This window comes from Lysobacter sp. Soil_N_23 (assembly GCF_057656135.1).
The window spans coordinates 56,890-112,654 of record NZ_JBDGKY010000013.1 but is presented as its reverse complement, the minus strand read 5'-3'; the positions used below and the strand labels follow the sequence as shown (position 1 = coordinate 112,654).

52 protein-coding genes (1 of these 52 cut by a window edge) are annotated in these 55,765 nt (G+C 67.4%); 29 read left to right on the top strand and 23 right to left on the bottom strand.

Annotated elements, in window-relative coordinates:
* Positions 1–367, bottom strand: partial view of an ATP-dependent helicase HrpB gene (gene hrpB / locus AC3A3X_RS11520; RefSeq protein ID WP_487583163.1) — the 5' portion only. Its footprint begins 2,153 nt before the window's first position; the window shows 367 of its 2,520 coding nt (coding positions 1–367); the start codon lies at positions 365–367; the stop codon falls past the left edge of the window.
* 276 nt (positions 368–643) lie between these two features.
* On the opposite strand from hrpB, the gene AC3A3X_RS11515 reads away from it, so the two are divergent.
* Positions 644–1,450 carry a TatD family hydrolase gene (locus AC3A3X_RS11515; RefSeq protein WP_487583162.1) on the top strand — a complete coding sequence of 269 codons (807 nt, stop codon included), beginning with the start codon at positions 644–646 and terminating at the stop codon, positions 1,448–1,450.
* Between the two features lie 17 nt (positions 1,451–1,467).
* On the opposite strand, the gene AC3A3X_RS11510 is transcribed toward AC3A3X_RS11515, so the two are convergent.
* Positions 1,468–1,758: a hypothetical protein gene (locus AC3A3X_RS11510; protein WP_487583161.1), complete on the bottom strand. Its 291-nt coding sequence runs from the start codon at positions 1,756–1,758 to the stop codon at positions 1,468–1,470.
* 190 nt (positions 1,759–1,948) lie between these two features.
* Here AC3A3X_RS11510 and AC3A3X_RS11505 point away from each other — a divergent pair, with 190 nt between their 5' ends.
* Positions 1,949–3,919 (top strand): winged helix-turn-helix domain-containing tetratricopeptide repeat protein, encoded by a 1,971-nt coding sequence (locus tag AC3A3X_RS11505; protein ID WP_487583160.1) that lies wholly within the window; start codon positions 1,949–1,951, stop codon positions 3,917–3,919.
* Here AC3A3X_RS11505 and panE read toward each other — a convergent pair.
* The 3 genes from panE to AC3A3X_RS11490 form a co-directional block, all read right to left on the bottom strand.
* Positions 3,916–4,848, bottom strand: a complete 933-nt coding sequence (gene panE, locus AC3A3X_RS11500) for a 2-dehydropantoate 2-reductase (RefSeq protein WP_487583159.1) — start codon at positions 4,846–4,848, stop codon at positions 3,916–3,918. The genes AC3A3X_RS11505 and panE overlap by 4 nt on opposite strands.
* Before the next feature lie 12 nt (positions 4,849–4,860).
* Positions 4,861–5,664, bottom strand: coding sequence for an ABC transporter permease (locus tag AC3A3X_RS11495; protein WP_487583158.1), 804 nt, complete (start codon positions 5,662–5,664; stop codon positions 4,861–4,863).
* Positions 5,665–5,728: 64 nt separating this feature from the next.
* Positions 5,729–6,754: an ABC transporter ATP-binding protein gene (locus AC3A3X_RS11490; RefSeq protein WP_487583157.1), complete on the bottom strand. Its 1,026-nt coding sequence runs from the start codon at positions 6,752–6,754 to the stop codon at positions 5,729–5,731.
* 119 nt (positions 6,755–6,873) lie between these two features.
* On the opposite strand from AC3A3X_RS11490, the gene AC3A3X_RS11485 reads away from it, so the two are divergent.
* From AC3A3X_RS11485 to AC3A3X_RS11470, 4 genes are all read left to right on the top strand, one after another.
* Positions 6,874–7,641 carry a ferredoxin--NADP reductase gene (locus AC3A3X_RS11485; protein WP_487583156.1) on the top strand — a complete coding sequence of 256 codons (768 nt, stop codon included), beginning with the start codon at positions 6,874–6,876 and terminating at the stop codon, positions 7,639–7,641.
* A gap of 145 nt (positions 7,642–7,786) precedes the next feature.
* A complete protein-coding gene (locus AC3A3X_RS11480; RefSeq protein WP_487583155.1) occupies positions 7,787–9,340 on the top strand; it encodes an alpha/beta hydrolase in 1,554 nt (517 codons plus the stop codon).
* Positions 9,337–10,083 (top strand): ABC transporter ATP-binding protein, encoded by a 747-nt coding sequence (locus tag AC3A3X_RS11475; RefSeq protein ID WP_487583154.1) that lies wholly within the window; start codon positions 9,337–9,339, stop codon positions 10,081–10,083. Before AC3A3X_RS11480 ends, AC3A3X_RS11475 begins: the two co-directional genes overlap by 4 nt.
* Positions 10,080–11,294 (top strand): ABC transporter permease, encoded by a 1,215-nt coding sequence (locus tag AC3A3X_RS11470; protein ID WP_487583153.1) that lies wholly within the window; start codon positions 10,080–10,082, stop codon positions 11,292–11,294. The genes AC3A3X_RS11475 and AC3A3X_RS11470 overlap by 4 nt, the downstream gene beginning before the upstream one ends.
* A 441-nt stretch (positions 11,295–11,735) precedes the next feature.
* On the opposite strand, the gene AC3A3X_RS11465 is transcribed toward AC3A3X_RS11470, so the two are convergent.
* The 6 genes from AC3A3X_RS11465 to rpmH all read right to left on the bottom strand — a co-directional run bounded on the left by AC3A3X_RS11465 (position 11,736) and on the right by rpmH (position 18,097).
* Positions 11,736–12,773 (bottom strand): energy transducer TonB, encoded by a 1,038-nt coding sequence (locus AC3A3X_RS11465; protein ID WP_487583152.1) that lies wholly within the window; start codon positions 12,771–12,773, stop codon positions 11,736–11,738.
* A 142-nt stretch (positions 12,774–12,915) separates the two neighbouring features.
* A complete protein-coding gene (ubiM, locus tag AC3A3X_RS11460; protein WP_487583151.1) occupies positions 12,916–14,160 on the bottom strand; it encodes a 5-demethoxyubiquinol-8 5-hydroxylase UbiM in 1,245 nt (414 codons plus the stop codon).
* Between the two features lie 118 nt (positions 14,161–14,278).
* The gene (mnmE, locus tag AC3A3X_RS11455; RefSeq protein ID WP_487583150.1) at positions 14,279–15,625 is read right to left on the bottom strand and encodes a tRNA uridine-5-carboxymethylaminomethyl(34) synthesis GTPase MnmE; all 1,347 of its coding nucleotides are present in this window, start codon (positions 15,623–15,625) and stop codon (positions 14,279–14,281) included.
* 82 nt (positions 15,626–15,707) lie between these two features.
* Complete coding sequence (yidC, locus tag AC3A3X_RS11450; protein WP_487583149.1) at positions 15,708–17,426, bottom strand: membrane protein insertase YidC; 1,719 nt, start codon at positions 17,424–17,426, stop codon at positions 15,708–15,710.
* Positions 17,427–17,441: 15 nt separating this feature from the next.
* Positions 17,442–17,885: a ribonuclease P protein component gene (gene rnpA / locus AC3A3X_RS11445; protein WP_487583148.1), complete on the bottom strand. Its 444-nt coding sequence runs from the start codon at positions 17,883–17,885 to the stop codon at positions 17,442–17,444.
* A 71-nt stretch (positions 17,886–17,956) separates the two neighbouring features.
* Complete coding sequence (gene rpmH / locus AC3A3X_RS11440) at positions 17,957–18,097, bottom strand: 50S ribosomal protein L34 (protein ID WP_031374044.1); 141 nt, start codon at positions 18,095–18,097, stop codon at positions 17,957–17,959.
* A 695-nt stretch (positions 18,098–18,792) separates the two neighbouring features.
* Between rpmH and dnaA the strand changes: the two genes are divergently transcribed.
* The 11 genes from dnaA to AC3A3X_RS11385 all read left to right on the top strand — a co-directional run bounded on the left by dnaA (position 18,793) and on the right by AC3A3X_RS11385 (position 31,421).
* Positions 18,793–20,118 (top strand): chromosomal replication initiator protein DnaA, encoded by a 1,326-nt coding sequence (dnaA, locus tag AC3A3X_RS11435; protein ID WP_487583147.1) that lies wholly within the window; start codon positions 18,793–18,795, stop codon positions 20,116–20,118.
* A gap of 302 nt (positions 20,119–20,420) precedes the next feature.
* Positions 20,421–21,521, top strand: a complete 1,101-nt coding sequence (gene dnaN / locus AC3A3X_RS11430) for a DNA polymerase III subunit beta (protein ID WP_487583146.1) — start codon at positions 20,421–20,423, stop codon at positions 21,519–21,521.
* Positions 21,522–21,785: 264 nt separating this feature from the next.
* Complete coding sequence (gene recF / locus AC3A3X_RS11425; RefSeq protein WP_487583145.1) at positions 21,786–22,901, top strand: DNA replication/repair protein RecF; 1,116 nt, start codon at positions 21,786–21,788, stop codon at positions 22,899–22,901.
* 535 nt (positions 22,902–23,436) lie between these two features.
* A complete protein-coding gene (gene gyrB, locus AC3A3X_RS11420; protein WP_487583144.1) occupies positions 23,437–25,902 on the top strand; it encodes a DNA topoisomerase (ATP-hydrolyzing) subunit B in 2,466 nt (821 codons plus the stop codon).
* A gap of 174 nt (positions 25,903–26,076) precedes the next feature.
* Positions 26,077–26,880: a M48 family metallopeptidase gene (locus tag AC3A3X_RS11415; protein ID WP_487583143.1), complete on the top strand. Its 804-nt coding sequence runs from the start codon at positions 26,077–26,079 to the stop codon at positions 26,878–26,880.
* 132 nt (positions 26,881–27,012) lie between these two features.
* The gene (locus AC3A3X_RS11410) at positions 27,013–28,230 is read left to right on the top strand and encodes a tetratricopeptide repeat protein (RefSeq protein ID WP_487583142.1); all 1,218 of its coding nucleotides are present in this window, start codon (positions 27,013–27,015) and stop codon (positions 28,228–28,230) included.
* Between the two features lie 172 nt (positions 28,231–28,402).
* Positions 28,403–29,077 carry an energy transducer TonB gene (locus AC3A3X_RS11405; RefSeq protein WP_487583141.1) on the top strand — a complete coding sequence of 225 codons (675 nt, stop codon included), beginning with the start codon at positions 28,403–28,405 and terminating at the stop codon, positions 29,075–29,077.
* 73 nt (positions 29,078–29,150) lie between these two features.
* Positions 29,151–29,903 (top strand): MotA/TolQ/ExbB proton channel family protein, encoded by a 753-nt coding sequence (locus AC3A3X_RS11400; protein ID WP_487583140.1) that lies wholly within the window; start codon positions 29,151–29,153, stop codon positions 29,901–29,903.
* Between the two features lie 42 nt (positions 29,904–29,945).
* Positions 29,946–30,368: an ExbD/TolR family protein gene (locus tag AC3A3X_RS11395; RefSeq protein ID WP_487583139.1), complete on the top strand. Its 423-nt coding sequence runs from the start codon at positions 29,946–29,948 to the stop codon at positions 30,366–30,368.
* A gap of 15 nt (positions 30,369–30,383) precedes the next feature.
* Positions 30,384–30,800 carry an ExbD/TolR family protein gene (locus tag AC3A3X_RS11390; protein WP_200608044.1) on the top strand — a complete coding sequence of 139 codons (417 nt, stop codon included), beginning with the start codon at positions 30,384–30,386 and terminating at the stop codon, positions 30,798–30,800.
* Positions 30,801–30,995: 195 nt separating this feature from the next.
* A complete protein-coding gene (locus AC3A3X_RS11385; RefSeq protein WP_487583138.1) occupies positions 30,996–31,421 on the top strand; it encodes an ExbD/TolR family protein in 426 nt (141 codons plus the stop codon).
* 75 nt (positions 31,422–31,496) lie between these two features.
* On the opposite strand, the gene AC3A3X_RS11380 is transcribed toward AC3A3X_RS11385, so the two are convergent.
* From AC3A3X_RS11380 to cls, 4 genes are all read right to left on the bottom strand, one after another.
* Entirely contained in the window at positions 31,497–32,258 is a 762-nt protein-coding gene (locus AC3A3X_RS11380) for a pyridoxine 5'-phosphate synthase (RefSeq protein WP_487583137.1), read from the bottom strand.
* A gap of 40 nt (positions 32,259–32,298) precedes the next feature.
* Complete coding sequence (locus AC3A3X_RS11375) at positions 32,299–32,784, bottom strand: hypothetical protein (RefSeq protein ID WP_487583136.1); 486 nt, start codon at positions 32,782–32,784, stop codon at positions 32,299–32,301.
* A gap of 127 nt (positions 32,785–32,911) precedes the next feature.
* Entirely contained in the window at positions 32,912–33,178 is a 267-nt protein-coding gene (locus AC3A3X_RS11370; protein WP_487583135.1) for a hypothetical protein, read from the bottom strand.
* 118 nt (positions 33,179–33,296) lie between these two features.
* On the bottom strand, positions 33,297–34,733 hold the full coding sequence (gene cls, locus AC3A3X_RS11365) for a cardiolipin synthase (RefSeq protein WP_487583134.1): 1,437 nt from the start codon (positions 34,731–34,733) through the stop codon (positions 33,297–33,299).
* A gap of 143 nt (positions 34,734–34,876) precedes the next feature.
* Here cls and AC3A3X_RS11360 point away from each other — a divergent pair, with 143 nt between their 5' ends.
* The 3 genes from AC3A3X_RS11360 (at position 34,877) to AC3A3X_RS11350 (ending at position 37,819) form a co-directional block, all read left to right on the top strand.
* Positions 34,877–35,965 carry a PA0069 family radical SAM protein gene (locus AC3A3X_RS11360; protein ID WP_487583133.1) on the top strand — a complete coding sequence of 363 codons (1,089 nt, stop codon included), beginning with the start codon at positions 34,877–34,879 and terminating at the stop codon, positions 35,963–35,965.
* Between the two features lie 286 nt (positions 35,966–36,251).
* Positions 36,252–37,385 carry a sensor histidine kinase gene (locus AC3A3X_RS11355; RefSeq protein ID WP_487583132.1) on the top strand — a complete coding sequence of 378 codons (1,134 nt, stop codon included), beginning with the start codon at positions 36,252–36,254 and terminating at the stop codon, positions 37,383–37,385.
* The gene (locus AC3A3X_RS11350; RefSeq protein ID WP_158731994.1) at positions 37,385–37,819 is read left to right on the top strand and encodes a response regulator; all 435 of its coding nucleotides are present in this window, start codon (positions 37,385–37,387) and stop codon (positions 37,817–37,819) included. The genes AC3A3X_RS11355 and AC3A3X_RS11350 overlap by 1 nt, the downstream gene beginning before the upstream one ends.
* An 86-nt stretch (positions 37,820–37,905) precedes the next feature.
* Here AC3A3X_RS11350 and AC3A3X_RS11345 read toward each other — a convergent pair whose 3' ends face one another.
* From AC3A3X_RS11345 to AC3A3X_RS11335, 3 genes are all read right to left on the bottom strand, one after another.
* Positions 37,906–38,646, bottom strand: a complete 741-nt coding sequence (locus tag AC3A3X_RS11345; RefSeq protein WP_487583131.1) for a 2OG-Fe(II) oxygenase — start codon at positions 38,644–38,646, stop codon at positions 37,906–37,908.
* Positions 38,647–38,714: 68 nt separating this feature from the next.
* Positions 38,715–40,130 (bottom strand): sigma-54 dependent transcriptional regulator, encoded by a 1,416-nt coding sequence (locus tag AC3A3X_RS11340; protein WP_487583130.1) that lies wholly within the window; start codon positions 40,128–40,130, stop codon positions 38,715–38,717.
* A gap of 286 nt (positions 40,131–40,416) precedes the next feature.
* Positions 40,417–41,475, bottom strand: coding sequence for a class 1 fructose-bisphosphatase (locus AC3A3X_RS11335; RefSeq protein WP_487583129.1), 1,059 nt, complete (start codon positions 41,473–41,475; stop codon positions 40,417–40,419).
* A gap of 165 nt (positions 41,476–41,640) precedes the next feature.
* On the opposite strand from AC3A3X_RS11335, the gene AC3A3X_RS11330 reads away from it, so the two are divergent.
* Positions 41,641–43,146, top strand: a complete 1,506-nt coding sequence (locus tag AC3A3X_RS11330) for an NIPSNAP family protein (protein WP_487583128.1) — start codon at positions 41,641–41,643, stop codon at positions 43,144–43,146.
* A gap of 88 nt (positions 43,147–43,234) precedes the next feature.
* On the top strand, positions 43,235–43,924 hold the full coding sequence (locus AC3A3X_RS11325; RefSeq protein WP_487583127.1) for a helix-turn-helix transcriptional regulator: 690 nt from the start codon (positions 43,235–43,237) through the stop codon (positions 43,922–43,924).
* 225 nt (positions 43,925–44,149) lie between these two features.
* Here the strand turns inward: AC3A3X_RS11325 and scpC are convergent, their stop codons facing one another.
* The gene (gene scpC / locus AC3A3X_RS11320; RefSeq protein ID WP_487583126.1) at positions 44,150–45,664 is read right to left on the bottom strand and encodes a succinyl-CoA:acetate CoA-transferase ScpC; all 1,515 of its coding nucleotides are present in this window, start codon (positions 45,662–45,664) and stop codon (positions 44,150–44,152) included.
* Between the two features lie 306 nt (positions 45,665–45,970).
* Here scpC and AC3A3X_RS11315 point away from each other — a divergent pair, with 306 nt between their 5' ends.
* From AC3A3X_RS11315 to AC3A3X_RS11305, 3 genes are all read left to right on the top strand, one after another.
* A complete protein-coding gene (locus AC3A3X_RS11315; RefSeq protein WP_487583125.1) occupies positions 45,971–47,230 on the top strand; it encodes a histidine kinase in 1,260 nt (419 codons plus the stop codon).
* Positions 47,231–47,240: 10 nt separating this feature from the next.
* Complete coding sequence (locus AC3A3X_RS11310) at positions 47,241–48,002, top strand: LytR/AlgR family response regulator transcription factor (RefSeq protein WP_487583124.1); 762 nt, start codon at positions 47,241–47,243, stop codon at positions 48,000–48,002.
* A 79-nt stretch (positions 48,003–48,081) separates the two neighbouring features.
* On the top strand, positions 48,082–48,450 hold the full coding sequence (locus AC3A3X_RS11305) for a hypothetical protein (protein WP_487583123.1): 369 nt from the start codon (positions 48,082–48,084) through the stop codon (positions 48,448–48,450).
* A 90-nt stretch (positions 48,451–48,540) separates the two neighbouring features.
* On the opposite strand, the gene AC3A3X_RS11300 is transcribed toward AC3A3X_RS11305, so the two are convergent.
* The gene (locus AC3A3X_RS11300) at positions 48,541–49,179 is read right to left on the bottom strand and encodes a response regulator (RefSeq protein ID WP_487583122.1); all 639 of its coding nucleotides are present in this window, start codon (positions 49,177–49,179) and stop codon (positions 48,541–48,543) included.
* Between the two features lie 10 nt (positions 49,180–49,189).
* On the bottom strand, positions 49,190–50,293 hold the full coding sequence (locus AC3A3X_RS11295; RefSeq protein ID WP_487583121.1) for a sensor histidine kinase: 1,104 nt from the start codon (positions 50,291–50,293) through the stop codon (positions 49,190–49,192).
* A gap of 152 nt (positions 50,294–50,445) precedes the next feature.
* Between AC3A3X_RS11295 and AC3A3X_RS11290 the strand changes: the two genes are divergently transcribed.
* Positions 50,446–51,135 carry a hypothetical protein gene (locus AC3A3X_RS11290; protein ID WP_487583120.1) on the top strand — a complete coding sequence of 230 codons (690 nt, stop codon included), beginning with the start codon at positions 50,446–50,448 and terminating at the stop codon, positions 51,133–51,135.
* Between the two features lie 131 nt (positions 51,136–51,266).
* Positions 51,267–52,691 carry an FAD/NAD(P)-binding protein gene (locus tag AC3A3X_RS11285; RefSeq protein ID WP_487583119.1) on the top strand — a complete coding sequence of 475 codons (1,425 nt, stop codon included), beginning with the start codon at positions 51,267–51,269 and terminating at the stop codon, positions 52,689–52,691.
* Between the two features lie 223 nt (positions 52,692–52,914).
* Here AC3A3X_RS11285 and phhA read toward each other — a convergent pair whose 3' ends face one another.
* Entirely contained in the window at positions 52,915–53,808 is an 894-nt protein-coding gene (phhA, locus tag AC3A3X_RS11280; protein WP_487583118.1) for a phenylalanine 4-monooxygenase, read from the bottom strand.
* A gap of 120 nt (positions 53,809–53,928) precedes the next feature.
* On the opposite strand from phhA, the gene AC3A3X_RS11275 reads away from it, so the two are divergent.
* Positions 53,929–54,405 (top strand): Lrp/AsnC family transcriptional regulator, encoded by a 477-nt coding sequence (locus AC3A3X_RS11275; RefSeq protein ID WP_487583117.1) that lies wholly within the window; start codon positions 53,929–53,931, stop codon positions 54,403–54,405.
* 102 nt (positions 54,406–54,507) lie between these two features.
* On the opposite strand, the gene AC3A3X_RS11270 is transcribed toward AC3A3X_RS11275, so the two are convergent.
* Positions 54,508–55,137 (bottom strand): glutathione S-transferase family protein, encoded by a 630-nt coding sequence (locus tag AC3A3X_RS11270; protein ID WP_487583116.1) that lies wholly within the window; start codon positions 55,135–55,137, stop codon positions 54,508–54,510.
* A 25-nt stretch (positions 55,138–55,162) separates the two neighbouring features.
* Here AC3A3X_RS11270 and AC3A3X_RS11265 point away from each other — a divergent pair, with 25 nt between their 5' ends.
* Positions 55,163–55,726, top strand: coding sequence for an Lrp/AsnC family transcriptional regulator (locus AC3A3X_RS11265; protein ID WP_487583115.1), 564 nt, complete (start codon positions 55,163–55,165; stop codon positions 55,724–55,726).
* Positions 55,727–55,765 lie beyond the last annotated feature (39 nt).

Sequence of the window (55,765 nt, the reverse complement as noted above, 5' to 3'; positions counted from 1 at the left end):
CGAGCATCGGATCGTCCTGCAGCATCCGCGTCAGGATGCCTTCGGTGACGACTTCCATGCGCGTGCGCGCCGACACCTTGTTCTCGAAACGGATGCGGTAGCCCACCGTCTCGCCCACCGGTTCGCCACGCTGCCGTGCCATGAAACCGGCGGCGGCGCGCGCGGCCACGCGGCGCGGCTCCAGCATCACGATCTTCTGCCCGCCCAGCCAGGGCGCATCGAGCAGCGCGGGCGGCACCTGCGTGGTCTTGCCGGCACCTGGCGGCGCCTCCAGGACCAGGCGCGGATGCGCGGCCAGGCTGTCGCGGATGCGCGGCAGCAGCTCGTCGATCGGGAAGGTGGGCGCTTGCGGGGCTTGCTCGTTCACCGCGCAAGGATAAGGCGGGAATATGAAGCGGGAAGAGGGAAGAGGGAACGTGGGGTTGACGGAGCTTTGCGTCGGCAGCTTCGGTGGCGGCGCGGCCTCTGGTGCGACGTGGCGCCAGTGCCGGTCGCCTTTCGTTCCCCCTTCCCCCTTCCCCCTTCCCCCTTCCCTCTTCCCTCTTCCCGCTTCACATTCCCGCTTCGCGCTCCTGCCCCACCCCCGCGCCGCCCCTCCACCGCGCATTGCTAAACTGCCCCGCCCCGCAATGCCCCTTCAGACATGCAACTGGTCGACATCGGCGCCAACCTCACCCACGACTCGTTCGACCACGACCGCGATGCCGTGCTCGCCCGTGCGCGCGAAGGCGGGGTGGTGCAGATGGTGATCACCGGCGCCAGCCGCGAGCACTCGCCGCTGGCGCTGAAGCTGGCCAAACAGCATCCGGGCGAGCTGTTCGCCACCGCCGGCGTGCATCCCCACCACGCCAGCGAGTACACCAGCGAGTGCGATGCCGAGTTGCGCGAACTGCACTCGCACGCCGAAGTGGTCGCCGTGGGCGAGTGCGGGCTCGACTACTTCCGCGATTTCTCGCCGCGGCCTTCGCAGCGGCGGGCGTTCGAACAGCAGCTGCAGATCGCGGTGGACCACGCTGTCGACGGCGTGGGCAAGCCGCTGTTCCTGCACCAGCGCGATGCCCACGCCGATTTCATGGCGATGATGAACAACTTCGACGGCCGCATCGGCCCGGCGGTGGTGCATTGCTTCACCGGCACGCGCGAGGAGCTGTTCGACTATCTCGACCGCGACTGGCACATCGGCATCACCGGCTGGCTCTGCGACGAGCGCCGCGGCCAGCACCTGCGCGAGCTGGTGAAATCGATCCCGGCCAACCGCCTGATGATCGAGACCGATGCGCCCTACCTGTTGCCGCGCACGATCCGGCCGGTGCCGCCGCACCGTCGCAACGAGCCGATGTACCTGGCCCATATCGTCGAAGAGCTGGCCCGCGGCCGCGGCGAGGACGTCGCCACCGCGGCCGCCAACAGCACTGCCACCGCCCGCGAATTCTTCCGCCTGCCGCGCTGACTGCCGCGCCCGGCGCCTCAGCGGTCGACCAGCCACTTGGACGGCTGCGGCCTGGTCATGACGACCTGGTCGGCGCCGGGATTGCGCTGGCAGGCGCGACGGGCGTCGGTCATCAGCCGGGCCCGCATGGCGTAAGCCTGGCCGAAGTTGTCGACACCCGTAAGCCGCGCTACCGCCTGCTGGCTGGGCAGCTGCGGGCGTTGGCAGTCGATCGTGATCGTCGACGCCAGGGTGCCGTCCTGGGGGTCGGCGGCCATGGCGTTGGCGGCGACGAGTGCGATTGCGAGCAGGGCAACAGGTGCGTTCATGGGAGGCTCCCGGGGACGCCGGTGGTTTCGGCGTGGCCAGCCTGACGCCGCGGCGCCGGCAGGTCTTGAGGCCGACGTGAGGGCCCGCGCGGGCTTGTGCATGGGTTCGCGACCCAACCTTGGGGAATGCTTAGGCCGTGTGCTGCGCCGGCCCGCGTATCCGTAGATGGGTGTTTTTCCACGTGCCGCGATGACCCGCCCTGTTCCGCCCGTGCTCCGCTTCGACGACATCGTCCTGGACCTGCCGGGCCGACGCCTGCTGCGCGCAGGGCAGCCGCAGTCGCTGGAGCCCAAGGCCTTCGCCGTGCTCGAACTGCTGGTCGGCTCGCCGGGCCAGGTGTTCTGCCGCGACGAGATCCTCGACGAGGTCTGGGGTCACCGCCACGTCACCCCCGGCGTGCTCAACCGCGTGATCACCCTGGTCCGGCACGCCCTGGGCGAGGACGCCCATCGCTCGCGCTACCTGCACACCGTGCACGGCTATGGCTACCGCTTCGACCTGCCGGCGCAGGCGGCCAGTGTCGAGGCGGAAGTGCCGGTCCAGGCCGCCGCGACCGGGGTGGAAGTCGCGGCGGACGCCGTCGACGATGACGCGGTCGCGACACCGGATGCGCCGACGCCCATGCAGGCACCGCCCCGCGCGCGGCCCTGGCTGCGGCCGTGGCTGCGATATGCCGTCGCGGCGACGGCGCTCGTCGCAGTGGCGGTGGCCGTGTGGTTGTGGCCACGGCCCACGGGCACCGCAATGACCTCGCCGGTGCTGGCCGTGCTGCCGATGCGCGCGGTCGGCGAGGATCCTCGCGGCCAGGCCTTCGCCGATGGCCTGAGCGAGGAGATGATCGGGCTGCTGGCCCACATCGACGGCTTGCGCGTGATCTCGCACACCGCGTCGTTCAAGTTCCGCGATGGCGAATTGCCGATGACCGAGGTCGCCAGACAGCTGCAGGCGACACACCTGCTCGAGGGCAGCGTGCGCCAGGACGGCGAGCGCCTGCGCATCAGCCTGCATCTGGTCGAAGCCAACGGCAATCGCACCGTCTGGTCGCAGAGCTTCGACCGCGAGTTCCGCGACATCTTCGTCGTCCAGCGCAGCATCGCCTACGCGATCGCCAACACCCTGGAACTCCAGCTGGGACTGTCAGGCGCGACGTCGACCGAGGGTGAGGATCCTGCGCTGTACCGACGCTACCTGCTGGCACGCAACGCGCCGCCGCGCGGCAACGAGGATCGCGCGGAAGCCGCCGAAGCGGCCCTGCGTGAGCTGACGCTGGAGCATCCGGACTACGCGCGTGCGCAGGGCGGACTGGCCGTGATCCTGTGGGTACGCTCGCTGTGGGCGCAGCCCGGGCGCGATGAACTGCGCGCGCAGGCCGAACAGGCCGCGGCCAGGGCACTGCGGCTCGATCCGCGGCAATCGGAGGCACACGCCGTCCTTGCTGCCCGCGCCTGTCGCGTGCAGCGCTGGGACGACTGCATGCGGTTGTCCAAGCGTGCGATCGAGCTGGCACCGTCCGACACGCTGTGTCGCGGCTGGCACGCTTACCGGCTGGCGACGGTCGGCTATGTGCAGCAGGCGCTGCGCGAGATCGACGACGCGCTGCTGTTGGCTCCGTACGACCAGGACCTGCACTTCTGGCGCGGAAGGCTCCTCGACACGCTGGGTCGCCACGATGAAGCCCGCGAGCACCTGGCCATCGCCTCGCCCGATCGCGCCGCGACCGCGCTGTTCTTCAACGCGATATGGCGACGCGACTACACGACCGCACAACGGCTGGTCGAGGCGCTGCCCGCGGACGTTCCATGGCGGACGCCGGAACTGGCCGCAGTCGCTGCCCTGCGTGATCCGGCTTTGTGGCCGGCCGTGCTGCCGGCGATCGGGGTCTCCGAGCGCCACCCTCGCCACGGCCAGTACCCCTACGATTTCACCCGACTGCTGCTGCCCGTGCGCGAATACGCCCGCGATATCGACGGGCTCGATGCCGTGCAGCGTTTGGGCTACGCGTCGTACCAATGGGTGTTCTGGCAACCCGAATCGCGCGCATTGCGCCAGGACCCGGCGTTCCAGCGCTACCTGCAGCGCAGTGGGCTGGCCGCGTACTGGCGCGAGCACGGCTGGCCGGACGTGTGCCACGCCGACGGCGCCGGCGTGGCCTGCGATTAGCGCCCTGCCTCGTACGCCTGCAGATGGCACCACGCCGCAGCCAGCAGCGGTGCCGGCTGCGATGCCGCGTACGCGCGGTGCAGCATGTCGCCGACGATCTGCAGCGCTTCCACCGGTTGCCCGGCTTCCAGGTCGCGCAGCATCGAAGCCGTCAGCGGCGAATCGATCCTGGTCAGTGTTTCCAGCGCGGTCTGCTGCGCCGCGTCCGGGATCGGTTCGCCCGCCGCCTTCGCCACCGCGAGGCATTCGCGGTAGAGCGCCCGCATGAACGTGTCCCCGCCTTCGGCAGCAACGATGCGGCCGACGCTCGCGCGCATCAGGCAGGTGCCTGCGGCAAGGGCCGACAGGAAGGTGTACTTGGCCCACTGCTCGGCGGCGATGCGCTGCGAGCGCAGGTGGTCGATGCCAGCATGCACGCACAGGCGGGCGAAGGCGGCCGTGCGCTCGCTGTCGGGGTCGCCGTCGCGCTCGCCGAAGGTGATCGAGGCCGGGCGCCCAAGGTGCAGCACTTCACCATTGGGCCCCTTCATCGCGCTGATGAAGCACAGGCCGCCGAGCACGCGGTGGGCGCCAAACCTGGCGTCGAGCAGCGGGAAGTGGGCGAGGCCGTTGAGGATCGGCAGGACCGCGGTGCCGGCGCTGACGGCCGGCGCCGCCGAGGTCATCGCGCTGTCGAGGTCGTAGGCCTTGCAGCTGAGCAGCACCAGGTCGAACGGGCGCTCGCGCGCCAGCGCCGGCAGTGCCTCGGCGGTGACATGCGCGACGTCGATGTCGGCATCGCCGAGCGGGCTGCGCAGTGCCAGGCCGTTTGACTGCAACTGCACGGCTCGTGCCGGACGCACCAGGAAGGTGATGTCGGCACCCGATTGCGCCAGGCGCCCGCCGAAGTAGCCGCCGGTTCCGCCGGCGCCGAGAACCAGGACACGCATATAGACGAATCCTCAGCTGCGCAGGCCGACACCGCGCTTGAGCAGCCACAGGCCGAGCGATGCCAGCGCCACGACGAAGGCCATCATCAGCGTGTAGGCCACCCACACCGGCACGTCGCTGACGCCCAGCAGGCCGTAGCGGAACGCGTTGACCATGTAGAAGATCGGGTTGGCATGGGTCATCGCCTCTGCCCACGGCGGCAGCAGCTTGACCGAGTAGAACACGCCGCCCAGGTAGGTCAGCGGCGTCAGGATGAAGGTCGGCACGATCGCGATGTCGTCGAACTTCTTGGCGTACACCGCGTTGACGAAACCGGCCAGCGAGAAGATCGTCGCGCCCAGCAGCACGGTGGTGAAGGTGACCAGCGGATGCGGAATGCGCACCTTGGTGAAGAACATCGCGATCACCAGCACGATCGCGCCGACCATCAGGCCGCGCAGCACCGCACCGGCGACGTAGCCGCCCAGGATCACCCAGTTCGGCATCGGGCTGACCAGCAGCTCCTCGACGTGGCGGCCGAACTTGGCGCCGAAGAACGAGGACGAGATGTTGCCGTAGCTGTTCTGGATCACGCTCATCATCACCAGCCCGGGGACGATGAAGTCCATGTACTTGATCCCGTCCATCTCGCCCACGCGCGAACCGATCAGGCCGCCGAAGATCAGGAAGTACAGGGTCATGGTGATCGCCGGCGGCACCAGGGTCTGGCCCCAGATGCGCAGGATGCGGTTGATCTCGCGGCGGACGATCGTGCCCAGCGCCACCAGGTTGCGCTGGTGGTCGGTGAGTTCCCTGGCGACGACGACGGTATTCATGCTTGGTCCTGCAATGCGTTGTGGTGTGCTCCGGGCGGAGGAGCAAGCAAGCTTCAAACGAGCGTTACGCCATCGGTTCCGGCGGTGCCTGCGCGGTGCTGTCCTGGGCGTTCTCGCCGGTCAGGCGGACGAACAGCTCCTCCAGGCGGTTGGACTTGGTGCGCATCGAGCGCACGCGGATCCCGGCATCGCCGAGCACGGCGAACACGCGGTTGAGGTCCATCGCGCGCGGCATTTCGATATCGAGCGTGTGGTCGTCGGCGGCCAGCAGCGTCGTGCCTTCGATCAGCGGCAGCGTCGTCGGCAGCTGGCCGTCGATGTCGAGCAGGAAACCCTCGACGTCGAGCTTGGCCAGCAGCGCCTTCATCGGACCCTGCTCGACGATGCGGCCACGGTCGATGATGGCCAGGTTGCGGCACAGGCTCTCGGCTTCCTCCAGATAGTGCGTGGTCAGGATGATCGTGGTGCCGGCGGCATTGATCTCCTTGAGCGTCTTCCACATGCCGCGGCGGATCTCGATGTCGACGCCTGCGGTGGGCTCGTCGAGGATCAGCAGCCGCGGCTGGGTCATCATCGCCCGCGCGATCATCAGCCGGCGCTTCATGCCGCCCGACAGCGTGCGGCTCATCATGTTGGCCTTTTCCCACAGGTGCGCGCGCTTGAGCTCGACCTCGGCGCGCTGCAGGGCCTCCTCGCGCGGCACGCCGTAGAAGCCGGCGTAGTTGACCAGGATGTCGAGGGGCTTCTCGAACATGTTGAAGTTCAGCTCCTGCGGCACCAGGCCGATCAGGCGCATGGCGGCGTCGCGCTGGCGCGCCAGGTCGACGCCGAAGATCGACACCGAGCCGGCGCTGAGGTTGACCAGCGAGCTGACGATGCCGATCAGGGTGCTTTTGCCGGCGCCGTTGGGGCCGAGCAGGGCGAAGAAATCGCCCGGGACCACGTCCAGGGACACGCCCTTGAGCGCCTCGACGCGGTTGTCGTAGGTCTTGCGCAGGTCGCGCACGGACAGTGCGGGGGCGGCGGCGGCGGAATTGGGTGCCGCGGACGCGGCGGCTGCCGCGGTGGAGAGGTTCGAAGCCGGGGTCATCTGGGAGGCCTGTTGTGGAGCGCGCCTTCGCGGCGAGCCGCGCGGCGATAACCGGTAGTATAGGCGGCCTCGTGCCGGCACTCCGGCTACAGTCTGTTGCAACTTCCACCGGTATTGTCGTGGCCATCCAGCACTTCCCTCTCAAGCTCGTTTCGCGCCGGATGCTGGCCCCCACGGTCGGCCACTACACCTTCGTCCGCGACGATGGCCAGCCGCTGGACTTCATCCCGGGCCAGTTCATCCAGGTCCACTTCACCTACGCCGACGGCACCGCGACCAAGCGCAGCTATTCGCTGGCGACCATCCACGACCACGCCCTGGGACCGGGCGAGGCGGTCGAGATCGCCGTCAGCTACGTCGCCGGCGGCGCCGCCACCGCGCTGTTCGAGGGCCTGGAGGGCAGCGGCCGGGTCGACGCCAGCGGTCCGTTCGGCCGCTTCTGCCTGATGCCGGCCGACGCCAACAAGCGCTACCTGCTGATCGGCACCGGCACCGGCGTCACGCCGTACCGGGCGATGCTGCCCCAGCTCGATGCGCTGATCCGTGAGCGCGACATCCAGGTGGTGCTGCTGTTCGGTGCGCGCACGCCGGTGGAGCTGCTCTACGGCGATGAGTTCCGCGCCTTCGCCGCCCGGCATCCGCAGAACTTCCGCTTCGTCCCGTGCTTCTCGCGCGAGTTGCCCGAGCCGGGCTCGGCGCAGGCGCACGCCGACGTCCGCCACGGCTACGTGCAGCAGTACCTGGACGAGTTCGCACCCAGTGCCGGCGACGACATCGCCTACCTGTGCGGCAATCCGAACATGGTCGATGCCTGCTTCGAGGCGCTCAAGGTCCATGGCCTGCCGGTGCCGCAGATCCGCCGCGAGAAGTACGTCAGCAGCAAGTAGGGCCGGCTCTGGAGGGAGCGGCTTCAGCCGCGACCCGACACCTTGCCGTCTTCGCGGCTGAGGCCGCTCCCACCCGGTCACATTCTTCCCGCGCCCCTCGTCTGGCATCCTTGAAGGCGCTTTGCCTTATGGACGAGAGGTCATCATGCGCAGTATCGGGGGAAGGACGGCCGCGCTCGCGGCGGTTCCGTTGTCGTTGGGTCTGCTGTTGTCCGGCTGCAGTTCGCAGGTCGCGGACTCTGCGTCGGCGAAGGACGCTGGCAAGAGGATGTACGGCACGATCGCGTTCGAGCCATGCACGCTGTCGGCGCCACTGTCGCCGTCGAGCATCGACGCGCAATGCGCGAAGTTCGAAGTCGCCGAGGATCCGGCCGCGCCCCATGATGGCAGGAGCGTGGGCCGCCGGATCCCGCTCAACATCGCCTGGCTGCCCGCCGGCGACCAGTCCGGCGGCACCGCCGACCCGGTGTTCTTCCTCGCCGGCGGCCCCGGACAGGCCGCGACCGAGTACGCCGCGCAGATCGACCAGGCGCTGCGCGATGTGCGCAAGCAGCGTGACATCGTCCTGATCGACCAGCGCGGCACCGGCAAGCTCAGCCCGCTCGATTGCCGCGACGGCAATGGCCGCGAGCTTGCCTTGCCCGACGCCGACGCGACCGATGCCAACGCCATTGCCGACTACGCCGGACGCTGCGCGCAGGCCTTGACCGACAAGGCGGATCCGCGCTTCTACACCACCACCCAGGCCATCGCCGATCTCGATGCGGTGCGTGCGGCGCTCGGCGTCAGCCGCATCAACCTGGTCGGCGTGTCGTACGGCACGCGCGTGGCACAGCAGTATGCCGCGCACTACCCGCAGCACACGCGGGCGATCGTGCTCGACGGCATCGCTCCCAACTCGCTGGTGGTCGGCGGCGAGTTCGCCCGTACCTTCGAGCGCGCGCTCGGCCTGCAGGTTGCGCAATGCCAGAAGCTGGAGAGCTGCCGCAAGCGCTTCCCGCAGGACCTGCGCACACAGCTGCATGCATTGAAGGCGCGTCTTGCGACCGCACCGGTGGAGGTCGAGTACCGCGATCCCGCCAGTGCCGAGGTCAAGCACGACACGCTCACCGCCGACACCGTGGTCGGTCTGACCCACCTGTTCTCGTACATGCCGCAGATGGCATCGCTGCTGCCGGTGGTGATCGACGAGGCCGACCGCGGTCGCTACGCGCCGCTGATGGCGCTGTCGCAGATGATGACGCGCGAAGTCGGCGGGCAGATGTCACGCAGCATGCAGTGGTCGGTGATCTGCGCCGAGGATGCCGATCGCTATCGTGCTGACCCGGACGATGCGGGGACGGTGCTGGGGGCCGACGTAGCAACGGCGTTCTTCGCCGCGTGCAGGAGCTGGCCACACGGGTCGCGGCCCGCCGGCTTCAATGAGCCGCTGAAGTCGAACGTCCCGGCGCTGCTGCTGTCGGGCGAGATCGACCCGGTAACGCCGCCTGCCTACGGCGAACAGGTGCTCAAGGGTCTGCCCAACGGTCGTCATCTGGTTCTGCGCGGGCAGGGCCACAACGTCGGCGGCGTCGGCTGCCTGCCCAAGCTGGTCGGCCAGTTCATCGAGTCGACCGACGCACGAAAGCTCGATGCCAAGTGCCTGGACACGATCGGCTACGTGCCACCGTTCACCGGCTTCAACGGGTGGGAACCATGATCATCGCCAACGACCTGCACAAGAGCTTCAAGACCAAGACCGGCACCGTGCGTGCCGTCGATGGCGTCAACTTCGAAGCGCACGATGGCCAGATCACCGGCCTGCTCGGACCCAACGGCGCCGGCAAGACCACCACGCTGCGCATGCTCTACACACTGATGAAGCCCGATGCCGGCCAGGTGATGGTCGATGGCGTCGATGCCGGGCGCGACCCGGAAGCGGTGCGCCGTGCACTGGGCGTGTTGCCCGATGCACGCGGCGTGTACAAGCGCCTGACCGCGCGCGAAAACATCGCCTACTTCGGCGAGCTGCACGGCATGTCCGCGCAGGCCATCGCGCAGCGCACGCAGACACTGGCCGACGCGTTGCAGATGCACGACATCCTCGACCGCCAGACCGAAGGCTTCTCGCAGGGCCAGCGCACCAAGACCGCGATCGCACGCGCACTCGTGCACGACCCGCGCAACGTGATCCTGGACGAGCCGACCAACGGCCTGGACGTGATGACCACGCGCGCCATGCGCACCTTCCTCCAGCAGCTTCGCGCCGAGGGCCGCTGCGTGATCTTCTCCAGCCACATCATGCAGGAGGTCGCCGCGCTGTGTGACCGCATCGTCATCATCGCCAAGGGCCAGGTGGTCGCCGCCGGCAGTGCCGACGAGCTGCGTGCGCAGACCGGCGAGACCAATCTCGAGGATGCCTTCGTCAAGGCGATCGGTTCGGAAGAGGGCCTGCACGCATGAGTTCGATCCAATCCGACAAGGCTCCCCGCAGCAGCAGCATCGCCACGTTGTGGTCGGTGATGCGCAAGGAACTGCGCGACATCTCGCGTGACCGTCGCACGCTGGCACTGGCCCTGCTGATGGGACCGCTGCTGTATCCGCTGCTGATGATCGGCATCGGCACGCTCGCCGAGAGCCGCGCCAAGACGCAACTGGACAAGGTACTGGAGGTTCCGACCGTAGGCATCGAGCGAGCGCCCAACCTGGTGGCGTTCCTGGCCACGCAGGGCATCCAGGCCAAGCCGGCGCCGGCCGATCTGGACGCGGCAATCGCACGCCAGGACATCGACGTCGCCATGCGCATCAGTGTCGGCTTCCCCCGCAACTGGCACGACGGCCAGCCGGCGCTGGTGGAGATCGTTCGCGACAGCACGCGTCGCGACAGCGACATTCCGGGTGCGCGGTTGCGCGCGGCGCTGACGGCATACGGCGACCAGGTCGGTGCGTTGCGCCTGCTCGCCCGTGGCATCGATCCGTCGATCACGCGTGCGCTCAACGTCGGCAGTCGCGACCTGGCCACCGAGGATGCGAAACGCGGCCTGGTGCTGTCGTCGATCATGCCGTACCTGCTGATCCTGATGTCGTTCCTCGGCGGTGCCTACCTGATCATGGATGCCACTGCCGGTGAACGTGAGCGTCAGTCGCTCGAGCCGTTGCTGGCAACTCCTGCCCGCCGCGGTGCGATCGTCAGCGGCAAGATCGCCGCCGCGTGTGCGCTTGGATTGCTGTCGCTGTTGTTGACGCTACTCGCCTTCAAGTTCAGCGCGCAGGTCGGCACCAGTGTCGGCAAGATGCTCGATGTCAGCTTCGCCGCGATCGGAAAAATGCTGCTGGTGCTGTTGCCGATGTTGTTCATTGGCACGACGCTGCTGACGCTGCTGTCGGCGACGGCCAAGAGCATGAAGGAGGCACAGAGCCACATGACGTGGTTGATGCTGCTGCCGATGATCCCGACCATCGCGTTGGCGGTGAATCCGATCAAGACGCAGATGTGGCAGTTCACGGTGCCGTTCCTTGCGCAGAACCAGATGCTGCTCAAGGTGATCCGCGGTGAGTCGATCGACCCGCAGGTATGGGCGATCTACCTGGCGGCGGGCTTCGGAGTTGCGGCCCTGCTCTGGTTCGCGGCGGTGCGGCGCTATCACCAGGAGCGCCTGGCGATCTCCGGCTGAGGAAGATCCGAGCCCCTCTCCCGCATGCGGGAGAGGGGTTGGGGTGAGGTTCCCGCCTTCGCGGGAATGACGAGCATAAGAGCAACGACGCTGGGTCCCCGCCTTCGCGGGAATGACGGGCTTCCAATGACGTGGAAAGCCCCTCTCCCGTTTACGGGAGAGGGGTTGGGGTGAGGGCCACCGAAGACCATGCAACGAATTGCCGAAGCGTCGTCCGCCGGGCCGGGGATTGCGCAGCAGTGGGCCATGGATGGCCCACGCCCCGCATTCGGACAGGATGTCCGACTAAGGGGCGGAGCAATCCCCGGCCCGGCGGACGACGCCACACCGAAACGGAAAACCCGAAGGCCCAAAGAAAAGCCCGGCTTGCGCCGGGCTTTCCTGTTGCTGCCTTGCGTCTGCGGGTCCGGTTCCCCAACCGTCCCCGCGACGCTGGCCTGATCAGCTCTGCGGATTGAAGCCGATCGTGCGGCGCGTGGTCACCGGCGAGTCGACCGGCTGGAAGCGCCACTTGCGTACTGCGTTGACCGCCTCGCGATCGAAGATGCGCGCCGGGTTGGAACGCACCACGCGGGCGGCGGTGACCGAGCCATCGGTGCCGACGGTGAACTCCACCTGCACCTCACCCGAGGTACCGGCACGCAGAGCTTCCGGCGGATAACGCGGCGGCGGCATCGACAGCGGGCGCAGATCGCTGGCATCGGCACTGGCCGGTGCAGCAGCGGTCTGGCGCGCCACCGCGGCACGCTGCTCGGCGGCACGCTGGTCGGCAGCGGCCTTGTCAGCAGCCGCCTTGTCGGCGGCAAGCTTGTCCGCGGCAGCCTTGTCGGCAGCGGCCTTGGTCTGCTGGGCCAGGAGCTTGGCAGCTTCTTCCTGCTGCTTCTTCTGATCCTCGACACGCTTGAGTTCGAGCTCCGCCCTGCGCTTGGTCTCTTCCTCGGCAGTCAGCTGCTGCTGGGCGGCACGCTTGCCTACAGCTTCCTGCTGGGCGGCGATGCTGGTCTTGAGGCGGGCCAGCGCCGGGTGCTGCGCGTCGGCCTTCTCGAGCAGGGCCGACAGGCGCTGCGCTTCGGCGAAGTCTTCGCGGTTGACGCTCTGTTCGATGGCGATGACCGTCATCGGCAGCAGGTCGGTCAGCGCGCTCGACACGGCGGCGTCGCCGGGCGACTTGTCACGCAGGGCCAGGTAGTACTCGACCGCGTTGTCCTCGGCCGGGGCATACAGGCGGTTCTCGGCATAGGCCTTGCGAGCCGCCTCGCGCAACTGGTCGGCCGTCATGGCCGTTACCTTGGCCGACACCGCGGTGTCGGCCGTCACCGCGGGTGCGGCGGCGGTGGTTGCAGGTGCAGCCGCGCTCTCCGGCGCTGGCTCTTCTTTCTGGCAGGCGGCCAGCGCGCAGGCAAAGGCCAGCACGGCGGACAGCTGCTTTACGGCGGACAGCCGGCTGGAACGCCGGGCTTGCGGATTTACGACGGTCATATTGGCAAAGCTCCCCTGAAGTGCGCCGTCACGAGCACACGGCTCTTAATCGCGTGAGCGGGCCGTGTTTGTCAAGCGGTGGCGGCAGCAGCCTACCATCTGCCCGGCCCGGGTCGGAACCGGGGTTTTGGCTTTGACCCGTTCAGGCACTGCCCTGGGACGCCGAACGCACACCCCCGCGGGCCGGAGCGGCGCCGTCATTGGTCAGCGACGCCACCAGCAGTCGCTTCAACGGCACCAGCCCGTCGCCCACGCGCAGCAGCGCCGTGCGAAGCATCCGCGCCGGGCGGCGATCGTCGGTGTACAGCCCCACGATGCCCCGCGTCGCCAGGTACAGAGGCAAGGTGGCGCGGCGGTGTTCGCGGTCGTATCGCGCCAATCGCTCCGGCGCGGCGATGTCCGTGCCGGCCGCGGCAGCCTGCAGGATTTCGCTGGCCAGGGCCTGCACGCTCATCAGTCCGAAGTTGAATCCATGCGCCGTGACCGGGTGCATGCCGACCGCGGCATCGCCGATCAGGGCGAAGCGATGGCTGCTGAAGCGCTTGGGATAGGTGGTGACCAGCGGATAGACATGACGCTCGCTGATCGAATGGATGGTGCCAAGGCGACCGCTGCTTCTGCGCTCCATCTCGCGTGCGAACGCGTCGTCATCGAGCGCCTGGACATCGCGCATCTCCCGTGCTGGCAGGGTCAGGACCAGCGAGGATCGATGCCCGGGTGGTTGCGCGCTGCCCAGCGGCAGGCGGGCCAGGGTCTGGCCGACACCGAACCACTCCCAGGCGATGTCGTCGTGAGGGATGTCGTGCGTTACCCGGCACACCAGCATCGATCGGCCCACATCGAACATGCGTGTGCCGATGCCGAACGTGCGGCGCGTCTCGGAGAACCGGCTGTCGGCAGCGACCAGCAGCTTCGACACCAGCTCGCGCCCTCCTTCCAGGCGCACGCGCGCGCAGTCGGCGTCGCTGTCGACGGCGATGACGCGGGAGCTGTCGAGGAGCCGGATGTCGCCGGCTTCGCTCGTCGCGGCGAACGCGGCCGCGCGGATGCCCTGGTTGGAAACCAGGTAGCCCAGCTCGTCGCGGCCACTGCCCCGGTGGCTCACGTGCATCGATCGCAACGAGTCGCCGTTGAACACCTGCATGTCCCGCAACGGCGACACGTCCTCGGGCGCCAGTCGCTGCCACAAACCCAGGCGCTGCATGTGCGCGCGGGAGCGGTGGGTCAGGCCGATCTCGCGGCCGTCGAATGACGGGGTCGACAGCGCCGCTTCGGCTTGTCGCTCGACCACGGTGATGTCCAGACCCGCGCCCGACAGGGCACGGGCGAGGCACAGGCCAACCGGGCCTGCGCCGATGATGGTCACGTCGGTGTCGAGGGTTTCCATCGTGCGCTCCTGGGCCATGGCGACGCGAAAGTGCGTCGTCCCTTCGGGGCACTTTGCGAGCGCGCGCGCGGCGAGTGCTTGATCCGGGTCAAGCGCGGCGCAATTGGCACTGCCCGGACTACTTGCCGATGCAGAAGCTCGAGAAGATGTGCCCGAGCAGGTCATCGGCGCGGACGCGTCCGGTGATCTTGCCCAACTGCTCGTGCGCCAGGCGCAGGGCTTCGGCAGCAAGGTCCAGTGCCTCGTGGTCGAGGTGGACGCGGGCATCGGCCAGTTCGACCTTGGCCTGGGCCAGGGCATCGACGTGTCGGGCGCGGGCGGTGAAGGCGCCTTCCCCGGGGCCGTCGTCGTTGCCCTGGGCGAGTTGGCGAAGGCGCGCGTGCAACGCGTCCACGCCCAGCCCTGTTCGTGCAGAAACCTGGAGCGTGTCGGCGGCGATGGCAGTGGCCGGCGTGTCGAGCAGGTCGGCCTTGTTGTGCAACCACAGACGCTCGGGAACATCGGCGATCGCGTCGATCACGGCAACGCGGCCGGCCTCGGGTTCGCGCGCATCGAGCACGACGATGGCCAGATCGGCGCGACCGAGTTCACCGCGGGCGCGGCGCATGCCCTCGCGCTCGATGACGTCGCCGCCCTCGCGCAGGCCGGCGGTGTCGACCAGGGTCAGTTCGACGCCATCGATGCGGATGGTTTCGTGCAGCAGGTCGCGGGTGGTGCCGGCGATGTCGGTGACGATGGCGCGGTCACTGCCGGCGAGCACGTTGAGCAACGAACTCTTGCCGGCGTTGGGCGGGCCGACGATCACCGCGTGCAGGCCATCGCGCAGGCGGCGGCCGCGTTCGGCGGCGGCGAGCAGTTCGTCCAGGGCCAGAGCCGTGGTCGCCAGTCGCGCGCGAAGCTGCGCACCGCCGAGCGTGTCGATCGGCTCGTCGGCGAAATCGATCGCCGCCTCGACGTGCACGCGGATGGCCAGCAACTCTTCTGCCAGCGCATCGACGCGACGGGAAAGCTCACCTTCCAGTGCCCGTCGCGCCGCGCGTGCGGCACGGACATCGGCAGCGGCGATCAGGTCGGCGACCGCTTCGGCCTGGGCCAGGTCGAGGCGACCTTCGAGGAAGGCGCGTTCGCTGAACTCACCCGGTCGCGCCCGTCGCGCACCGAGCGCGACGCAACGGGTCACCAGTTCCTGCAACACGGCCGGGCTGCCGTGCGCCTGCAACTCGACCACGTCCTCGCCGGTGTAGCTGGCCGGCGCGGCGAAGTAGAGGGCGATGCCGTCGTCGATGGCAGCGCCGTCGTCGGCAGCGAAGCGCACGTGGTGGGCATGGCGCGGCCTGAGCGTGCGCGCGCAAAGACTCTCTGCGATGGCGCGCGAGCGCGGACCGGACAGACGCACGATGCCGACGCCGCCCGCGCCGGGAGCGGTGGCGATCGCGGCGATGGTGTCGCGGTCGGACAAGGTCATGGCGATATGGTCGCAGATACCCCTCTCCAGAAACACAAAGCCCGCCTTGCGGCGGGCTCCGTGACATTCATTGCCGCAAGGCTCAGGCCTTGGCCGGCTCCTCGCTGTAGCGCTTGACCATCCACCACTGCTGCAGCAGGCCGAGCGCGCCGTTGGTCACCCAGTACAGCACCAGGCCGGCCGGGAAGAAGGCGAACATCACGCCGAACACCAGCGGCATGAACTGCATCATCTTCGCCTGCATCGGGTCCATGCCGGCGGTCGGGTTGAGCTTCTGCGTGAACCACATCACCGCGACGTTGATCAGCGGCAACACGAAGTAGGGATCGCGCGAGGTCAGGTCGGTGATCCAGCCGATCCACGGCGCATGGCGCAGCTCGACCGACTCCGACAGCATCCAGTACAGCGCCAGGAACACCGGCATCTGCAACAGGATCGGCAGGCAGCCGCCGACCGGATTGATCTTCTCCTTCTTGTACAGCTCCATCATCGCCATCTGCAGCTTCTGCTTGTCGTCGCCGTAGCGCTCCTTGAGCTGCGCCATGCGCGGCTGGAACTTGCGCATCTTGGCCATCGACTTGTACTGCGCCGCGGACAGCGGGTACATCGCCAGTTTGATCAGCAGCACCAGGCCGACGATCGACCAGCCCCAGTTGCCGACCAGGCGGTAGATCTGCTCCAGCACCCAGAACAGCCAGCTGGCGATCGTCGCCATGATGCTGAAGCTGCTGAAGTCGACCGCGCGATCGAGGCCGGGGACGTTCTGCGCTTCGATCGCCTTGACCAGCTTCGGGCCGACCCACAGGCGCGCCTCGGTGCTGGCCTTGGTGCCCGGGGCGACGTTCACGCCCGGACCGACCTCGCGCACCACGTACTGGGTGCCGCCGGTACCTTGCGTGGTCGCCAGCGAGAAGGTGCTCTTGTCGTTGGCGCCCGGAATCCAGGCCGAGAAGAAGTGGTGCTGCAGCATGCCGACCCAGCCGCCGGTGACTTCCTTCTGCAGCGGGCCGTCGTCGACGAAGTCGTCGTACTTGCGCTTCTCGTACTTGTCGGCGCTCGAGTACCACGCCGCGCCCTGGAAGCTGTACTGCTCGGCGCTCATCGGGCCCTTCTTCACCAGTGCGCGCGGAACGCGGCTGAGCTGGCGATAGACGAAACCCTGCCACGGCGCGCTGCCGGCGTTGACAACTTCGTCGCGCACCTTCACCACATAGTCGCCGCGGCTGAAGGTATAGGTGCGTCGGATGGTCACGCCGTCGGCGCCGGTCCAGACGAAGGGCACGTCGACGCTGGAAGCGCCGTCAGCCAGTGTGTAGTCGGTCTTGCCGCCTTCGGGCACGAAGCCGGCTTCGTGGGTGGGTGCGTTCTGGCTGCCGGCGGCGCCGCCCTGGACCCAGCCGCTCTGGGCGACGAAGTAGGTGGACGGGTCCTGCGCGAACACGCGCACCGGCGCGCTGTCGCGGTCGGCCGTGCTCGGATACTTCAGCAGGTCGGCCTGGCGCAGCTCGCCGCCATCGAGGACGACCTTGAGCACGTCGGTGGTGACGGTCGCAGTCGGCGCTGCAGGGGCGCCCGCGGTGGCCGGCGATGCGGCTGCGGCCATGCTCGGTGCGCTGGGCACGGCGCCAGGAGCGGCAGGGGCCGTCGGCGCGCCCGGCACGGAGCCGTTGGCAGCGGCGGCAGTCGCGGTCGAAGTTTGCGCAGGTTCGGCCGGCGCGGCCTTCTCCTTGCCCCACTCCATCCACAGCAGGGTCGCCACCATCAGCCAGGCGAAGATCAGAAAAACACGGGTCTGGTTCATGGGCGACAGGCAGGCTCAGCCTTGACCGGAGTCAGGCATTGGGGCGGAAGGGGAAGCGGCCGGCATTGTGCCGGTCGCCGAAGTCGGGGGCAACGAAGTCGGTGGCGAGGCGGCAGGCAAGGCGCCGCAGCGCTGCAACAGACCGCGCAGGGCCGCGGCGAGTTCCGGGCCAGTGCTGCGCGCGGCGGCGGGACGCGCGACCACGACATAGTCGCCCGCGGCGAGTTCGCCGCGGATCTGACGGAAGGTATCGCGCAGGACGCGCTTGATGCGGTTGCGGCCGACCGCGTTGGGATCGACCTTGCGCGAGACGGCCAGGCCCAGGCGGGCAGGTGTCTCGCTGGCCTGCCAATGCAAAGCCAGCACGGGTAGCGCTACGCGCCGGCCATGCTGGAAGATGCGATCGAAGTCGGAACGCGCGCGTACCCGCGCCGTGCGCGGGAAGCGGGCCGAGGTCATCTTATGACTTCCGGTGTAGGGACCACCGGCGCAGGCCGGTCGGCTGCCGCACGAGGCGGCAGCGGCGACGCTTAGGCGCAGAGACGCTTGCGGCCCTTGGCGCGGCGACGGGCAAGGATCTTGCGGCCGTCGGCAGTCGCCATGCGGGCACGGAAGCCGTGGTCGCGCTTGCGCTTGAGGTTGCTGGGCTGATAGGTGCGCTTGGTGGCCATGATCCGGCTCTGCGAAAACGTCAAATAGGACCGGCGATTCTAGCGGGTCCAAGAACCGCAGGTCAACCCGCCAAACCCCGGCCCGTAGGAGCGAGCTTGCTCGCGACCAAACGCGTCCGACGCCCAAAGGCCTGTTCGCGAGCAAGCTCGCTCCTACAACAGCCGCCGCAAGCGCTCAGGAGCACGGGGCAGCCCCCTAAGTTAGGGGGCGATTCGCGCGCAGCGCGAATGGGGTATGGAAAACACGAAGTGGGGCCCGAAGTTTGCAGCGCAAACTTTGGGGGTGGGCCCGGCGTGCCGGGTTCACCCTACCCCTAAGTTAGGGGGCGATTCGCGCGTAGCGCGAATGGGGTATGGAAACACGAAGTGGGGCCCGAAGTTTGCAACGCAAACTTTGGGGGTGGCCCGGCGTGCCGGGTTCACCCTACCCCCAAGTTAGGGGGCGATTCGCGCGCAGCGCGAACGGGGTATGGAAGACACGAAGTGGGGCCCGAAGTTTGCACAGCAAACTTTGGGGGATGCCCCTGCTACACCGGGGACATCCTGTGGACAAGTCCTGTTCCGCGCCGATTCGCGGTGATAGTCTGGACTCCACCCCCCGCCCCGTTCGCCGCGATGCGCTCATCGCGCGGCGGGCCGCTTTTCGTCCGTGGCCACAGGCCCGCAGACCGCAACAGAAGAAGACGCCCGACCTGATGGAAGCCTGGCCCCGCTGCCTCGAACGCCTTGAAGCCGAACTGCCGGCCGAAGATGTCCACACCTGGCTCAAGCCGTTGCAGGCTGCCCAGCGCGACGATGTCACCGTGCTGTACGCGCCCAATGCGTTCGTGGTCGAACACGTGCGCGAACGCTACCTGGCCCGTATCCGCGAGCTGCTGACCTACTTCGTCGGCAGTGGCGAGGTGAGCCTGGAAATCGGCTCGCTGCCGCGCGCGGCTCCGCACGTCCCCCAGAACGAACCGATCCCGGTGGCGCGCGCCGTGCCGTCGGAGCCGTTCAACGGCCACCTCGACAACCACTACACCTTCGACAACTTCGTCGAAGGCCGCAGCAACCAGCTCGGCCGCGCCGCTGCATGGCAGGCCTCGCTCAAGCCCGGCGACCGTGCCCACAACCCGCTGCTGCTGTACGGCGGCACCGGTCTGGGCAAGACCCACCTGATGTTCGCCGCCGGCAACGCCATGCGCAGCGCCAACCCGAACATGCGCGTGCTGTACCTGCGCAGCGAGCAGTTCTTCAGCGCGATGATGAAGTCGCTGCAGGACAAGACCATGGATGCGTTCAAGCGCCAGTTCCAGCAGGTCGACGCGCTGCTGATCGACGACATCCAGTTTTTCGCCGGCAAGGATCGCACCCAGGAAGAGTTCTTCCACACCTTCAACCAGCTCTTCGACGGCAAGCAGCAGATCATCCTGACCTGCGACCGCTACCCGCGCGAAGTCGAGGGCCTGGAGCCGCGCCTGAAGTCACGCCTGGCCTGGGGCCTGAGCGTGGCGATCGAGCCGCCGGACTTCGAGACCCGCGCCCAGATCGTGCTGTCGAAGGCGCGCGAGCGCGGCGCCAACATTCCCGAGGAAGTCGCCTTCCTGCTCGCCAAGAAGATGCGCAGCAACGTGCGCGACCTCGAGGGCGCCCTCAACACCCTGGCCGCACGCGCCAACTTCACCGGCCGCGCGATCACCGTCGAGTTCGCCCAGGAAACCCTGCGCGACCTGTTGCGCGCGCAGCAGCAGGCGATCGGCATTCCCAACATCCAGAAGACCGTGGCCGACTACTACGGCCTGCAGATGAAGGACCTGCTGTCCAAGCGCCGCACGCGCTCGCTGGCGCGTCCGCGGCAGATGGCGATGGCCCTGGCCAAGGAACTGACCGAGCACAGTCTGCCGGAGATTGGCGATGCTTTCGCTGGCCGCGACCACACCACCGTGCTGCATGCCTGCCGGCAGATCCGCACGCTGAAGGAAACCGACGGCAAGCTGCAGGAAGACTGGGACAAGCTGATCCGCAAGCTCAGTGAGTAGGTCGGCCTGAGGCGACAGCGCAAAGCTGCGCCGGGCGAGACATACTTATCCTCAATGCCTGCGGGTAAGCCGTGTATGTTGCGGGCACAAGTTGTGGACAATTCACACCCTTCACCGGTGCGTTAGAGTTGTCCACAGATTGTCCGGGACTTACGGGGCTGGTTCTACCGAAGTTTCGAAGGTAACAAATTCCTTGTAAATCAAATGCTTGGTGTAGTTTTACCGGATTTTCGGCGACTCCACCACCACCATGCTTTTGATTTATTCCACATCTTTAGTAATGGCACGGGGACGGGGTCCGCATGCGTTTCAGCCTTCAACGCGAAGTCTTTCTCAAGCCGCTCGCTCAGGTCGTCAACGTTGTCGAGCGCCGCCAGACCCTTCCGGTTCTGGCCAACCTGCTGGTCCAGGTCAAGGACGGACAGCTGTCGCTGACCGGTACCGACCTGGAAGTGGAGATGGTGTCGCGCGTTCTGGTCGATGACGCCCAGGACGGTGAAACCACGATCCCGGCGCGGAAGCTGTTCGAAATCGTCCGAGCCCTGCCCGACGGCAGCAAGGTCACCATTTCGCAGTCGGCCGAGAAGATCACGGTGCAAGCCGGCCGTTCGCGCTTCACCCTGGCGAGCCTGCCGGCGAACGACTTCCCGTCGATCGACGAAGTCGAAGCCACCGAGCGCGTACGCGTGCCGGAAGCGGCGTTGAAGGAACTGATCGAACGCACTGCCTTCGCGATGGCGCAGCAGGACGTCCGTTACTACCTCAATGGCCTGCTGTTCGACCTGCGCGAATCGAGCCTGCGCTGCGTGGCGACCGACGGCCACCGCCTCGCGCTGTGCGAATCGGCGCTGGAGAACGGTGCCCAGACCAAGCGCCAGATCATCGTGCCGCGCAAGGGCGTGCAGGAACTGCAGCGCCTGCTCGAAGGCGGCGAGCGCGAACTCGAGCTGGAGATGGGTCGCGGGCACTTGCGCGTGAAGCGCGACGACGTGACCTTTACCAGCAAGTTGATCGACGGCCGCTTCCCGGACTACGAGGCGGTGATTCCGATCGGCGCCGACCGCGAGATCCGCATCGACCGCGAAGTGCTGCGTGCCTCGCTGCAGCGCGCCGCGATCCTGTCGAACGAGAAGTACCGCGGCGTGCGCCTGGAGGTTTCTCCGGGCCAGCTGAAGATCAGCGCGCACAACCCGGAGCAGGAAGAAGCGCAGGAAGAAGTCGAAGCCGACACCAAGGTTGACGACCTGGCCGTGGGATTCAACGTCAACTACCTGCTCGACGCACTCTCCGCGCTCAAGGACGAGCATGTCGTCATCGCCCTGCGCGATGCCAACTCGTCCGCGCTGGTTCGTGAAGCCGCGAACGACCGCTGCCGCCACGTCGTGATGCCGCTGCGCCTCTGATTCCTGCAGCACGCAACTTCAGGAAGCCCGGCCAAGTGCCGGGCTTTTTGTTTCCGTCCGTACTACCCCGATCTGTTTCCATCCCGTCATTCCCGTGAAGGCGGGAACCCAGGGACGTTGCTCGGTTTGCACCTGAATTTGCCAATGAGCGACTCGGGACGCCATGAATAGCGGTGTTCCACGTGGAACACATCGCTGGGCTGCTCTCGGATCCTGGCTCCGCCGTCCTTACCCCGGCCAAGGCAGACCGGTAAACTGGCCCCAATGCACGTCACCCGCCTTGAACTGCGCAACCTGCGCCGGTTCGTCGAGCTCCGCCTCGATCCATCCCCAGGCCTCAACCTGATCACCGGCGACAACGGCGCGGGCAAGACCAGCGTGCTCGAAGCCCTGCACCTGATGGCCTATGGCCGCAGCTTCCGCGGACGAGTGCGCGACGGACTGATCCGGGACGGCGATCCGGCCCTTGAGGTATTCGTCGAATGGCAGGAGCGGCTGGCAACCGGCGCTGACGCACCGATGGACTCCACAGCCCCTGCGCGCACCCGTAAGGCGGGCATGAGGCACAGCGGCCAGGACTGGACCGGTCGCCTGGACGGAAGCAACGTCGCCCAGCTCGGCGACCTGTGCGCTGCCCTTGCTGTTGTCAGCTTCGAACCCGGCAGCCATGCCCTGATCACTGGCGGCGGTGAATCCCGTCGTCGCTACCTCGATTGGGGACTGTTCCACGTGGAACAGGACTTCCTGCTCCTATGGCGTCGCTATGCGCGGGCCTTGAAGCAGCGAAATGCCCTACTGAAGGCACGAGCGCGCGACGGGCAGCTGGACGCGTGGGATCACGAGCTGGCCGAAGCGGGCGAACCCCTGAGCCGACGCCGTGAGCAGTACCTGGAACAACTCCAGCCCCGGTTCGCCGCCCTGCTGTCGGAACTGGCCCCTGCCCTGGGCCCGAGTCGCCTCGACTACGTGCCGGGATGGCGTCGGGACGAGCTCCCGCTGACGGACGCGCTGCTGCTTGCCCGGGAGCGCGACCTCGTTGCCGGCTATAGCTCCGTGGGGCCCCATCGGGCGGACTGGCGCATCGTCTTCGGCGCGATTCCGGGCCGTGAAGCCCTTTCACGCGGTCAAGCCAAGCTGACCGCTCTGTCGACCCTGCTGGCGCAGGCCGAGCACCACGCTGCGGCGCGCGGAGACTGGCCCGTGGTGGCACTGGATGATCTGGCCTCTGAGCTGGACCGGCAGCATCAGGGGCGTGTGCTGGCGCGGCTGCAGGCCAGTGGTGCGCAGGTTTTCATTACGGGGACCGAAGCACCTAGTGGGTTGGACTCGGAGGCCCGGGTTCGACGGTTCCACGTGGAACATGGAGTGATCAGCGGTTGATGTTGGCTGTCCTTGGATCCCCGCCTTCGCGGGGATGACGGTGATGGAGCGGAGAGGCTGCGGGCCTGGGTCCCGGCGTTCGCCGGGATGACGGTCGGTGAAGCCAGTAGTCGCCTGCGTCGTTCCGAGCTAACCCCTCATTCTGCCCAACCCCTCTCCCGCTTGCGGGAGAGGGGTTGGGGTGAGGGCAGCCGAAGACCACGCAACGAATAGCCGAAGCGTTGACCGGTGGGCCGGGGATTGCGGAGCAGCGGGCCATGGATGGCCCGCGCCCCGAATAAAGCCAGGATGGCGCCCTGAGGGGCGGAGCAATCCCCGGCCCATCGGTCAACGCCCCTCCGAAGACTGAAGCCCGAAGCCCCGAAGCCCAAACGCGAGGGCCTGCACGCAAGCCGCAAGCCGTCGCCACTACCTCCGCTCAAGCTCCCAGTCAACCAGCAATAAGGGCCGGCTGCTATACTCCCGCGTTGAATAGCTAATGTGTCTTGACGCCTCCGGCCCCGCCGGGTAACGCGTCGACGGAGCCTGTTGCCGCATGACCCATATCGAGCACGACCCCTCGCAAGACCCGACCGTCACCGCCGTACCTTCCCAGACCTACGACTCCAGCAAGATCACCGTTCTGCGTGGTCTCGAAGCTGTGCGCAAGCGTCCGGGCATGTACATCGGCGACGTGCACGACGGCACGGGCCTGCACCACATGGTGTTCGAAGTGGTCGACAACTCGATCGACGAGGCCCTCGCCGGCCACGCGAACGAAGTCACCGTGACCCTGCACAACGACGGCTCCTGCTCGGTGTCCGACAACGGCCGCGGCATTCCCGTCGACATCCACAAGGAAGAAGGCGTCTCCGCGGCCGAGGTGATCCTCACCGTGCTGCACGCCGGCGGCAAGTTCGACGACAACAGCTACAAGGTTTCCGGCGGCCTGCACGGCGTCGGCGTGTCGGTGGTCAACGCCCTGTCCGAGCACCTGTGGCTCGACATCTGGCGCGACGGCCACCACTACCAGCAGGAATACCAGCTGGGCGAGCCGAGCTACCCGCTCAAGCAGCTCGAAGAGTCGCAAAAGCGCGGCACCACGCTGCGCTTCCTGCCGGCGCGCGAGATCTTCACCGACATCGAATTCCACTACGACATCCTGGCGCGCCGCCTGCGCGAACTGTCGTTCCTGAACTCCGGCGTCAGGATCACCCTCATCGACGAGCGCGGTGAAGGCAAGCGCGACGTCTTCGAGTACGCCGGCGGCATCGCCTCCTTCGTCGAACACCTGGCGCAGCTGAAGAACCCGCTGCACCCGAACGTGATCTCGGTGTCGGGCGAAATGAACGGCATCACCGTGGACGTCGCCCTGCAATGGACCGACTCCTACCAGGAAACGATGTTCTGCTTCACCAACAACATCCCGCAGAAGGATGGCGGTACCCACCTGATCGGCTTCCGTGCCGCGCTCACGCGCACGCTGTCGAACTACATCGAACAGAGCGGCATCGCCAAGCAGGCCAAGATCGCCCTGACCGGCGACGACATGCGCGAAGGCATGATCGCCGTGCTGTCGGTAAAGGTCCCTGACCCCAGCTTCTCCTCGCAGACCAAGGAGAAACTCGTCAGTTCCGAGGTCAGGCCGGTCGTTGAGAGCACGTTCGGTGCACGTTTGGAGGAGTTCCTACAGGAGCACCCCCACGAAGCCCGCGCCATCACCGGCAAGATCGTCGACGCCGCCCGTGCCCGCGAAGCCGCGCGCAAGGCCCGCGACCTCACGCGCCGCAAGGGCGCGCTCGATATCGCCGGCCTGCCCGGCAAGCTCGCCGACTGCCAGGAGAAGGATCCAGCGCTCAGCGAACTGTTCATCGTCGAGGGTGACTCGGCAGGTGGCTCGGCCAAGCAGGGCCGCAACCGCAAGACCCAGGCGATCCTCCCGCTCAAGGGCAAGATCCTCAACGTCGAGCGCGCGCGCTTCGACCGCATGCTCGGTTCGGCCGAGGTCGGCACGCTGATCACCGCGCTCGGCACCGGCATCGGCAAGGACGAGTACAACCCGGACAAGCTGCGCTACCACCGCATCATCCTGATGACCGACGCCGACGTCGACGGCAGCCACATCCGCACGCTGCTGCTGACGTTCTTCTACCGGCAGATGCCGGAGCTGATCGAGCGCGGCCACATCTACATCGGCCTGCCGCCGCTGTACAAGATCAAGCAGGGCAAGAACGAGCTCTACCTCAAGGACGATGCCGCGCTCGACGCCTACCTGGCCAACAACGCGGTCGAGGGCGCATCGCTGCGTCCGGCGATCGGCGAACCGGCGATCGAAGGCGCCGCGCTCGAGAAGCTGCTGCTGGCCTATGCCGGCGCGCGCGAAGCGATCCAGCGCAATGCACACCGCTACGATCCGAGCGTGGTTGAAGCACTGATCGATTCGATCCCGCTCGACACCGCCCACATCGGCGACCACGACGCGCTGCGCGTCGAATTCGATCGCGTCGAATCGCGCCTCAACCTCGGCGGTCTCGGCAAGCCGCGCTACAAGCTCGAGCTGCACGAAGGCGGCGGCGAGCGCCAGGCGGCCCTGCTGGTCAAGCGCCTGCACATGGGCGAAGAAATGACCCAGGTGTTGCCGCTGGCGGCATTCGAAGGCGGCGAACTCCGCGCCGTGCGCGAAGCCGCCACGCAGCTGCACGGCCTGATCCGCGACGGCGCGCAGATCGTGCGCGGCAATCGCGCGCAGCCGATCACGAGCTTCGCCCAGGCCCAGGCCTGGCTGCTCGATGAGGCCAAGAAGGGCCGCCAGATCCAGCGCTTCAAGGGCCTGGGTGAAATGAACCCCGAGCAGCTGTGGGAAACCACGGTCAACCCGGAGACCCGCCGCCTCTTGCAGGTGCGGATCGAGGACGCAGTCGCGGCCGACCAGATCTTCAGCACCCTGATGGGCGACGTGGTCGAGCCGCGCCGGATCTTCATCGAGGACAACGCGCTCAAGGTCGCCAACCTCGACGTGTGACCGATGTGGCGCAGGTGGGAGGGGCTTCAGCCCCGATCCCGCGACCTCTGCCTTTTCGGGGCTGAAGCCTCCCGCAGGGACTCAGCCCTCCGGCCTTCGCCGATGCCGTATTGACGAAGTGTTAATCCGGCGGACGCTACAACGCGTCATCAACCTGAAGCGGGATTCCCGAAGATGAAGCACCTGCTGCTCGCCGTGGCCATTGCCACCGTTGTCACCGCCTGCGCCACGTCCACCTCGCCCACCGGCCGCAAGCAGTACGTCGGCGCGGTGCCGCAGCAGCAGCTCGACCAGATGGGCGCGCAGGCCTTCGCCGAGGCCAAGACCAAGCAGAAGGTCAGCAACGACGCCCGCATGAACGCCTACGTGCGCTGCGTGGTCAACGACATCACCCGCGAGCTGCCGCAGGGCTGGCAGACGAACTGGGAAGTGGCGGTGTTCGAGGACAGCTCGGCCAACGCCTTCGCCCTGCCCGGTGGCAAGGTCGGCGTGAATACCGGCATCTTCACCGTCGCCAAGAACCAGGACCAGCTCGCCGCGGTGATCGGCCACGAGATCGGCCATGTCGTCTCCCGCCACCACGACGAGCGCATCACCAAGCAGCAGGGCACCTCGACGCTGCTGGGCATCGGCAGTGCGATCCTCGGCTCGGCCTACGGCTCCGGCGCGGCCAACGCCGCCGGCCAGATCGGCGGCGCCGCGGCACAGACCTTCTACCTGCTGCCGAACTCGCGCACCCAGGAATCGGAAGCCGACGTGGTCGGCCAGGAACTGGCCGCCAAGGCCGGTTTCGACCCGCGCCAGGCGGTGAATCTGTGGCAGAACATGGCCGCCGCCGGCGGCGAGCGCGCACCGACGTGGCTGTCGACGCACCCGGATCCATCCTCGCGTATTGGCGAACTGAGCGCCCGCGCAGGCAGCCTGATGCCCGTTTACGAGCAGGCCCGCGCCTCCGGCCACACGCCCAAGTGCGGATGATCGCGTGCAGGGAACGTGAATTAGGACAGAAAACCCCGTATCGCTCTCTGTCACGTTTCTGATAGCTTCACACCCCCTTGGCCTTGCCACCGTCCCGCCCGATTACGTGCGGCCGCAGATTTGAGGTGATCGATGAACAATGTCTCCCGCCGTAACCAACGCATCCTGGCCGCCGCCATCAGCGCCGTCCTGATGTTCGGTGCGGTCAGCCAGGTCAGCGCGCAAAGCGCGAGCGACCGTGCGGCCGAGCGCCGCGCCAAGAAGGAAGAAGGCAAGCAGGACGCTGGCAAGGTCACCAACGAGTACCCGCAGGCCACCCGTCAGGCCCCGGACACGAAGGCGTCGAAGAAGGCCATGCCGCTGTTGCAGAAGATGATGAAGGCCTACGACGACGACAAGGCTCCGGAAGCCCGCGCCTTCGCCGACCAGATCATCGCGCTGCCGGAAGCCAACGCCTACGACAAGGCCTTTGCCTCGCAGATCGCCGCCCACTCCGCCTATGACGGCGACGACACCGCGGCCGCGATGAACTACCTCAAGCAGGCGATCGCCGCCAACGGCCTGGACAACAACGGCCACTACGGCGCGATGCTGATGCTCAGCCAGCTGCAGCTGCAGGAAGACCAGTACGCCGAGTCGCTCAAGACCATCGACCAGTTCCTGGCCGAGACCAAGAGCCAGAAGCCCGAGCACCTGATCATCAAGGGCAATGACCTGTACCGCATGGAGCGTTACAGCGATGCCGCCCCGGTCATCAAGCAGGCCATCGACCTCAGCCCCGAGCCCAAGGTCGATTGGCAGCAGCTGCTGATGGCGACCTACGCCGAGTCCGGCCAGGCCGGCGAAGCGGCCAAGATCGCCGAGGGTCTGGCCGCCAAGAGCCCGGGCGACAAGCGCGCCCAGCTGAACCTGGCCGCCGTCTACCAGCAGAACGACATGCTGGACAAGGCCGCCGGCGTCCTCGAGAAGCTCCGCGCCAGCGGCCAGCTGACCGAGGACAAGGAGTATCGCCAGCTCTACGCCACCTACCTGAACATGGATGGCAAGGAGAAGGAGGCGATCGGGGTCATCAACGACGGTATGCAGAAGGGCGTGATCAAGCCCGACTACCAGACGTACCTGGCCCTCGCACAGGCGTATTATTTCTCTGACCAGGCTGGCCCGGCGATCGACGCCTACAAGAAGGCCGCTCCCCTGGCGCCGGATGGTGAGGCGTACCTGAACCTCGCCCGCGTGCTCTGGCAGGAAGACCGTATTCCCGAGGCAAAGGAAGCCGCCAAGCAGGCTGTCGCAAAGGGTGTGAAGAAGCCCGACGACGCCAAGAAGATCATCGCGTTGCCTGGCAAGTAACGAGTTGAGGCCGAACCCGATTCGGCAACGCGAAATCATCCAATTGCACTTGGTCAAATGAGCGCAATTTGGTATATGCTAGGAGGTTCCCGCGACTCGAAGTAGTCGCGGGAATCGTAACTGACGGCCCGAGGCGCCCTGGCGTCCGGAAATACCTCCCGAGCTACGGCGCATGACGCAAGACCTCGAAATCCACGCAAAAAAAGATGACGACCGCGAAGATCTGAACTGGGCGCGTATCGCCGGTGTGACCGTCGCGATCGCATTCCATGTCGCGGCCCTGCTGCTTTTGCTCGCTCCTATGGCCCCTCCGGCCCAGCAGCAGCAAGAGGAAGACGTCACGTTCGTCAACCTGATCAAGCCGCCGCCGCCGCCCCCCCCGCCGCCGCCGCCGCCGCCGGAGCCCCCGAAGGAGCTCAAGCCGCCGCCGAAGCTGACGCCGCCGCAGCCGACTCCGTTGCCGCCTCCGCCGGATGAACCGCCGGTGCTGGTCGACGATCCGAGCCCGGTTGACGTGGCCGCGCCGCCGCCGAGTCCGCCGTCGCCGCCCGCACCGGCTACGACGATCGGCTCCAGCGTCGACCCGTCCTCGAAGCGGCTCAACCCGCCCAAGTACCCGCCGACCGAAGCCCGCCAGGGTGTGGGTGGCACGGTTGTGCTGATCATCACCATTGACGGCCAGGGCAATGTCCTGGACGTTGCGGTCGAGAAGTCGAGCCGTAACCGCAACCTCGACCGCGCTGCAATGGACGCCGCCCGGAAGTGGAAGTTCAACCCCGAGATGCAGAACGGCGTTGGCGTAACCAGCCGCGTCCGCGTCCCGGTCGATTTCGTCCCGCCGACCTGATCGGGGTCACGGGACAAGTTGTAGGCAATCCGTAATACCTCTTTCCTTTCCACGACATTCAAAGGTAAGCGTCATGCTGCAGGAAACCACCACCGCTGCGACCGCCGGAGGCTCCAACGCCGAGGCACTCCAGCAGATGAGCTTCGCGCATCTGTTGCAGAACTTCGACCTGGTCGGCTGGGTCGTATTCCTCACCCTCGCCATCATGTCGATCCTCTCGATCTACTGGATCGTGGTGAACTTCGTGAAGAACCTGCGCCTGCGCGCCAGTTCTGATCGCGTGGTCAGCACGTTCTGGGAGACCCCGAACGCTCAGGACGCCATCCGCTTCATGGAAGAGCAGGGTCGCTTCGAGCCGTTTTCGAAGATCGCTCTCGATGCTGCCCAGGCAGCCGCCCACCACCAGCGCCACGAAGGTTCGCGCCTGGTCGAGTCGCTCAACCGTTCCGAGTTCGTCGATCGCGCCCTGCGTCAGGGTGTGACCCGCGAGTCCTCGAAGCTGGAAGCCGGCCTGACCGTGCTCGCCACCGTCGGTTCGACCGCTCCGTTCGTCGGTCTGCTCGGTACCGTTTGGGGCATCTACCACGCCCTGATCCGCATCAGCGCCACCGGCCAGGCTTCGATCGACGCCGTTGCCGGCCCGGTCGGTGAAGCACTGATCATGACCGCCATCGGCCTGTTCGTCGCAATCCCGGCGGTGCTGGCATACAACTTCTTCACCCGTCTGAACCGCGTTACGAACAACAAGTTCGATACGTTCGCTCACGACCTGCATGACTTCTTCGCCACCGGCTCGCGCGTCGGCGAAGTTGCCAGCAAGCGCTAAGCAATAACCGACGCCCTCTCGCAGTAGGTTTGGAGTTCGTACATGGCCTTCAGTACAGGCAACGATAGCGGCGGCCCGATGGCCGAGATCAATGTCACGCCGCTCGTCGACGTGATGCTGGTGCTACTGATCATCTTCATGATCACCGCACCGCTGATGTCGCATAAGGTCCAGGTCGATCTTCCGCAAGCCAATCTGGACAAGCGTCCCGATACGGCCCCGCCGGTCACGCCGATCAACATCACGGTGGAAGACACAGGGAACCTTTATTGGAACGACGAGCCGATCACCAAGGATCTGCTCGAGAGCCGTCTGTCGATCGAAGCGCAGAAGACCCCGCAGCCGCAGATCAACGTCCGCGGCGACAAGACGACCAAGTACCGCATCGTGTCCGAAGTGGTGCAGACGGCGCAGGCCCAGGGCATGCGCAAGGTCGGTTTCATGGCGCTCAAAGAACCTCGCTAATCCGGAGATCCAGATATGGCATTTGCATCGAAATCCGGTGGCGGTCCGATGGCGGACATGAACGTCACGCCCCTCGTGGACGTGATGCTGGTGTTGCTGATCATCTTCATGGTCACGGCGCCTCCTCTGACGTACCCGATCGACGTTAACCTTCCGCAGAAGTCGCTGAACCCACCGCCGCAGACGCGAGAGCCGCCGCCGCCGATCAGGCTGCGGATCGACGCCTCGGGCCAGGTGTATTGGAATGACGCGCCGCAGCCGATCACCGCGATCCAGAACATGATGGAAGTCGAAGTCCAGCGCGACCCGACCAACCAGCCCATGCTCGAGATCGATACCAGCCCGGACGCCGATTACGGCATCCTGGCCAAGGTGCTCGCTCACGCGAAGAATGCTGATATGGATAAGATCGGCTTCGTCCAGAACGATTGACCGATCGGTGTCGCTTACCGTCGTGAAAACGCCGCCCTCGGGCGGCGTTTTTTTTGCCCCGCTCCGAGCCCCTCTCCCGCTTGCGGGAGAGGGGCTGGAGTGAGGGAGGCGATCACGTGGAACCGGCGGTACTTGCTGGAACCGGAGTCCCAGGCGTAGCGTGAAGCCGGGCATGGGGCCCCATGGAGGTTGCGTATGGCCGTCTCCGCGTTCTACCTGTCCGACTCCCGCCACGGCGCGCACGGCGAGCATCGAGCCGTCGCCCAGATCAACATCACCCCGCTGGTCGACGTCCTGCTCGTGCTGCTGGTGATCTTCATGGTGGCGACCCCGGCCTTGACCGGACGCCTCGACCTTCGCATTCCACAGAACTTCCCGTCGACCGATCGCAGCGTCCCGCCGCCGCGGGTGCAGCTGCGTGTCGGCAGCGATGGGGCGTACCGACTCGACGGCGCCGTGCTGGCGCGAGCCGAACTGGCACCGGCACTGCAGGAACTGGCACGACGCAATCCGCGCGCCGTGCTGCAGGTCGCCGCCGATGCCGACGCCGACTACCAGGGTTTCGCCTGGGCCCTGGCCGAGGCGCAGCGCAGCGGCTTGCGCGACATCGCCTGGCAATAGCGGGCAGCCACGCGACACGAGCGCATGGGCAGGAGCCAGCCCGCTGGCTCCTGCCGGCAAGACATCAGCGTCGCGCTAAGGCGAAAGGATCCGAAGGTACGAAGCGATCGTCGTGTCGATGCCCTGGTAGATCGTTTCGCCTATCAGCGCGTGACCGATCGATACCTCGAGCACGCCCGGCACCTGCTGCAGGAAGAATCCCAGGTTGGCCTGGCTGAGGTCGTGCCCGGCATTGACGCCGAGGCCGGCATCGCCGGCACGTCGCGCGGCTTCGGCGAACCGGGCGGCCATGGCCTGACCGCTGCCAGCGGCAAACGCTTCCGCATACGGGCCGGTGTACAGCTCGACCCGGTCGGCACCCACCGTCGCGGCGCGAGCGATGCCCAGGCGCCCTGCTTCGGTGTGGGCGTCGGCAAACAGACTGACGCGGCAGCCCAGCGCCCTGAGCGAATCAACCAACGGCCGCAGCGAACCGGCATCGCGGACGAAGTCGAAACCGTGATCGGAAGTCAGTTGCGCATCGCCGTCCGGCACCAGCGTTGCCTGCGCCGGACGCACTTGCTCGCACAATGCCAGGAAACCCGGATAGCCGGCACGCGGCGGCGCGAACGGGTTGCCCTCGAGGTTGAACTCGACGCCGCGTTCACGCGTCAGCTCCGACAGCGCGTACACGTCGTCGGCGCGGATGTGGCGGGCGTCGGGACGCGGATGGACGGTGATGCCATGCGCGCCGGCGTCCAGGCATGCCTTCGCCGCGGCGACCACGCTGGGTTCGTCACCACCGCGCGAGTTGCGCAGCACGGCGATCTTGTTGACGTTGACGCTCAGGACGGTCACGACGCCGTGACCCGACGTCGTGACAGAAACAAAAGTCGGCTCAATTGCACGCTTCGCTGCTCTGGTGGTAGATCACCGGCTCCCAGTAGGTCTGGCCGATGATGTCGTTGCGGTTCGCCTCGATCAGGTGCGCGGCGAGAAGGTAGGTGGTGTTGGGTTGCACGTCCAGCTCGATCTTCTTGTAGCGGTCGGAACGTTGCGCGCGCTGTCGCAACTGCAAGTCGCTGAACTGCTTCACGTCGATGAGTTCGGCTACTTCCAGTGTGTGCTTGCCGGCACTGACGCGGTAGCTGCGCGCGGACGTCGGGCCGGGCAATCGGTCGTCGACATTGATCAGCCGCGCGCGATAAAGATCCTTGCTGCGTGGCGCGACGTCGAAGACGCTGATGCGTCCGCAACCGGCAACAGCCGGGACGGCGCTCGTCGAAGCCGGCGCACTGGCGGGGTCGACCTGGGCCAGGGGCTGCGCGGCGGCGGCGAACGTCACGCCAAGTAGCGGCAGGCAGCACAAGGCGGGCAGGTTCATGGCGGTCCTCCTCCGGGTCCGGCGCGTGCGCACGTGCGCCGTGGCCTACGGCGCGACCATGCTAGCAGGCGACCCGCAGCGGGACGCGTGAAGCGCCGATCAGGGCACCGCCGGTCGGGGGATGCTATCAGGCTGCCGGCGGCGTGCCCGGCGGATTGCCCGTGGCGGCGCGGCGAGCTTCGGCCTGCTCGCGCAGGCGGCGCAGTTCCATCGGGTCGAGGATCATCGACGTGTCACGGCTCTGGCTGTCGACGCGCTGTGCCAGCAGCTTCATTACCCAGGCCAGAGACAGCCCCAGTGCTGCCAGCAGGCAGATGATCAGCACAGCCACCGACGAGGTCTTGAACGCGACCGCGAGGGCAGCCAGGGCCAGCAAAAGTAGAAGCCAGTGCATTGGGGCGATGCTCCGTATGGGATTTCGACGGCGTCGGCAGTTTAGCCTGCGCCACCGTGACGGCAGCGTCCGATTGCCGGCCCGCCGCGACCGCCGGTCAGTCGCTGCACGCCGCGGTTCACAGCACCGGCGAGACCAGCCGGGCCAGCGCTTCGGGTACCCGGGTGCCCCACAGCGGGCGGGCGCGATCGTCGCGTACGCGCGGCGCCAGGTTGCACTCGCCCTGGATCAACCGCGCCAGCTCTGCGCCCACGCCGGCGTCGCGGAACATCACCGAAACCTCGAAGTTCAGGCGGAAGCTGCGATGGTCGAAATTGGCGCTGCCGATGATCGCCAGGTCGTCATCACACAACAGCGCCTTGCTGTGCAGCATGCGCGGCCCGTACTCGTGGATCTTCACGCCGGCGACGAGCAGTTCGTCGAAGTACGACCGCGCCGCCAGGGTGACCAGCTTGCTGTCGCACTCCTTGGGCACCAGCAGGCGCACGTCCAGGCCACCCAGCGCCGCCGACGTCAGTGCCATGCGCGCGGCCTCGCCGGGCACGAAGTACGGCGTGACCAGCCACACCCGCCGCTGCGCCGAATGGATCGCGGACACGTGCAGGCGGTGGATCGCTTCCCAGTCCGAATCCGGACCCGACACCAGCACCTGCGTCGAGATCGGGCCCGGCTTCGGCGGTGGATTATGCAGGCGCATGGGCGGCTGACCGGTGGCGTAGGCCCAGTCCTCGACGAACACCAGTTGCAGCTCGCGCACCACGTCGCCTTCCAGGCGCAGATGCAGGTCGCGGTAGGCGTCCTTGCGCAGGCGCTCGTCTTCGTCGTCGGTGATGTTGATACCGCCGGTGAACCCGACCAGTCCGTCGATCACGACGATCTTCCGGTGCGTGCGCATGTTCAGCCACGGCCGCTTCCAGAACCAGTACATCTTCATCGGATGGAACCAGGCGACCTGCGCACCGGCTTCGACCAGTGGCTGCAGGAAGCGGCGCCTGGTCTTGCCCGATCCGACCGCATCGAGCAGCAGGCGTACCTGCACGCCCGCGCGTGCGCGCTCGACCAGTGCATCGCGCAACGCAGTACCGGTGCGGTCGGGCAGGAAGATGTAGTACTCGAGGTGGACGTGGTCGCGCGCCGACGCGATCGCGGCCAGCAGCGCGGTGTACTTGGCGGCGCCATCGATGAGCAGTTCCGCGCACGTGGCCGTCATCGGCGGCAGGCCGGTGGTGGCCTGTGCCAGCCGCGCCAGCTCGATGGCATCGGCCGACGGATGCAGCCCTTCCGGCAGCGGCTGCAGCGTGGCGCGCGTGCGACCGCGGCGAAGCCGCTGGCGATGGATGCGCTGCGGTCCGAAGAAGTAATAGATCAGGAAGCCGACATAAGGCAGCGCCGCCAGGCTGATCAACCAGCTCAGCGTCGCCACCGGCTCGCGCTTCTGCAGCACGATCCACAGGCCCAGCCACACCAGGTAACCGATCCATCCCAGCACCAGGTAAAGCCGCAGGTGCTCGACATCCAGCAACGTGGACCAGGCCGCCTGCAGGGCTTCTAGCATGGGAACCGCTCCATTGTGTCTGGTCAGGTACCTGTCCAGCGAACGGCAGGCCGGCCCTAGGCTAAGCCGCGCGCATTGCACATGCCAGCGATGCGCCTGTGCGGTCTCAGCCACTGCGACGTTGACGCAGTACCCTCGGCGGCATGGACGACGCCCGTAAAGCCCAGCAGCCGATCAAGGGTCGCGGCGCGGCCTCGCAGGTCGACGGCCGCTACGCGGTCACGGTCGCTCGCGGCGAGGACGACGGCTGGGGCTCGGTCTACGACGACCTGGCCGAACCGTCGCGACCGCAGACGCAGGTCACCCTAGAGCGCGCGCGCAGCATCATCAGCCGCAACGACTCGCCCGACATCGCCTTCGGCCAGTCGGTCAATCCCTATCGCGGCTGCGAGCACGGTTGCGTGTACTGCTTCGCGCGCCCCTCGCACGCCTATCTCGACCTGTCGCCGGGCCTGGACTTCGAGACGCGCCTGTTCGCCAAGACCAACGCCGCCGAGCGACTGCAGGCCGAACTCGCCCGCCCGGGCTACCGCTGCGAACCCATCGCGCTGGGCATCAACACCGATGCCTACCAGCCCATCGAGCGTCGCTATGGCATCACCCGCGAACTGATCGAGCTGCTGTCGGCCTGCTCGCACCCGTTCAGCCTGATCACCAAGAACGCCGCCGTCACCCGCGACCTCGACCTGATCGCGCCCATGGCCCGACGCGGACTGGCAACGGTCTATTTCTCGGTCACCACGCTCGACAACCACCTGTCGGCCCGGATGGAACCGCGTGCGTCGGCGCCGCACTCGCGCCTGAAGGCGATGCGCACTCTGGCCGATGCCGGAGTGCCGGTCGGCGTGATGGTTGCCCCGGTCATTCCGATGATCAACGACCGCGAGATCGAGCACATCCTCGAGGCCGCGCGCGATCACGGCGCCGGCTCGGCCGGACACGTGTTGCTGCGCCTGCCGCACGAACTCAAGCAGGTCTGGCGCGAATGGCTGCAGCTGCATTACCCGGAGCGCGCCGCGCACGTGATGAGCCTGGTCCAGCAGATGCGCGGTGGCAAGGACTACGACAGTGCCTTTGGCAGCCGCATGCATGGCCAGGGCCCGTTTGCGCAACTGATCGAGCAGCGTTTCCGCAAGGCGCACAAGCGCCTTGGATTCGGTCGTCTGCCGGCGCTGGACACGTCGTTGTTCGTGCCGCCACGCAAGCCATCACCGCAGGGTGAACTGTTCTGATCCAGACGAAGCGTGATGGGCGAATGACGACGGTGCCGCCACCGCCGGCATCACCACTGAAATCGTGCGACGCTCGCTGCGTCTGGCGGCGCCTCCGACAACGCCTGCCGCGCATCCACCACGCCAGCCAGGACCCGCGCCCGCAGGAAGAGAGCCTGTTGCAGGTCCATTGCACTCATTGTGCTTGATCGGCCGGCACAGGCTGGCTTCCCAATCCGTCCACCACCCCGTCACAATCGGGTTGGATACACTTCGCCATTGCGGCAGGTTTACGAGTCACCCTCCGATGAGCAACACCACCGGCCAAGAAACCGGAGTCGACCGCTTCCGGCTGGCAATGGCCGCCTCCGGTGTCGGCATGGCCATCGTCGATCTGAACGGACACTGGGTCGAGGTCAATCCGGCATTCGAGCGCATGTTCGGTTACAGCGCCCAGGAGGTCGTTGGCCGACCGACTGTTGCCTTCACCCATCCCGACGACATCTCGCTCACGCAGTCCTACCTGCGCGGCCTGATCGACGGCAGCATTCCCGTGCTCGATGCGCAGAAGCGCTATCTGCACCGCAGTGGCCAGACCATCTGGGCGCACATCAACATCGCCGTCATGCGCGACGATTTCGGCGCGCCGCTGTATCTGCTGGTGCAACTGCGCGACATCAGCGCGCAGCGCGCCGCCGAGCTGGCGCTGGAATCGCGCGCCGAAGCCGAGCATGCCGCGCGCGACGTCTCCAACCGCCAGCTGCAACTGTTTGCCGATGCGGTCGCGCACGATCTGCGTGCGCCGCTGCGCTCGATCGAAAGCTTCTCTGCGCTGCTCGCCGACCGCGCCAATGACCGCCTCGACGACACCGACCGCGATTACCTGGCGCGCATCCGCGCTGCCGCGACACGCATGAGTGGTCTGCTGACTTCACTCAACGATCTGTCCTACGTCACCCGCGCCGATCTGAAGGCCACCACGGTCGACCTGAGCCTGCTGGCCGACTGGGTTGGTGCCGAGCTGCAGGATGCCGACCCGCAACGCCGCGCGGAGATCCGTGTGCAGCCGGACCTGCAGGTCGAGGGCGACGAGCGCCTGCTCAAGCTGCTGCTGGTGCAGTTGATGGACAACGCCTGGAAGTTCTCGCGCGAACGCGAGCCGATCCGCATCGACGTCAGCGGCCGCCGCGATGGCGACACGCTGCAGGTGCAGATCCGCGACCGGGGCATCGGATTCGACATGCGCTATGCTCACAAACTGTTCGAGCCCTTCCAGCGGCTGCACGGACCGGACCAGGGGGGTGGTCACGGTCTGGGGCTGGCGATCGCCCGACGCATCGCAGAGCGACATCGCGGTAGCGTCCGGGCCGAATCCCAGCCCGAAGCCGGTGCCATCTTTACCCTCGAGTTGCCGGTTACAGCGGCGGAGGACGGTATTTGATGCACAAGGAAATCCTGCTGGTCGAGGACAATCCCGACGATGTCGAGCTGACCCGGCTGGCCTTCGACGAGGCCAAGATCGCCAACCGCCTGATGGTCGTCGGCGACGGTGCCGAAGCCCTGGACTACCTGTTTGCCCGTGGCAAGTACAGCGATCGCGACCCCGAGGACCTGCCCTCGATCATGCTGCTCGACCTCAACCTGCCCAAGGTCGACGGTCGCGAAGTGCTGCAGGCGGTGCGCGCCAACGAAGCCACGCGCACCTTGCCGGTGGTGGTGCTTACCACCAGTGCCGAACCGTTCGATGTCGAAGCCAGCTATGCGCTGGGCGTCAACAGCTACATCCAGAAGCCGGTCGACTTCGAGCAGTTCGTCTGGGCGGTCAAGCAGGTCGGTCTGTACTGGCTGGTGCTGAACCACCCGCGCACGGCGTAGCGCGACCACTGTCATCCTGAGCGTAGCGAAGGATCTGCTGCGCACGCATGCAGCAGATTCCTCACTGCGTTCGGAATGACAATGCCCTATCCGGCCCCGAACAGCTGCTCCGCGCGCTGGAACAACACCCAGCTGGTCGCAATGAATTTGTCGCCGTCCTTGGGCCGGTTGCCGCGATGGGTGTGGGTGAACGCAGCCGGGGCGATCAGCAGGCTGCCGGTGCGCGGAACGATCTTGCGGTGCTGGTAGAGGAACTCGGTCTCGCCTTCCTCGAACCCGTCGTTGAGGTAGACGGTCCACAGCAGGTGCCGATGCAGCGTTTCCGCGCGCGGGTCGCGCGGGTACAGCTCGCAGTGCCAATAGGGGTATCCGCCGCGGTTGGCGCTGTAGCGCTGCAGATTGATCGAGCCCGGTCGCAGCACCGTCTTGATCACCGGTGCCAGGTCCTCATCGTCCATGGCCGCCATCCGCTCGGGAGTGAGGCGGTGACTCTTGCCGTCGGCGCCTGGCGTTTCCAGCATCAGCGGCGCGATCAGCGTGTGCGGGTAGCGGCGCAGGTAGGCGATGACGCCGCGGAACACCGCCAGGTTCAGCAGCGTTTCGGCATCGCGCCAACCGTCGCGCCCGCTGATGGTCAGGTCGCGGCTGTCCTTGAGGTCGGGCATCACGCCACCCCCGACGCGTCCGGGGACGGTGTCGCCACTGTCGCTGAAGCGTGCCACCAGCTGCGCGCACTGTTCGCGCGTGAGGGCGTCCGGATAGACCTCGATGAAGTCGTTGTCCCGGGCGTGTTCGCCGGCGACGGGAACTGCGGGTTGGCTGGACATGCGGAAGGCAGGGGATCCGGCGGCAGCGGCCATCCTCGCACGCCACCGGGCCGCCAGGCCACGCCCCGCTAAGCGATGCTGACCGTGTTCGGCGACTCGGGGTCGTTGGCACGCAGGCCGTGGCGCTGCATCAACCGGTAGAGCGTGACGCGGGAGACGCCGAGCTCGCGCGCGACATCGACCAGGCGCCCGCGGTTGCGGTGCAGCGAATGCTCGATCGCGGTACGGGTGGCGGCATCGCGAACCTCGTCCAGGGTCGGCGGCGGCGTCGCCAGCGCGTTCTCGATGTGCAGGTCGGCGGCGGTGATCAGGCGGCCTTCGGCCATCACCACGGCCTGGCGGACGCGGTTGATCAGTTCGCGCACGTTGCCCGGCCAGCCGTGGCTGTGCAGCGCCTGGCGCGCGCACGGCGCAAACCCCTTGAGCGTGCGATGGCCTTCCTGCGAGTACCGCTGCAAGGCGTACTCGGCGATGCGATCGATGTCGCTGCCGCGGTCGCGCAACGGCGGCTGCTGCAGGCGCAGCACGCACAGGCGGTGGTAGAGGTCGGCGCGGAAACGGCCGTCGGCGACGGCGACATCCAGGTCGTGGTGCGTGGCCGAGATGATGCGCACGTCGATCGGAATCTGTTCGTGGCCGCCGAGGCGCTCGATGCTGCCCTGCTGCAGGAAGCGCAGCAGCGAGGCCTGGCTCTCCAGCGGCAGGTCGCCGATCTCGTCGAGGAACAGCGTGCCGCCGTTGGCCATCTCGATGCGCCCGAGCTTGCGCTGCTGCGCGCCGGTGAACGCGCCGCGCTCGTAGCCGAACAACTCCGACTGGATCAGGCTGTGCGGGATCGCACCGCAATTGATCGCCACGAATGGATGCGCGTGCCGGCGCGAGTGCCGGTGCACGGCCATCGCCGCCAGCTCCTTGCCGGTGCCGGTTTCGCCGGCGATGAACACCGGCGCTTCGGTCAATGCGGCCTTGCGCAGCGTGCGGCACAGCGTGCGCATCGCCCCACTCTCGCCGATCATGCCGTCGAAGCCGGCTTCGCTGGTGACGTCGCCGCCCTCGCAGGCGAGGCTGGCCATGCCGTGGGCGTGGCCGATCACCGTGTTCATCACCGCTTCCGGGCACGGCAGCGTGAGGTAGTCGTAGCAGTAGTCGCGGATCAGCTTGCGTACCGGCTCCTCGTCGAGCTGGCGCGCATCGATGCCGGCGACCCAGCCGACGTTGGCCGCCGACAGCGCGCCGCCGAACTCGGCCAGATCCTGCTGGCTGAAGCCCTCGCGCAGGTCGAGCAGCGCCGCGTGCGGCTGCCGCGGATCGCGCTGGAGGATGCGCAAGACACTGCGGGCGTCGGGTGCGCGGCGCAGGTTCCATCCCATCTGCTGGAGGCCGCCGAGGGCGAGCACGCGACCGGCACCACCACGGGTGACGTAGATCAACTCACGCGCGAGGGGATCGCCCGACAGGGATTCCTGCGTTCCTTCGATCGCCATCTCCGTCTCCGTCTCCGGACAGGACCTGCTGGCGCATTTCGAACAATCCGGGTTGGGCCGCGTGAGTGGCAACCCGGAGGGCCGGTCCGAAATGCATTAACAGGCCCTGCCGTGGCTGCAGAATGCTGCCACCACACATGGATACGCAGTGTTATTTACGGCAGGGATGACGATGAACGGTCAAAAAGAATACGAAAAAACATGCATTTCGCCGGCACGAATCGCGCCAACGTGATTCAACTTCGTGAGTGCGGCGCGCAAGGGCGCCGCACTCGCATTCAGCGCGTCATGCGCTCTTTGTTGCGCCCGTCTCGTCGTGCTCGCGGTGGTAACGCACCGCGGTCTCGACTTCACTCTTGGAGCCGAGGAACACCGGCACACGCTGGTGCAGACCGGTCGGCTGCACCTCGAGCATGCGCTGGCGACCGGTGCTGGCGGCGCCGCCGGCCTGCTCGACCAGCAGGCTCATCGGATTGGCTTCATACATCAGGCGCAGCTTGCCGCCCTTGGCCGCGCACTTGCTGTCGAGTGGGTAGCTGAAGATGCCGCCACGGGTGAGGATGCGATGCACGTCGGCCACCATGGAGGCGACCCAGCGCATGTTGAAATCCTTGCCGCGCGGGCCTTCCTTGCCGCTGAGCAGATCGCCGACGTAGTGGTGCATGGGTGCCTCCCAGAAGCGCTGGTTCGACATGTTGACCGCGAACTCCTTCGTCTCCTCCGGGATGCGCATGCCGCGCGTGGTCAGCACGAAGCTGCCCACTTCACGGTCGAGCGTGAAGGCATGCGTGCCGTTGCCGATCGTCAGCACCAGCATCGTGCTCGGGCCATAGGTGCAGTATCCGGCCGCGACCTGGGCGGTGCCGGGCTGGAGGAAATGCTCGTCCTGCGCCTGGGTGACACCCTCCGGGCAGCGCAGCACCGAGAAGATGGTGCCGACGGAAATGTTCACGTCGATGTTGGAGCTGCCATCGAGGGGATCGAACAGCAGCAGGTAGTTGCCGCGCGGGTAGACGTCGGGAATCGGCTGCGAGTTGTCCATCTCCTCCGAGGCCAGGCCGGCGAGGTGGCCGCCCCAGGCGTTGGCTTCCAGCAGGATCTCGTTGGAGAGCACGTCGAGCTTCTTCTGCGCCTCGCCCTGGATGTTCATGCTGGCTTCGCCGGCGGTGCCGGCATCGCCGAGGACACCGCCGAGCGCGCCCTTGCCGACCGCGATCGAGATGGTCTTGCAGGCGCGGGCGACCACTTCGATCAGCAGGCGGGCATCGGCGTTGATGCGTCCGGCGCGCTGCTCCTCGATCAGGTAGCGGGTCAGGGAGATGGATGGCGGCGTTGAGTTCGACATGGGCACGGCGGGCAGCGGCAACGGGGGCGCCATTGTCGCCGATGCGGCTGTCGCAGTGGCGCGCCGCTGAGCGTTCGGCGCGTTCGCGGCTGCTGACAGGAGGCTGGCAGCAGCCCGGTCGCAAGCTGCACTGGTGCGATGGGCACCGACGGCAGGAGCGCCGCAATGAGCACCGACGATATGGCCAGCAGGATGGCCGCCGCCGATTCAAATTGGCACGATCCAAATGGGCGCGATTCATGCGGGACAGATGGGCACGACCGCGAAAGGCGCTACCCCGGCGCTCGTGGCGCCAGGGCGGTCGACCGCTACCGCCGCCTGCTGCTGCAGCTGGCCGCCAGTGCCCAGGCGATGGTGCTGTTGCCGCTGCGCGCGATAGCCCGCCCGGTCCGCGCCTCGGCGCCCGGAGCGGCCGCCACGAACGCCGGCGCCGCCAGCGACGGACGCCACGACTTCGATTTCCTCCATGGCCAATGGCGGATCCGCAACGAGCGCCTGAAGCAGCGCCTCACCGGCTCGGGCAACCCCGGGCCAGGTGACTGGGAGATCTTCGGCGCCAGCCAGTGGTGCCAGCCGATGCTCGGCGGGGTCGGCAACGTCGACGATTTCGTCAGCGACTGGCAGCGCCCCGGTTCCACGGAGCGCTTCATCGGAATGACCCTGCGCCTGTTCAGTCCCGAATCGCGGCAGTGGAGCATCTACTGGGCCGGCAATCACGATGGCCACCTCGAGGCACCGATGGTGGGCCACTTCGACGATGGCACCGGCACCTTCCTCGGCCTGGCCGAGCACCAGGGCAGGCCGGTGCAGGTCCGTTTCGTCTGGAGCCAGGCCAGCGCCAACACCGCGCACTGGCAGCAGGCCTTCTCGCAGGACAATGGCGAGAGCTGGGAAACGAACTGGCATATGTGGTTCCGCCGCACCGATGGCGAAGGCCATCTGCTGCACGACGACGGCGTGATCGAACTTCGTCAGTACACGCTGCGACCGGGGCGCCGAGATGAACTGGTCGAACTGTTCGAACGCGAGTTCATCGAGCCGCAGGAGGCGGTCGGCATGCACGTGATCGGACAGTTCCGCGACCTCGACCAGAACGAGCGGTTTGTCTGGGTGCGTGGATTCGCCGACATGCAGGTGCGCGCCGAGGCACTGAACGGCTTCTATTCCGGGCCGACGTGGGCGCGCCATCGCGAGGCTGCCAACGCCACCATGATCGACAGCGACGACGTGCTGCTGTTGCGACCGGTACGGCCGGACTCGGCGCTGCCGTGCGGCGCCGAGCGGTCTGCCAACGGCAAGGAAGGCACCGCGAAGGGCCTGATCGAAGCGGGCATCTGTTACCTGGATGCGGCGGCCGACCATGGCTTCCTCGCCAGGTTCGAACAGCACATGGCACCGCGCCTGCACGCCGCGGGTGCCGAGCTGATCGGTGTCTACATCACCGAATCGGCGCAGAACACGTTCCCGCGCCTGCCGGTGCGCGAGGGCGAACCGGTGCTGGTGTGGTTCGCGCGCTTCGCCGATGTCGACGCCCATCACCGCTACGAGTCGGCATTGCTTGCCGATGGCTTGTGGAACACCGCGGTCGCACAGGCGCTGCTCGATGGCCTCAGGCAACCGCCGCAACGGCTGCGGCTGGCGCCGACGCCGCGATCGGAGTTGCGTATATGAGACGCACGACGGCGAATGATCGGTTGTTATCGCTAACGCTTGTTGAGCCGCTCATTGAGCTGGACGCGCTGGCAGGCGATCATGCCGCATGCGCCGCGCCGACCGCCTCTTCCTGCTGATCCATGCCCTGCGTGGACGCCGTTCTGCCATCACCGCACAACGACTGGCGCAGACCCTGGCCGTGTCGCTGCGCACGGTCTACCGCGACGTTGCCGACCTGCAGCGTTCCGGGGTGCCGATCGAAGGCGAAGCCGGCGTCGGTTACATGCTGCGCAAGGGCTCTGACATCCCGCCGCTGATGTTCACCGCCGACGAACTCGAAGCACTGGTGGTCGGTACGCGTTTCGTTCGCGCCTTCGGCGGCGTGCGCCTGGGGCGCGAAGCGGCTGCGGCACTGCTGAAGATCGAGGCGGTGCTGCCGCCGGAGTTGCGCGAGCGCAGTGAACGCACGCGCATCTTCGCGCCGGAAGTCGACCGGCTGGAAAACAGCGGGCTGATCGACGACCTGCATGCGGCCGTCACCAGCGCGCAGGTGTTGCGCATGCGCTACCGCGACAACGATGCCCGCGCCAGCGAGCGCGAGATCGAACCGTTGTGCCTGGCGTTCTGGGGTGGCAGCTGGACGCTGGGCGCCTGGTGCCGGCTGCGGGCGGACTTCCGCAACTTCCGGCCGGACCGGATCGTGGATTACTCGCCTACGGGGGAGACGTTCGTGGAAAGTCGCGAGCGGGGGTTGACGGCGTATTTGCGGGCGGCGAATGCGCAGAGGAATGGCTAGTCAAACGTCATTGCTAGTCAACCGTCATTCCCGCGTAGGCGGGAACCCAGCGTCTTTGAGCAACGTCAACGGCAAATGGATCCCGGCTTTCGCCGGGATGACGGGGGATGATGGTGATGGGGCTGATGGCGTGTGGGCCTGGATCCCGGCTTTCGCCGGGATGACAGTGATGGGGCGAATGGGGTGACGGCCTGGATCCCGGCGTACGCCGGGATGACGGGTGGGCTACGGCACCCGCATGTCACCCGTCTCGATGAAGCGCTGATGCCACGACAACGCCTCGTTCAGCAAGTGCGGCGTGTGCTTGCCGTAACTCTCGCGGCTGGCGCGGTCGAAGTAGTCCTGCAGCATCGGCCGGTAGTCCGGGTGCGCGCAGGCATCGATGACGCGTTGTGCGCGCTGCTTCGGCGCCAGGCCGCGCAGGTCGGCCAGGCCCTGCTCGGTGACCACCACCATCACGTCGTGCTCGGTGTGGTCGACGTGGCTGGCCATCGGCACGATCGACGAGATGCGTCCGCCCTTGGCCGTGCTCGGTGACATGAACACCGACAGGTAGGCGTTGCGGGCGAAGTCGCCGCTGCCGCCGATGCCGTTCATGATCCGCGTGCCCGCGACATGGGTAGAGTTGATGTTGCCGTAGAGGTCGGCCTCGATCATGCCGTTCATGGCTATGCAGCCCAGGCGCCGCACCAGTTCCGGATGGTTGGAGATCTCCTGCGTGCGCAGCACGATGCGCTGGCGGTAGTGGTCGAGGTGGGCGAGGAACTCGTCGATGCCGGCCGGGCTCAGCGAGAACGAGGTCGCCGAGGCCATGCGCACCACGCCGTGCTTGAGCAGCTCCAGCATGCCGTCCTGGATCACTTCGGTGAACGCGGTCAGGTCGCGGTAGCCCGCCTGGGCCAGGCCTGCCAGCACCGCATTGGCGATGTTGCCCACGCCCGACTGCAGCGGCAGCAGGTGCGGCGTCAGCCGGCCGCGGCGGATCTCGTGGGCGTAGAAGTCCAGCAGGTGCGACGCGATCCGCTTCGAGTCGGCATCGGGTGGGGCGAACGGCGAATTGCGATCGGGCGCGTCGGTGTCGACAATCGCGATGATCTTGTCCGGATCGCAGCGCAGGTACGGCTCGCCGATGCGGTCATCGGGATGCAGCAACGGGATCGGCTTGCGGTTGGGCGGCAGCGCGGTGCCGTAGTAGACGTCGTGCATGCCCTCCAGCGCCGTCGGCTGCCAGCCGTTGACCTCGAGGATCACCTTGTCGGCCTGGTCCAGCCAGGTCTTGTTGTTGCCGACCGACGACGAGGGCACCAGCCGGCCGTCTTCGGTGATCGCGGTGACCTCGATCACGGCGACGTCGACCGCACCGTAGAAACCGAACCACGTGTACTGCGCGACGTGACTGAGGTGCAGGTCGATGTAGTCCAGCTCGCCGGCGTTGATGCGTTCGCGCAGCGCCGGATCGGACTGGTAGGGCAGGCGCAGTTCGATGCCTTGCGCGCGGGCGAGCACGCCGTCGAGTTCGAGGGCGGTCGAGGCGCCGGTCAGCACCTTGATGCGGAAGGCTTCGCCGGCGCCGTGTGCCTGCTCGATCCGGGCGGCCAGTGCCTGCGGCACGGCCTTGGGATAGCCGGCGCCGGTGAAGCCGCTCATGGCCACGGTCATGCCGGGCCGGATCAGGGCGGCGGCCTGTGCGGCGGACATGCGCCGGTCACGCAGGCCGGGGTGGCGGATGCGATCGCTCATGGTGAAGGTGCGAAGTGGGGGAAAAGCGAGTTTAGTCCCCGCCTGCTGGCTGACGTATTGACGCCGGTCAGCTGGTGATCATGACCATGCGCTGGCCGCCCACGTAGGAGCGAGCTTGCTCGCGAAGGACTCCGGAGGCGGGGTTCGCGAGCAAGCTCGCCCCTACGTCCTGTCCTCCGGCATTCGGGGGCCGGAAAGGCGCTTTTGTCACGCCCTCGCCGCTTTCGTCGCAACCGCCCCCCGGTCGCCGCGTGCCGCCGCTATGCTCGGCCGCACAGAATCCCGACGCGACCTTGCCGACGCCGCATGACCACCAGCCTCTACTTCATCGTCCGACTGATCGCCGCCTGGTTCGTGGCATTCCTGGCGCTGGCGATCCTGATCGACGCAACGCCGCTGGGGAATTTCGATGGCTGGCCGCTGACGTTCCTGTTCTTTGTCACCATTGGCTTCGTCATCATCGGTGCGGTCTCGCACCTGCGGCGGGTTCGCCTGATCGCCGGCCAGGTCGACGCGGGCACGCTCGGCAACCGCCAGCGCCGGCAGATCGAGATTCCGTTCGAGGCCGGCGAGGCCTTCGACCTGCTCGATGCGGCGATCCGCGAACTGCCGCGCACGGAAGAGATCGAAAGCGCCCGCGACAGCCTGCAGATCCGCGCCAAGGTCAAGCGCCTGGAACCCTATGGCCACTCGCCCTCGCGCTACGTCAATCCACTGGCGTTGCTCGGCATTCCGCGCAACCAGATCCAGGCGACCGTCACGCCGGCCGACGGCACCGGTAGCGTGACGCTGATCTGCGAACCCGAGAGTGGCGCCTGGAGCGACTGGTTCCGCGTCGACGACGGCACCAACCTCGAGAACGCCGAAGCCATCACCCGCGCCGTGGCACGGCGGATCGCCGAGCGCCGTCGTGGCGAAAAGGCCGCCGCCGCCCAGACCGTGACCGAGAAGGAGCTGACCGTGGCCAAGCTGAGCCTGCTGCATGCGCAGGTCGAGCCGCACTTCCTCTACAACACGCTGGCGAGCGCTCAGTACCTCACCCGCACCGACCCCGCCCGCGCCGACGAGATGCTCGGACACCTGATCCAGTATCTGCGTCATTCGCTGCCGCGCACCGATGACGCGCTGTCGACGCTGGGCGTCGAGCTGGAGCGCTCGCGCGCCTACCTGGAGATCCTCAAGCTGCGCATGGGCCCGCGCCTGGCGCTGCAGATCGACGTGCCCGAGGACCTGCGCACCACGCCGCTGCCGCCGATGATGCTGCAGACGCTGGTGGAGAATGCGATCAAGCATGGTCTGGAACCCAAGCCCGGTGGCGGCACCGTCTGGATCCTGGCGCGCAGCAACGACCGCATCGTGTCGGTGACCGTGGCCGACGACGGCGATGGCTTCAATGCCGAAAGTACCGGCACCGGCATCGGGCTGAAGAACGTGCGCGAGCGTCTGCGCCTGGTCTACGGCAATGCCGCGACACTGGCGATCGTTGCCAACTTCCCCAACGGCGTCGCCGCCACGATCACGGTTCCCGTTGCCGCTCCTGGTGCGCAGGAGCCCGGTCATGGCTGAGGCGAAAGTCATGACAGCCGTCGTCGCCGAGGACGAGGAGCTGCTGCGCACCGCGCTGGTCGAACTGCTCGCCGAGGTCTGGCCGCAGCTGCAGATCGTCGCGCAGTGCGAGGACGGCGCCAGCGCGCTGGAAGCCATCGCCGAGCACCGTCCCGACGTCGCCTTCCTCGACATCCGCATGCCGGGCCTGACCGGCCTCGACGTCGCCGCGGCGGCGGCCCAGGCCAGCCCGGGGACGCAGGCGGTGTTCGTCACCGCTTACGACCAGTACGCCGTCGATGCCTTCGAACATGGCGCGATCGATTACCTGCTCAAGCCGGTCAGCCGCGAGCGCCTGGCGGCGACCGCGCAGCGGATCCAGGCACGCGCCGCCGCCGGCAGCGTCGATGCGGTGGCGCTGGCGCAACTGGTCGCCACCCTCGATCTGGTGCCGCGCAGCAGCGAGCCGCCGCTGACCTGGATCACCGCCAGCGCCGGTCGCGAAACGCGGCTGATCCTGGTCGACGACGTCGCCTACTTCCGTGCCGAGCACAAGTACACGGTGGTGATGACGGCCGACGGTGAAGCGCTGATCCGCAAGCCGATCCGCGAACTGCTGATCGCGCTCGACCCGACCGTGTTCCGCCAGATCCACCGCTCCACCATCGTCAACCTCAAGGCGATCGCCTCGATCGTGCGCGACGACAGCGGCAAGGGCGTGGTGCGCCTGCGCCAGCGTCCGGAAACCCTCACCGTCAGCCAGCCCTTCATGGCGCTGTTCAAACAGATGTAGCGGCCGCCCAGCGACCGCGCCGTCCCGGAATGTCAGGCAGTACCCACGACGTGGCTTCAAGGCCGCGAAAGGATGCCCCATGCGCAACGTTATGGCTTTCGTCTACTTTCTCCTCGGCCTGGTCGGCGCGCTCGACGGCGCAGGCACCACGCTCGTCGCACGCAGCACCGACGATGGCGTCGAGACCCTGCTCAGCAAGACCAGCATCGAAACCGGCAAGGTCCGCTTCGAGTGCGTGCGCAGCGCCAGCGGTCATTGCCACTACGCGTTGTTCACCGGGACGTGCACCACCTCGGCCGCCGGTGCGCACTGCGTCCATCGTCCGGCGGGCAGCTTCGACCTGCCGGTTGGCCAGGTGCGCGAGCGTGCCGATCTGCCCGCGGATTTCCGGCTGTGCGTCAGTCATCGCGACGGGGTTGTCGATGCCGATTGCAAGCCCGCAGGCTGAGCGGCGTTGTCATCCCGAGCGTAGCGAGGGATCTGCTTTCCGCGGCTGTACAGCAGGTCCCTCGCTGCGCTCGGGACGACAGTCGGTTCCTCAGATCACCCGCAGCGTGATCGCCTTGAGCACCGCGCGGGTGCGGTCGCGGGTGTCGAGTTTGTCGAGGATCACCGACACGTAGTTCTTGACCGTGCCTTCGGCGAGGAACATCGCCCGCGCGATCTCCTTGTTGGAATAGCCGCCGGCGAGCAGGCGCAGGATCGCCACCTCGCGCTCGGTGAAGTTCTCGCGCGGCGCTTCGCTGGCGTGGTACTGGTACCTGGCGCGGACCGGGTCGGTGCTGACCGGCTGCAGCAGCGTCTCGCCAGCGGCAAGACGCGCAATCGCCTCGCGCAGGTCCTCCGGGGCGGCGTCCTTGAGCATGAAGCCCTGTGCACCGGCAGCGGTGGCGCGCAGCAGCAGCTCGCTTTCGTCGAAGGTGGTCAGCAGCAGCACCGGCGTGGTGTCGCCGCGCTCGCGCATGCGGCGCAGGGCCTCGATGCCGTCGACACCGGCCATGCGGATGTCGCTCAACACGACATCGACCGGCGTGGTCGCCAGGCGATTGAGCAACTGCGCACCGTCCTCGGCCTCGAACACGACCTCGATGCCGTGGTGCTCGAGCAACGCACGCAGGCCGGCACGGACGATGCCCTGGTCGTCGGCGAGGGCGATGCGGACCGGGGCGGATGTCATAGGTGTGAAGTCATGCAGGCAGGCTCGCCTCGATGCGCAGCGCGCCGCGCGCGGACCTGGACAGGTCGAGGCTGCCGCCGGCGGCGACGATCCGCTCGCGCATGCCGGCCAGGCCGTTGCCTTCGCGCAGCACGCCACGCACGTGGCCGTCGTCTTCGACCTGGATGCGCAGACGACCGGCGTCGCAGCTCAGTTTCACCTGGACGACATAGGCATCGGCATGGCGGATGCTGTTGGTCAGCGCTTCCTGCACCAGTCGCAGGATCGCCTCGGCAACGGCGGGGTCGGTGACCTGCACGCTGTCGTCGATGCTCAGGCGCAGCGACGGCCGTGGCAACGGCGCCGCCAGGGCGCGCAGCGCCGTGCCCAGGTCGAGACCGCGGTCGTGGCGTATCGCCTGGACGATGCCGCGGATGTCGGCCAGCAGTTCACTCGACAACTGCTGGGCAACGACTATCTCCTGACGGCCGGCGAAGGCGGGGTCGGCGGCGAGCGCGCGCAGGTTGAGCGTCATCGCGGTCAGCTTGTGGCCGGCCACGTCGTGCAGCTCTCGGGCGACGCGCAGGCGTTCGTTGTCGCGTGTCGAGTCGGCAAGCAGTGCGCGCGTGGCGAGGAGGTCGGCGTTGACGCGCGCCAGCGCGTCGCGGGCGCGCTCGGCGCTGGTTGCATACCACGAACACAACGCGGCGAAGGCCTGGAAGCCGCCGTGGATGAACACCACCGTCAGCGGCGCGCTGTGGTCGTCGGCCAGCAGCAGGAAGTAGTAGGCGACGTCGACCACGACCACGGCGATCATGGTGGTACGCAGCGACACGGTCATCGCCATCACGGCCGTCCACACCACCAGCAGCACGGGGGCGACCGACGGGCGTGGGTCGAGCCAGATCAGCGTCAGCGCGATCAGCGGCATCAGCACGATGGATAGCGGCCGCAGCCAGGTCACGCGCGGCCACATGTCGGTCACCAGCAGCAGCGCACCGAACGCAACGACCAGGGCCAGACCGTAAGGCAGCCGCTCCGGCGGCATCCAGCGCAATGCCATGCCCACGGCCACCAGGGTGAACAGCCCGGCCAGGTTGAGCGGTTGCAGCAGTGTGCCCAGGCGTTCCTTCATGGCGGCCATGCTGCGACCGCGGCGACGCGTGCGCAATGCCGCCCGTGCAGAAAGTGACTTCCGGCAGGTCGTGGCGATGACCGCGGGCACTGCACCGGGCGATGGCGTCGGCGCAGCGTGGTCGCACCTGCGATGAACCGGGATCGGCAGCCATGGCACCTTATGAAGTCCTCGTTTCCGTTCACGGCGCGATCGGCGTGATCGCACTGGTCACGTTCTGGAGCAACGCCCTCCTGCGCAAGGGCACCGCTGCGCACCGGCGCGTCGGCCGCGTGTTCCTGCTGGCGATGGCCGGAATCCTCGTCACTGCGGCGCCGATGGCGTGGATGACCTTCCGCAACGGGCGCCCGGTCACGTCCGCATTCCTCGGCTACCTGGTGGTGATCACCGCCGTCGCGGTGTGGTGCCAGTGGCGTGCGATCCGCGACCAGGACAACGTCGTCCGCTACACCGGGCCGGTCTATGTCGGATTTGGCGTGCTGTCGCTGCTGTCGGGCCTTGCGGTGCTGGTGCTTGGCATCCGCGTCGGCGCGCCGCTGCTGATGGGCTTCTCGGCAGTCGGACTGGTCAGTGGCGCAGAGCATCTCTACAAGTGGCGGCACCGCGAGCAACTGGGTGCGCGCAAGGACTGGTGGCTGGTCGAGCACTACAACGCCGTGCTCGGCAATGGCGTCGCCACCCACATCGCCTTCCTCTCGATCGGGCTTCCGCGCCTGCTGCCGTCGGCCGGCGGCGGCGTGTTGACGACGCTGGCGTGGTTTGGCCCGCTGCTGGTGGCGGTGATCGCGAAGGTGCTGATCGATCGACGCTGGAAGCCGCGGACGTTCGCGCAAGCGTCGTGAACTCCGTCAGCGGATATGGCGATCGGTTATGACGCGCTGAAAAACCGTTCCGAGCAGATAACCGCAGATTTACCTCTGCCCTGGCGCATCCGGTTACCAATGGACGCCCGACAGCGACGGAGACAACGGTCATGCGGATCAGCATCATCGGCGCCGGCTTCAGCGGCTGCGTGCTGGCCACCGAACTGGCGCGCGCCGCGCCGGCCGGTGTGGACATCCAGCTCGTCGGCACGCCCGACAGCTACGGCCGTGGCGTCGCCTATGGCGAGGCACGGCCGGAGCACCTGCTCAACGTCCGGGCGCGCGACCTGGGCGCGACTGCCGACCATCCCGGCGAGTTCGCCGACTGGCTCAGCCTGACCGAACGCGCACGCCACAGCTTCCTGCCGCGGCTGGTCTATGGCGAATACCTGCATTCACGCCTGCACGGCGCCGCGCAGGTGTCGCTGGCGGCGCTGGCCAGGGTCGAGCAGGAGGCGATCGCGATCCAGCGCGATGCCGGCGCCTTCCGCATCCATCTCGCCGACGGCGCCGACTTCCTCAGCGATGCCGTGGTGCTGACCGTTGGCGCGCTGCCGCCACAGCCGCTGGCGGGCGTAGGGCCGCGGCTTGCGGTGCATCCCAGCTACCTTGCCTGGCCCTGGCAGAACGGCCTGGACGGCACGGGCGCGATCGACCACGTGCCGCCGGGCGCCCGTGTGCTGATCATCGGCACCGGGCTGACCATGGCCGACGTGGTGACGACCTTGCACCGGCGCGGTCATCGCGGGCCGATCACTGCGCTCTCGCGACACGGGCTGTTGCCCCATGCCCACAGCGAAGACCCGATCGCCGCGATCGCACTGCCGCCGACGGTGCTGCAGGCAATCAGCAGCCACGATCTGCCGCAGCTGGTCCGCGCGCTGCGCACGCTGACGCCGATCGTTCCGGACTGGCGAGCGCTGATCGATGCGCTGCGACCGTACATCCAGGGTTTCTGGCACGGCCTGCCGCAGCCCAGGCGCAGCCAGTTCCTGCGTCACCTGCGTGCCTACTGGGAGGTGATGCGCCATCGACTGGCGCCGGCGCTGGCCGGCGAGATCGACGAACTGCGCGTGCGCGGCAAGCTGCGCATCCGGGCCGGACGCATGTTGCGCGCGCGTCGCGGCGGCGATGCGATCGAAGTGCTGATCCGCGAACGCGGCTTCTCCCACGCCAGCAGCGAGCAGTTCGACGTGCTCATCCGCGCCACCGGTTTCGACACGGACCTGGAGCGCACCAGCCACCCGCTGGTCGCGCAGCTGCGCGACGCGGGAATGCTCAGTGCCGATCCGCTCGGGCTGGGGATCAACGCCTCGCCGCGGTTCGAGGCGCTCGATGGCAATGGTGCTCCGGTGCGCGGGCTTTATGCGCTGGGACCGTTGCTGCGCGCACAGCTGTGGGAGATCACGGCCGTGCCCGAGTTGCGCGTTGCGGCGCGGGCGTTGGCGAAGCAGTTGCTGGCGTCGGCGGCGGCTCGTCAGTCTGGCGAGCGACGCAATCCGCAGTGGCTGGCGGTGCAGAACTGCCCGGCCTAGGGTGGCGACGTGTTTGGGTCCCCGCTCTGGCGGGGATGAGAAGCAAGGGCAGATGGATCCCGGCTTACGCCGGGATGACGTGAGGGAAGCGGGACGCTACGGGCCTGGATCCCGGCGTGCGCCGGGACGACGTGCGGGAGTCAGGAACGCTGCTGGCCTGGATCCCGGCTTTCGCCGGCATGACGTAGGGCGGGATGACGGGGAGGCCGTTGGCGGCGCAGTCTCAGACGTCGCCGTCCGTCGCCCAGCCTTCGCCGGTGCCGCGGTTGAAGACCGTGTCGGTGGCCAGCACGCTGCCTGCCGGGATCGACTCCTGCTGCGCCAGGCTCGCATAGATCGGGGTGAAGTCCGGCGTGGTCGCTTCCATCAACTGCTCGTAGCTGTCGATGACGAAGTAGGTCTTCTGGTAGGTATCGATGCGGTAGCGCGTGCGCATGATCCGCTCGAGGTCGAACCCGATGCGGTTCGGCGAGGCGCTCTCCAGGCAATGGATCGACTCGCCCTTGGACGAGACGATGCCGCTGCCGTAGATGCGCAGGCCATCAGGCTGGCGGATCAGGCCGAACTCGACCGTGTACCAGTACAGGCGGGTGAGATTGACCAGCGCGTCCGGGCCGATCCCGTGCGCCTTCACCCCGCCGCGGCCGTAGGCCTGCATGTAGTCGGCGAAGACCGGGTTCATCAGCAGCGGCACGTGGCCGAACAGGTCGTGGAACAGGTCCGGCTCGGCCAGGTAATCGAGCTGCTCGGGCTTGCGGATCCACCAGGTCACCGGGAAGCGGCGGTTGGCCAGGTGATCGAAGAACGTCAGCTCCGGCAGCAGGCCTTCCACGCCGACCAGCTCCCAGCCGGTGGCCTTGCGCAGCATGCGGTTGAGGTCTTCGAACTTCGGGATGCGGTCGGGCGTCATCCCCATCGCTTCCTGGGTGCGCAGGAATTCGTCGCTGGCGCGGCCGACGAGGACTTCGCGCTGACGCTTGAACAGGGTCGCCCAGACGTCGTGGTCGGCCTGGCTGTAGCTCGACCACGGCTGCTCGACCACGGACGTCGTGTACACCGGCACGTAGCCCTTGTCGGTGAGCTGGTGTTCGACGCGATTGGGAGTCGTGGCGTTCATGGGGGCTCCTGTGCTGAATACCGACTTTAGCGGCCGGGGCGCGCAATAAGCTTGCGTAGTTGCGTGTGTATCCGGTTACGGCGCAATATTCTTGCTCAGATGGCGAAACAGGCGCACGAAATGGCTTCCGTCGAACTAGATCGCACCGACCTCCTCGTGCTCGCCGAACTGCAGCGCAGCGGCCGCCTGACCAACGCCGAGCTGGCCGAGCGCGTGCACCTGTCGGCATCGGCCTGCCTGCGCCGCGTGCAGCGCCTGGAGCGCGAGGGGGTGATCGCCGGCTACCGCGCCGAGGTCGATCCCGACCGTCTGGGGCTGGGCCTGCAGGCGTTCGTGCGCGTGCAGCTGGTGCGCCACGACAGCGAGGCGATCGCCGCCTTCGTCGATTTCGTCAAGGACTGGGACGAAGTGGTCGCCTGCCATGCCCTGACCGGCGACATGGATTACCTGCTGCAGATCGTCGTGCAGGACCTGGAGCACTTCTCGCGCTTCCTGCTCGACCGCCTGCTCAACCAGGCCGGTGTCGCCGACGTCAACTCGAGCTTCGTGCTGCGCACGGTGAAGGCCTTCCGCGGCATGCCGCTGCCGGCACGCTGACCCACCTTGTAGGAGCGAGCTTGCTCGCGAAGGCGCCGGTGTGCGCCGTGTACTTGTTCGCGAGCAAGCTCGCTCCTACAAGGCACAAGGCACAAGGCGGGGCTAGTCGTGCGTGTCGCCCGACAGCGGCGTCGCCTGCATCGAGGGCCGCGCCGCGAACGCGTCGAACCATGCCGCCAGGCGCGGCCGCCCGTCGCGAAAACCAGGCAGCCCGCGGAACTCCAACCAGTCCAGCGTCGTGGCGAGCGCGACATGCCCAACATGCTGCGCATTGGTGTCGAGCTCACGTTCGAGCCAGTCGTAGCTGCTCAGCAGCTTGGCGATGTAGCCGTCGCGCAGTGGTGGATAGCGAAGTTCTTCCGGGCGCCGCACCGTTTCCCAGCGCACCGCGATGCCGGCGTCGGCCAGACCCTGCGCGGTGGCCTGCACGCGCAGCGCCTGCCAACGCTGCTCACCGGCGGCGGGAATCAAGCGAGGCCCGCCGTGCAACGTGTCCAGATACGCGCAGATCACGTCGGAATCGAACAGGGGAGGCAGACCCGGGCGCAGCAGCACCGGCACCTTGCCGAGCGGATTGCGCGCGAACACGTCCTCGTTGCGGCGGGTCGGGCTGGTTTCGTGATGGACCACTTCGATCGAGCCGGCAAGGCCCGCCTCGTGGGCGAACACCAGCGCCTTGCGCGCGTACGGCGAGTGGGTCTGGTACAGGAGCTGCATCTGGGGGAGCTGCATGGCGGCCAACGTCGGGTGTCAGGCCTTGAATACTGGCGTCGCCACCGTGCAGGTTCGCAGCATTGTGCCCGGCCTGCGCGCGCATTTCCTGCACGCACGCTCGGCTAAGCTGCGCGCCATGGAACTCGACCGCTTCGATCGCCAGCTGCTGAACCTGGTCCAGGAGGATTGCGGACAGACCGCCGAACGCCTGGCCGAGCACGTGGCGCTGTCGCCATCGGCGATCCAGCGCCGGCTGCGGCGACTGCGCGAGAACGGTGTGATCGAGCGCGAGTCGGCGATCGTCGATCCGCGGGCGGTGGGCCGGCCGACGCTGTTCATCGTCTCGCTGCAGGTCGAGCGCGAGCGCCCCGACCTGATGGCGCAGCTGCGCAAATGGCTGGCCGCGCAGGAGCACGTGCAGCAGGCGTTCTACGTGACCGGCGAGGCCGACTTCGTCCTCGTCGTCACCGCGCCCGATGCCGAGACCTACGATGCGCTGATGGGCCGGCTGGTCAGCGAAAACCCCAACGTCGCGCGCTTCACCACCAACGTGGCGATGAGCGTGGTCAAACGCGGGCTGACGATTCCGGTGCCGCTGGAGGAATGATTGCGGCGTTGTGGCGGTCTGTCGCACCGCTTCGCCGCA

What these genes read in the sequence shown, in the direction of transcription:
- AC3A3X_RS11300 (WP_487583122.1), bottom strand. Translation starts at nt 49,179, where the DNA reads ATGACATCCGCCCCGGTCCGCATCGCCCTCGCCGACGACCAGGGCATC.
- AC3A3X_RS11325 (WP_487583127.1), top strand. Translation starts at nt 43,235, where the DNA reads ATGCGCCGCGCCGACCGCCTCTTCCTGCTGATCCATGCCCTGCGTGGA.
- AC3A3X_RS11495 (WP_487583158.1), bottom strand. Translation starts at nt 5,664, where the DNA reads ATGAATACCGTCGTCGTCGCCAGGGAACTCACCGACCACCAGCGCAAC.
- yidC (WP_487583149.1), bottom strand. Translation starts at nt 17,426, where the DNA reads ATGAACCAGACCCGTGTTTTTCTGATCTTCGCCTGGCTGATGGTGGCG.
- AC3A3X_RS11290 (WP_487583120.1), top strand. Translation starts at nt 50,446, where the DNA reads ATGGCACCTTATGAAGTCCTCGTTTCCGTTCACGGCGCGATCGGCGTG.
- AC3A3X_RS11270 (WP_487583116.1), bottom strand. Translation starts at nt 55,137, where the DNA reads ATGCAGCTCCCCCAGATGCAGCTCCTGTACCAGACCCACTCGCCGTAC.
- AC3A3X_RS11395 (WP_487583139.1), top strand. Translation starts at nt 29,946, where the DNA reads ATGGCCTTCAGTACAGGCAACGATAGCGGCGGCCCGATGGCCGAGATC.
- AC3A3X_RS11355 (WP_487583132.1), top strand. Translation starts at nt 36,252, where the DNA reads ATGAGCAACACCACCGGCCAAGAAACCGGAGTCGACCGCTTCCGGCTG.
- AC3A3X_RS11400 (WP_487583140.1), top strand. Translation starts at nt 29,151, where the DNA reads ATGCTGCAGGAAACCACCACCGCTGCGACCGCCGGAGGCTCCAACGCC.
- AC3A3X_RS11310 (WP_487583124.1), top strand. Translation starts at nt 47,241, where the DNA reads ATGACAGCCGTCGTCGCCGAGGACGAGGAGCTGCTGCGCACCGCGCTG.
- rnpA (WP_487583148.1), bottom strand. Translation starts at nt 17,885, where the DNA reads ATGACCTCGGCCCGCTTCCCGCGCACGGCGCGGGTACGCGCGCGTTCC.
- AC3A3X_RS11405 (WP_487583141.1), top strand. Translation starts at nt 28,403, where the DNA reads ATGACGCAAGACCTCGAAATCCACGCAAAAAAAGATGACGACCGCGAA.
- AC3A3X_RS11385 (WP_487583138.1), top strand. Translation starts at nt 30,996, where the DNA reads ATGGCCGTCTCCGCGTTCTACCTGTCCGACTCCCGCCACGGCGCGCAC.
- ubiM (WP_487583151.1), bottom strand. Translation starts at nt 14,160, where the DNA reads ATGGAAACCCTCGACACCGACGTGACCATCATCGGCGCAGGCCCGGTT.
- dnaA (WP_487583147.1), top strand. Translation starts at nt 18,793, where the DNA reads ATGGAAGCCTGGCCCCGCTGCCTCGAACGCCTTGAAGCCGAACTGCCG.
- AC3A3X_RS11410 (WP_487583142.1), top strand. Translation starts at nt 27,013, where the DNA reads ATGAACAATGTCTCCCGCCGTAACCAACGCATCCTGGCCGCCGCCATC.
- phhA (WP_487583118.1), bottom strand. Translation starts at nt 53,808, where the DNA reads ATGAACGCCACGACTCCCAATCGCGTCGAACACCAGCTCACCGACAAG.
- AC3A3X_RS11390 (WP_200608044.1), top strand. Translation starts at nt 30,384, where the DNA reads ATGGCATTTGCATCGAAATCCGGTGGCGGTCCGATGGCGGACATGAAC.
- AC3A3X_RS11480 (WP_487583155.1), top strand. Translation starts at nt 7,787, where the DNA reads ATGCGCAGTATCGGGGGAAGGACGGCCGCGCTCGCGGCGGTTCCGTTG.
- gyrB (WP_487583144.1), top strand. Translation starts at nt 23,437, where the DNA reads ATGACCCATATCGAGCACGACCCCTCGCAAGACCCGACCGTCACCGCC.
- AC3A3X_RS11375 (WP_487583136.1), bottom strand. Translation starts at nt 32,784, where the DNA reads ATGAACCTGCCCGCCTTGTGCTGCCTGCCGCTACTTGGCGTGACGTTC.
- mnmE (WP_487583150.1), bottom strand. Translation starts at nt 15,625, where the DNA reads ATGACCTTGTCCGACCGCGACACCATCGCCGCGATCGCCACCGCTCCC.
- AC3A3X_RS11345 (WP_487583131.1), bottom strand. Translation starts at nt 38,646, where the DNA reads ATGTCCAGCCAACCCGCAGTTCCCGTCGCCGGCGAACACGCCCGGGAC.
- AC3A3X_RS11470 (WP_487583153.1), top strand. Translation starts at nt 10,080, where the DNA reads ATGAGTTCGATCCAATCCGACAAGGCTCCCCGCAGCAGCAGCATCGCC.
- AC3A3X_RS11340 (WP_487583130.1), bottom strand. Translation starts at nt 40,130, where the DNA reads ATGGCGATCGAAGGAACGCAGGAATCCCTGTCGGGCGATCCCCTCGCG.
- recF (WP_487583145.1), top strand. Translation starts at nt 21,786, where the DNA reads ATGCACGTCACCCGCCTTGAACTGCGCAACCTGCGCCGGTTCGTCGAG.
- AC3A3X_RS11350 (WP_158731994.1), top strand. Translation starts at nt 37,385, where the DNA reads ATGCACAAGGAAATCCTGCTGGTCGAGGACAATCCCGACGATGTCGAG.
- rpmH (WP_031374044.1), bottom strand. Translation starts at nt 18,097, where the DNA reads ATGGCCACCAAGCGCACCTATCAGCCCAGCAACCTCAAGCGCAAGCGC.
- AC3A3X_RS11305 (WP_487583123.1), top strand. Translation starts at nt 48,082, where the DNA reads ATGCGCAACGTTATGGCTTTCGTCTACTTTCTCCTCGGCCTGGTCGGC.
- panE (WP_487583159.1), bottom strand. Translation starts at nt 4,848, where the DNA reads ATGCGTGTCCTGGTTCTCGGCGCCGGCGGAACCGGCGGCTACTTCGGC.
- AC3A3X_RS11285 (WP_487583119.1), top strand. Translation starts at nt 51,267, where the DNA reads ATGCGGATCAGCATCATCGGCGCCGGCTTCAGCGGCTGCGTGCTGGCC.
- AC3A3X_RS11295 (WP_487583121.1), bottom strand. Translation starts at nt 50,293, where the DNA reads ATGAAGGAACGCCTGGGCACACTGCTGCAACCGCTCAACCTGGCCGGG.
- AC3A3X_RS11275 (WP_487583117.1), top strand. Translation starts at nt 53,929, where the DNA reads ATGGCTTCCGTCGAACTAGATCGCACCGACCTCCTCGTGCTCGCCGAA.
- dnaN (WP_487583146.1), top strand. Translation starts at nt 20,421, where the DNA reads ATGCGTTTCAGCCTTCAACGCGAAGTCTTTCTCAAGCCGCTCGCTCAG.
- AC3A3X_RS11510 (WP_487583161.1), bottom strand. Translation starts at nt 1,758, where the DNA reads ATGAACGCACCTGTTGCCCTGCTCGCAATCGCACTCGTCGCCGCCAAC.
- AC3A3X_RS11490 (WP_487583157.1), bottom strand. Translation starts at nt 6,754, where the DNA reads ATGACCCCGGCTTCGAACCTCTCCACCGCGGCAGCCGCCGCGTCCGCG.
- cls (WP_487583134.1), bottom strand. Translation starts at nt 34,733, where the DNA reads ATGCTAGAAGCCCTGCAGGCGGCCTGGTCCACGTTGCTGGATGTCGAG.
- AC3A3X_RS11360 (WP_487583133.1), top strand. Translation starts at nt 34,877, where the DNA reads ATGGACGACGCCCGTAAAGCCCAGCAGCCGATCAAGGGTCGCGGCGCG.
- scpC (WP_487583126.1), bottom strand. Translation starts at nt 45,664, where the DNA reads ATGAGCGATCGCATCCGCCACCCCGGCCTGCGTGACCGGCGCATGTCC.
- AC3A3X_RS11335 (WP_487583129.1), bottom strand. Translation starts at nt 41,475, where the DNA reads ATGTCGAACTCAACGCCGCCATCCATCTCCCTGACCCGCTACCTGATC.
- AC3A3X_RS11505 (WP_487583160.1), top strand. Translation starts at nt 1,949, where the DNA reads ATGACCCGCCCTGTTCCGCCCGTGCTCCGCTTCGACGACATCGTCCTG.
- AC3A3X_RS11415 (WP_487583143.1), top strand. Translation starts at nt 26,077, where the DNA reads ATGAAGCACCTGCTGCTCGCCGTGGCCATTGCCACCGTTGTCACCGCC.
- AC3A3X_RS11370 (WP_487583135.1), bottom strand. Translation starts at nt 33,178, where the DNA reads ATGCACTGGCTTCTACTTTTGCTGGCCCTGGCTGCCCTCGCGGTCGCG.
- AC3A3X_RS11515 (WP_487583162.1), top strand. Translation starts at nt 644, where the DNA reads ATGCAACTGGTCGACATCGGCGCCAACCTCACCCACGACTCGTTCGAC.
- AC3A3X_RS11315 (WP_487583125.1), top strand. Translation starts at nt 45,971, where the DNA reads ATGACCACCAGCCTCTACTTCATCGTCCGACTGATCGCCGCCTGGTTC.
- AC3A3X_RS11475 (WP_487583154.1), top strand. Translation starts at nt 9,337, where the DNA reads ATGATCATCGCCAACGACCTGCACAAGAGCTTCAAGACCAAGACCGGC.
- AC3A3X_RS11465 (WP_487583152.1), bottom strand. Translation starts at nt 12,773, where the DNA reads ATGACCGTCGTAAATCCGCAAGCCCGGCGTTCCAGCCGGCTGTCCGCC.
- AC3A3X_RS11330 (WP_487583128.1), top strand. Translation starts at nt 41,641, where the DNA reads ATGAGCACCGACGATATGGCCAGCAGGATGGCCGCCGCCGATTCAAAT.